The 57,671-nt window shown below is 69.6% G+C and carries 48 protein-coding genes, 1 tRNA gene and 1 pseudogene (2 of these 50 running past the window's edge); 24 read left to right on the plus strand and 26 right to left on the minus strand.

Features of this window, described 5'->3' with window-relative positions:
- Positions 1-317, plus strand: partial view of a ParA family protein gene (locus tag CKW28_RS06135; RefSeq protein ID WP_040548610.1) — the 3' portion only. 487 nt of this gene lie to the left of the window's left edge; the window shows 317 of its 804 coding nt (coding positions 488-804); the start codon falls outside the window, past its left edge; its stop codon occupies positions 315-317.
- 6 nt (positions 318-323) lie between these two features.
- On the opposite strand, the gene CKW28_RS06140 is transcribed toward CKW28_RS06135, so the two are convergent.
- Together CKW28_RS06140 and CKW28_RS06145 are read right to left on the minus strand one after the other, a co-directional pair.
- Positions 324-1,541 (minus strand): Rv3212 family protein, encoded by a 1,218-nt coding sequence (locus CKW28_RS06140; RefSeq protein ID WP_003927944.1) that lies wholly within the window; start codon positions 1,539-1,541, stop codon positions 324-326.
- An 18-nt stretch (positions 1,542-1,559) separates the two neighbouring features.
- Positions 1,560-3,056, minus strand: a complete 1,497-nt coding sequence (locus CKW28_RS06145; RefSeq protein ID WP_040548608.1) for a DEAD/DEAH box helicase — start codon at positions 3,054-3,056, stop codon at positions 1,560-1,562.
- Positions 3,057-3,304: 248 nt separating this feature from the next.
- Between CKW28_RS06145 and CKW28_RS06150 the strand changes: the two genes are divergently transcribed.
- Positions 3,305-4,009 (plus strand): ferritin-like fold-containing protein, encoded by a 705-nt coding sequence (locus CKW28_RS06150; RefSeq protein ID WP_003927942.1) that lies wholly within the window; start codon positions 3,305-3,307, stop codon positions 4,007-4,009.
- A gap of 50 nt (positions 4,010-4,059) precedes the next feature.
- Here the strand turns inward: CKW28_RS06150 and CKW28_RS06155 are convergent, their stop codons facing one another.
- Positions 4,060-4,815, minus strand: a complete 756-nt coding sequence (locus CKW28_RS06155; protein WP_003927941.1) for an MmpS family transport accessory protein — start codon at positions 4,813-4,815, stop codon at positions 4,060-4,062.
- A 228-nt stretch (positions 4,816-5,043) separates the two neighbouring features.
- Between CKW28_RS06155 and CKW28_RS06160 the strand changes: the two are divergent.
- Positions 5,044-5,289, plus strand: a pseudogene (locus tag CKW28_RS06160) (DUF3107 domain-containing protein); the annotation flags it as partial.
- Positions 5,290-5,344: 55 nt separating this feature from the next.
- Here CKW28_RS06160 and fasR read toward each other — a convergent pair.
- On the minus strand, positions 5,345-6,031 hold the full coding sequence (gene fasR, locus CKW28_RS06165) for an HTH-type transcriptional activator FasR (RefSeq protein WP_003927939.1): 687 nt from the start codon (positions 6,029-6,031) through the stop codon (positions 5,345-5,347).
- Positions 6,032-6,241: 210 nt separating this feature from the next.
- Here fasR and CKW28_RS06170 point away from each other — a divergent pair, with 210 nt between their 5' ends.
- The 3 genes from CKW28_RS06170 to CKW28_RS06180 all read left to right on the plus strand — a co-directional run bounded on the left by CKW28_RS06170 (position 6,242) and on the right by CKW28_RS06180 (position 9,458).
- Positions 6,242-7,273, plus strand: a complete 1,032-nt coding sequence (locus tag CKW28_RS06170) for a DUF3152 domain-containing protein (RefSeq protein ID WP_040548605.1) — start codon at positions 6,242-6,244, stop codon at positions 7,271-7,273.
- A gap of 82 nt (positions 7,274-7,355) precedes the next feature.
- On the plus strand, positions 7,356-8,531 hold the full coding sequence (moeZ, locus tag CKW28_RS06175; protein ID WP_003927937.1) for an adenylyltransferase/sulfurtransferase MoeZ: 1,176 nt from the start codon (positions 7,356-7,358) through the stop codon (positions 8,529-8,531).
- Between the two features lie 72 nt (positions 8,532-8,603).
- Positions 8,604-9,458, plus strand: a complete 855-nt coding sequence (locus tag CKW28_RS06180) for a TIGR02569 family protein (RefSeq protein ID WP_003927936.1) — start codon at positions 8,604-8,606, stop codon at positions 9,456-9,458.
- 32 nt (positions 9,459-9,490) lie between these two features.
- Here CKW28_RS06180 and CKW28_RS06185 read toward each other — a convergent pair whose 3' ends face one another.
- Both CKW28_RS06185 and CKW28_RS06190 read right to left on the minus strand, forming a co-directional pair.
- Positions 9,491-9,793, minus strand: coding sequence for an MGMT family protein (locus CKW28_RS06185; RefSeq protein WP_003927935.1), 303 nt, complete (start codon positions 9,791-9,793; stop codon positions 9,491-9,493).
- 2 nt (positions 9,794-9,795) lie between these two features.
- A complete protein-coding gene (locus CKW28_RS06190; protein WP_162292331.1) occupies positions 9,796-10,587 on the minus strand; it encodes an alpha/beta fold hydrolase in 792 nt (263 codons plus the stop codon).
- A gap of 62 nt (positions 10,588-10,649) precedes the next feature.
- On the opposite strand from CKW28_RS06190, the gene CKW28_RS06195 reads away from it, so the two are divergent.
- From CKW28_RS06195 to nudC, 4 genes are all read left to right on the plus strand, one after another.
- A complete protein-coding gene (locus CKW28_RS06195) occupies positions 10,650-13,841 on the plus strand; it encodes an ATP-dependent helicase (protein ID WP_040548602.1) in 3,192 nt (1,063 codons plus the stop codon).
- A complete protein-coding gene (locus tag CKW28_RS06200; protein WP_435405808.1) occupies positions 13,772-17,107 on the plus strand; it encodes an ATP-dependent helicase in 3,336 nt (1,111 codons plus the stop codon). Before CKW28_RS06195 ends, CKW28_RS06200 begins: the two co-directional genes overlap by 70 nt.
- 107 nt (positions 17,108-17,214) lie before the next feature.
- A complete protein-coding gene (locus CKW28_RS06205) occupies positions 17,215-18,294 on the plus strand; it encodes a potassium channel family protein (protein WP_040548599.1) in 1,080 nt (359 codons plus the stop codon).
- The gene (gene nudC / locus CKW28_RS06210; RefSeq protein ID WP_040548596.1) at positions 18,291-19,223 is read left to right on the plus strand and encodes an NAD(+) diphosphatase; all 933 of its coding nucleotides are present in this window, start codon (positions 18,291-18,293) and stop codon (positions 19,221-19,223) included. Before CKW28_RS06205 ends, nudC begins: the two co-directional genes overlap by 4 nt.
- A 23-nt stretch (positions 19,224-19,246) precedes the next feature.
- On the opposite strand, the gene CKW28_RS06215 is transcribed toward nudC, so the two are convergent.
- Positions 19,247-19,498: a mycoredoxin gene (locus tag CKW28_RS06215; protein ID WP_040548593.1), complete on the minus strand. Its 252-nt coding sequence runs from the start codon at positions 19,496-19,498 to the stop codon at positions 19,247-19,249.
- A 71-nt stretch (positions 19,499-19,569) separates the two neighbouring features.
- Between CKW28_RS06215 and CKW28_RS06220 the strand changes: the two genes are divergently transcribed.
- Together CKW28_RS06220 and CKW28_RS06225 are read left to right on the plus strand one after the other, a co-directional pair.
- Positions 19,570-21,714 carry an ATP-dependent DNA helicase UvrD2 gene (locus tag CKW28_RS06220; RefSeq protein ID WP_040548590.1) on the plus strand — a complete coding sequence of 715 codons (2,145 nt, stop codon included), beginning with the start codon at positions 19,570-19,572 and terminating at the stop codon, positions 21,712-21,714.
- 541 nt (positions 21,715-22,255) lie between these two features.
- Entirely contained in the window at positions 22,256-22,492 is a 237-nt protein-coding gene (locus tag CKW28_RS06225) for a WhiB family transcriptional regulator (RefSeq protein ID WP_081475623.1), read from the plus strand.
- A 16-nt stretch (positions 22,493-22,508) separates the two neighbouring features.
- Here the strand turns inward: CKW28_RS06225 and CKW28_RS06230 are convergent, their stop codons facing one another.
- The 3 genes from CKW28_RS06230 to CKW28_RS06240 form a co-directional block, all read right to left on the minus strand.
- A complete protein-coding gene (locus tag CKW28_RS06230) occupies positions 22,509-23,843 on the minus strand; it encodes a macrolide-binding ATPase MABP-1 (RefSeq protein ID WP_040548588.1) in 1,335 nt (444 codons plus the stop codon).
- A gap of 42 nt (positions 23,844-23,885) precedes the next feature.
- The gene (locus CKW28_RS06235; RefSeq protein ID WP_003927924.1) at positions 23,886-24,716 is read right to left on the minus strand and encodes a hypothetical protein; all 831 of its coding nucleotides are present in this window, start codon (positions 24,714-24,716) and stop codon (positions 23,886-23,888) included.
- 72 nt (positions 24,717-24,788) lie between these two features.
- A complete protein-coding gene (locus CKW28_RS06240) occupies positions 24,789-26,153 on the minus strand; it encodes a zinc-dependent metalloprotease (protein WP_003927923.1) in 1,365 nt (454 codons plus the stop codon).
- A gap of 89 nt (positions 26,154-26,242) precedes the next feature.
- Here CKW28_RS06240 and CKW28_RS06245 point away from each other — a divergent pair, with 89 nt between their 5' ends.
- The 6 genes from CKW28_RS06245 to CKW28_RS06270 all read left to right on the plus strand — a co-directional run bounded on the left by CKW28_RS06245 (position 26,243) and on the right by CKW28_RS06270 (position 34,602).
- Entirely contained in the window at positions 26,243-27,265 is a 1,023-nt protein-coding gene (locus CKW28_RS06245) for a YlbL family protein (RefSeq protein ID WP_003927922.1), read from the plus strand.
- Positions 27,266-27,357: 92 nt separating this feature from the next.
- Complete coding sequence (locus CKW28_RS06250) at positions 27,358-30,393, plus strand: UPF0182 family protein (protein ID WP_003927921.1); 3,036 nt, start codon at positions 27,358-27,360, stop codon at positions 30,391-30,393.
- A gap of 180 nt (positions 30,394-30,573) precedes the next feature.
- Positions 30,574-30,647 (plus strand) — tRNA-Met (locus CKW28_RS06255).
- Between the two features lie 96 nt (positions 30,648-30,743).
- Positions 30,744-32,051 (plus strand): MFS transporter, encoded by a 1,308-nt coding sequence (locus tag CKW28_RS06260; protein ID WP_003927920.1) that lies wholly within the window; start codon positions 30,744-30,746, stop codon positions 32,049-32,051.
- A gap of 89 nt (positions 32,052-32,140) precedes the next feature.
- Complete coding sequence (locus CKW28_RS06265; protein ID WP_085975198.1) at positions 32,141-33,373, plus strand: CaiB/BaiF CoA transferase family protein; 1,233 nt, start codon at positions 32,141-32,143, stop codon at positions 33,371-33,373.
- The gene (locus CKW28_RS06270) at positions 33,370-34,602 is read left to right on the plus strand and encodes a cytochrome P450 (protein ID WP_003927918.1); all 1,233 of its coding nucleotides are present in this window, start codon (positions 33,370-33,372) and stop codon (positions 34,600-34,602) included. The genes CKW28_RS06265 and CKW28_RS06270 overlap by 4 nt, the downstream gene beginning before the upstream one ends.
- A gap of 36 nt (positions 34,603-34,638) precedes the next feature.
- On the opposite strand, the gene CKW28_RS06275 is transcribed toward CKW28_RS06270, so the two are convergent.
- From CKW28_RS06275 to CKW28_RS06310, 8 genes are read right to left on the minus strand one after another with little or no spacing between them, the layout of a single operon-like run.
- Positions 34,639-35,211, minus strand: coding sequence for a TetR/AcrR family transcriptional regulator (locus CKW28_RS06275; protein WP_050812119.1), 573 nt, complete (start codon positions 35,209-35,211; stop codon positions 34,639-34,641).
- A 56-nt stretch (positions 35,212-35,267) separates the two neighbouring features.
- Positions 35,268-36,431 carry a lipid-transfer protein gene (locus tag CKW28_RS06280; protein WP_003927916.1) on the minus strand — a complete coding sequence of 388 codons (1,164 nt, stop codon included), beginning with the start codon at positions 36,429-36,431 and terminating at the stop codon, positions 35,268-35,270.
- The gene (locus tag CKW28_RS06285; RefSeq protein WP_003927915.1) at positions 36,428-36,880 is read right to left on the minus strand and encodes a MaoC family dehydratase; all 453 of its coding nucleotides are present in this window, start codon (positions 36,878-36,880) and stop codon (positions 36,428-36,430) included. Before CKW28_RS06285 ends, CKW28_RS06280 begins: the two co-directional genes overlap by 4 nt.
- Positions 36,877-38,007: an acyl-CoA dehydrogenase family protein gene (locus tag CKW28_RS06290; RefSeq protein WP_003927914.1), complete on the minus strand. Its 1,131-nt coding sequence runs from the start codon at positions 38,005-38,007 to the stop codon at positions 36,877-36,879. The genes CKW28_RS06285 and CKW28_RS06290 overlap by 4 nt, the downstream gene beginning before the upstream one ends.
- Positions 38,008-38,021: 14 nt before the next feature.
- The gene (locus tag CKW28_RS06295; RefSeq protein ID WP_003927913.1) at positions 38,022-38,426 is read right to left on the minus strand and encodes a Zn-ribbon domain-containing OB-fold protein; all 405 of its coding nucleotides are present in this window, start codon (positions 38,424-38,426) and stop codon (positions 38,022-38,024) included.
- On the minus strand, positions 38,426-38,974 hold the full coding sequence (locus tag CKW28_RS06300; protein ID WP_003927912.1) for a MaoC family dehydratase: 549 nt from the start codon (positions 38,972-38,974) through the stop codon (positions 38,426-38,428). The genes CKW28_RS06295 and CKW28_RS06300 overlap by 1 nt, the downstream gene beginning before the upstream one ends.
- Before the next feature lie 13 nt (positions 38,975-38,987).
- A complete protein-coding gene (locus CKW28_RS06305) occupies positions 38,988-40,175 on the minus strand; it encodes an acyl-CoA dehydrogenase family protein (protein ID WP_003927911.1) in 1,188 nt (395 codons plus the stop codon).
- Positions 40,175-41,356 (minus strand): cytochrome P450, encoded by a 1,182-nt coding sequence (locus CKW28_RS06310; protein ID WP_003927910.1) that lies wholly within the window; start codon positions 41,354-41,356, stop codon positions 40,175-40,177. The genes CKW28_RS06305 and CKW28_RS06310 overlap by 1 nt, the downstream gene beginning before the upstream one ends.
- Before the next feature lie 170 nt (positions 41,357-41,526).
- Here CKW28_RS06310 and CKW28_RS06315 point away from each other — a divergent pair, with 170 nt between their 5' ends.
- Both CKW28_RS06315 and CKW28_RS06320 read left to right on the plus strand, forming a co-directional pair.
- Positions 41,527-42,987, plus strand: a complete 1,461-nt coding sequence (locus CKW28_RS06315; protein WP_003927909.1) for an aldehyde dehydrogenase family protein — start codon at positions 41,527-41,529, stop codon at positions 42,985-42,987.
- Entirely contained in the window at positions 42,984-45,332 is a 2,349-nt protein-coding gene (locus tag CKW28_RS06320) for a CaiB/BaiF CoA transferase family protein (protein ID WP_003927908.1), read from the plus strand. The genes CKW28_RS06315 and CKW28_RS06320 overlap by 4 nt, the downstream gene beginning before the upstream one ends.
- A gap of 24 nt (positions 45,333-45,356) precedes the next feature.
- On the opposite strand, the gene CKW28_RS06325 is transcribed toward CKW28_RS06320, so the two are convergent.
- The 5 genes from CKW28_RS06325 to CKW28_RS06345 all read right to left on the minus strand — a co-directional run bounded on the left by CKW28_RS06325 (position 45,357) and on the right by CKW28_RS06345 (position 49,892).
- A complete protein-coding gene (locus tag CKW28_RS06325; protein ID WP_003927907.1) occupies positions 45,357-45,857 on the minus strand; it encodes a MaoC family dehydratase in 501 nt (166 codons plus the stop codon).
- Complete coding sequence (locus CKW28_RS06330; protein WP_003927906.1) at positions 45,854-47,047, minus strand: amidohydrolase family protein; 1,194 nt, start codon at positions 47,045-47,047, stop codon at positions 45,854-45,856. Before CKW28_RS06330 ends, CKW28_RS06325 begins: the two co-directional genes overlap by 4 nt.
- A 55-nt stretch (positions 47,048-47,102) precedes the next feature.
- Positions 47,103-47,759: a cysteine hydrolase family protein gene (locus CKW28_RS06335; protein WP_040548669.1), complete on the minus strand. Its 657-nt coding sequence runs from the start codon at positions 47,757-47,759 to the stop codon at positions 47,103-47,105.
- A 64-nt stretch (positions 47,760-47,823) separates the two neighbouring features.
- Positions 47,824-48,726, minus strand: a complete 903-nt coding sequence (locus CKW28_RS06340; protein WP_003927904.1) for an LLM class F420-dependent oxidoreductase — start codon at positions 48,724-48,726, stop codon at positions 47,824-47,826.
- A gap of 29 nt (positions 48,727-48,755) precedes the next feature.
- Positions 48,756-49,892, minus strand: a complete 1,137-nt coding sequence (locus CKW28_RS06345) for an acyl-CoA dehydrogenase family protein (RefSeq protein WP_040548583.1) — start codon at positions 49,890-49,892, stop codon at positions 48,756-48,758.
- Positions 49,893-50,040: 148 nt separating this feature from the next.
- On the opposite strand from CKW28_RS06345, the gene CKW28_RS06350 reads away from it, so the two are divergent.
- From CKW28_RS06350 to CKW28_RS06365, 4 genes are read left to right on the plus strand one after another with little or no spacing between them, the layout of a single operon-like run.
- Positions 50,041-51,231 carry an amidohydrolase family protein gene (locus tag CKW28_RS06350; RefSeq protein ID WP_003927902.1) on the plus strand — a complete coding sequence of 397 codons (1,191 nt, stop codon included), beginning with the start codon at positions 50,041-50,043 and terminating at the stop codon, positions 51,229-51,231.
- A 6-nt stretch (positions 51,232-51,237) separates the two neighbouring features.
- Positions 51,238-52,239, plus strand: coding sequence for an acyl-CoA dehydrogenase family protein (locus CKW28_RS06355; RefSeq protein ID WP_003927901.1), 1,002 nt, complete (start codon positions 51,238-51,240; stop codon positions 52,237-52,239).
- On the plus strand, positions 52,185-53,426 hold the full coding sequence (locus CKW28_RS06360) for an acyl-CoA dehydrogenase family protein (RefSeq protein WP_050812105.1): 1,242 nt from the start codon (positions 52,185-52,187) through the stop codon (positions 53,424-53,426). Before CKW28_RS06355 ends, CKW28_RS06360 begins: the two co-directional genes overlap by 55 nt.
- On the plus strand, positions 53,423-54,976 hold the full coding sequence (locus CKW28_RS06365; RefSeq protein ID WP_003927899.1) for a class I adenylate-forming enzyme family protein: 1,554 nt from the start codon (positions 53,423-53,425) through the stop codon (positions 54,974-54,976). The genes CKW28_RS06360 and CKW28_RS06365 overlap by 4 nt, the downstream gene beginning before the upstream one ends.
- Before the next feature lie 52 nt (positions 54,977-55,028).
- Here CKW28_RS06365 and CKW28_RS06370 read toward each other — a convergent pair whose 3' ends face one another.
- The 3 genes in view from CKW28_RS06370 to CKW28_RS06380 are tightly spaced (at most 11 nt apart) and all read right to left on the minus strand, a layout consistent with a single transcriptional unit that may run on beyond the window.
- Positions 55,029-56,486: a class I adenylate-forming enzyme family protein gene (locus tag CKW28_RS06370; protein WP_003927898.1), complete on the minus strand. Its 1,458-nt coding sequence runs from the start codon at positions 56,484-56,486 to the stop codon at positions 55,029-55,031.
- Positions 56,483-57,283, minus strand: a complete 801-nt coding sequence (locus CKW28_RS06375) for an enoyl-CoA hydratase/isomerase family protein (protein WP_040548663.1) — start codon at positions 57,281-57,283, stop codon at positions 56,483-56,485. The genes CKW28_RS06370 and CKW28_RS06375 overlap by 4 nt, the downstream gene beginning before the upstream one ends.
- A gap of 11 nt (positions 57,284-57,294) precedes the next feature.
- Positions 57,295-57,671 carry the 3' portion of an enoyl-CoA hydratase/isomerase family protein gene (locus tag CKW28_RS06380; RefSeq protein ID WP_003927896.1) on the minus strand. 337 nt of this gene lie beyond the right edge of the window, so only the last 377 of its 714 coding nucleotides appear in the window; its start codon lies off the right edge, out of view; the stop codon is at positions 57,295-57,297.

A 57,671-nucleotide genomic window follows, 5' to 3' on the forward strand; every position in this document is an offset into this window, starting at 1 on the left:
TCCTGCGCACCATCGACGACGTCCAGCAGATCACCAACCCGGATCTCACGCTGCTCGGCGCGCTGCCCACCCTCTACGACTCCCGCACCACGCACAGCCGTGATGTGCTGCTCGACGTCGCCGACCGCTACGGCCTGCCGGTGCTGGCGCCGCCGATCCCGCGGACGGTGCGGTTCGCCGAGGCTTCCGCGTCGGGCGCCTCGGTGCTGGCCGGCCGCAAGAACAAGGGTGCGCTGGCCTATCGCGAGCTGGCCGAGGCCCTGCTCAAGCACTGGGAGACCGGCGAGGAGATGGCCACCTTCACCCCGGAGCTCTGAGCGGGTCTACCCGGCGCCCAGCGCGACCAGGACGCCACCGCGTTGTTCGACCAGGGTGGTGCCGGCGACCAGCGGGAACACCGCCGACTGCTGCTGCGGGCGGGTCAGCGGGATGTGCCGTTCCCCGGCGCCGCTGAGCGGGTCGAAGACGTCGTAGCCGCCGGTGACCGGGACCATGAGCCGGTCGGCCATGATGACACCCGGTCCCACCGCCGTCGCGCCGGCCGACGGGGTGACGGTGTAGCGGTACCGAAGCCCTTCGGCCTCGAACACCAGCACGCTCTCACCGGTCCACCAGGTGATCAGATCGCCGGTGCGGGAGGTGGCGGCATGCGGTGACACCGGCCGCTCCACCAGGGTGCTGGCGACGGTGGTGCCCGTCTCGTCGACGATGTTGACCACCGGGGTGGGCGTCGGCACGTAGACCGCCGTGGTCCTGCTCGAGACCGCGATCACCCGGGCCCCGGAGTCCGGGGCGACCCCGGGCAGCGCGACGTACTTGGCCTCGGGGACGTCTTCCTCGTCGGTCACCCGCAGCAGGGTGAGCCGCAGGTCGGGTTGTTTCGGACACGCCTCGAGCACCGACACCATCGCCGAACTGGCGGCCGCGGACTCCAGCCGGCACAGCGGCGTGGTCGGCACATCGGGTTTGATCGGGGCGTCCAGGTAGCCGTAGCTGAGCATGCGCACCATGTCGGAGCGCCACAACTCCAGCCGGCTGTCACCGGCGGACAGCACGGTCGCGCCGTCGGAGGACAGCGTGACCTCGCGGTCGGCGTATCCGCTGCGGGCCGGACCGCGGCGGCCGGTGTCCCCGTCGATCGTGCTCACCTGACCACAACCCCGCCGGTCCGGGTACACCGCCACGGCGTAGTCGTACACCGACGTCACGCCGCAGAGTTCCCGGTCGCGGGTATAGCTCCACAGCACCGCACCGTTGTGCGCGTCGCGGCCTTCGACCGTGCCCCCGTCCGCGGTCACCACGCTGTTGCCGGCCAGCACCGGGCGGTCGGTGTGGGGACTCGGGGCGCTCCACAGTTCGTGCAGGCGGTGCGGAACCTCGCCGGCCTCGGGCAGATCCGGCACCGGTGCGGCGGCCGGCCGGCTGATGGTCGCGCGGGCATCACTGGTCCACCAGATCAACCCGGCGGCCAGCGCGATGACGGCGGCGATGGCCAGCGCCGCGATGACGTCGCCGCGGGTGCGGCGTTCGGGTTGGACCACCGCCGAACCGCCGTCCGGTCAGCTGGCGCCGGCCGTCGCGGTCGTGCCGGAACGGCGCCGACGCCGGCGCCGCCGCCGCGGGGGTGCGGTGGACGCCGCGGTGTCGCTGTCGGATGCCTCCGCGGAGGACTCGGCCGGGCCCGTGTCGGCCTCGGCGGCCGGCTCGGGGGTGATGGGCTTGCCGCCACGGGTCCGCCGCCGGGTGCGCTTGCGGCGCCGGGGCGCGGTGTTGTCGCCGTCGGTGCCGCGCGGAGCACGCTCGGCCGGGGCCCGCCGGGCGGTGGTCTTCTTGGCGCCGACGCGGCCACCGGCGTCGGTGGGGATGTCCAGATCGCTGTACAGGTGCGGCGAGGTGGAGTACGTCTCCGGCGGATCGGGGTTGCCCAGGTTGAGCGCCTTGTCGATCATCTCCCACCGCGGCAGCTCGTCCCAGTCCACCAGGGTGATCGCGACCCCGGTGCGCCCGGCCCGGCCGGTGCGGCCGATGCGGTGGACGTAGGCCTGTTCGTCCTCGGGGATCTGGTAGTTGATGACGTGGGTGACGTCTTCGATGTCGATGCCGCGGGCGGCTACGTCGGTGGCGACCAATACATCGATCTCGCCGGCCCGGAACGCCTTCAGCGCCTTCTCCCGGGCCACCTGGCCGAGGTCGCCGTGCACGGCACCCACCGCGAAGCCGCGTTCGGCCAGCTCGTCGGCGACCTTCTGGGCGGTGCGCTTGGTGCGGGTGAAGATCATCGTCGCGCCGCGCCCGCGGGCCTGCAGGATCCGGCTGATCATCTCGACCTTGTCCAGCGCATGGGCCCGGTAGACGAACTGCTTGGTCTTGTCGTGCACGGCCGACGACTGCGGCGCCTCGGCGCGAATGTGCGTCGGCTGGTTCATGAAGGTGCGCGCCAGCGTGATGATCGGATCCGGCATCGTCGCGGAGAACAGCATCGCCTGCCGCTTCTCCGGTATCTGCCGTAGGATCCGCTCGATGTCGGGCAGGAACCCGAGGTCGAGCATCTCGTCGGCCTCGTCGAGCACCAGCACCGAGAGTCCGCCGAGTTGCAGGTGGTTCTGCTGGGCCAGATCGAGCAGCCGGCCCGGGGTGCCGACGACGACGTCAGCGCCCTTCTGCAGCGCCTCGATCTGCGGTTCGTAGGGGCGGCCGCCGTAGATCGACACGACCGACAGCTTGCGGTCGCCGGCCTTGAGGTATTTCGCGGCGGTGGCCAGGTCGTCATGGACCTGCAGGCACAACTCGCGGGTCGGCACCACCACCAGTGCGCGGGGGATTCCGGTGAGCGGTCGCTCGGTGTCGGTGGTGATTCGCTGCAGCAGTGGCACCCCGAAGGCGAAGGTCTTGCCCATGCCGGTGCGGGCCTGACCGATCAGATCCTCGCCGGCCAGCGCCAGCGGCAGGGTCAGCTCCTGGATCGCGAAGGGGTGTTCGATGCCGTGCTCTGCGAGAGCGCGCACGATCTCATCGCGAACTCCCAGGTCGGCGAAGGTTTGTTGGGTAGCATTCATGCGTGTTGAACGAGGCCTTTCAATTGTCATTCCTCATGGCGTCCACGCGCGCACGAGTCTGACGAACACGGCCGAAACACTCCTGCATCCGCAGAGCGAGCCGATCCGTATAGGCACTCCGCCTCACGAGGCGGGCCAACCGCGTGCACGCACACTTCCGGGAGCGAATGGAACCACTCCTGACCCCATGATAGCGGGCCGGACTTTGCCGGCCGGTCCGCGCGCCGCGGGCGGTTTACAGTTGGGCCATGAACTCGACGCGACAAGCGGCGGCCCCGGAACGGATCGAACGTCCCCAATCCGCCGGTGTGCCCGCCGACCATCCCGGCGTCACCGAGCTTTTCGCCCTGCTGGCCTACGGCGAGGTGGCGGCGTTCTATCGGCTCACCGAAGAGGCCAAGATGGCCCCGAATCTGGCGGGCCGGATCAACATGGGTCTGATGGCCGCCGCCGAGATGCGCCATTTCGAGATGCTGCGCGACGCGCTGGAGCGGCGTGGCGTCGACGTGGTTCCGGCGATGACGCGGTACGCGAACGCGTTGGAGAACTACCACCGGCTGACCACCCCCAGCACCTGGCTCGAGGCGCTGGTCAAGACCTATATCGGGGACGCGCTGGCGGCCGATTTCTACCTCGAGATCGCGCACGCGCTGCCCGAGGAGGTCGGCGAGGTGGTGCGGGGTGTGCTGGCCGAGACCGGGCACTCGCAGTTCGTGGTGGCCGAGGTGCGTTCCGCGGTGGCGGCCAGCGAGAAGCAACGCCACCGGCTGGCCCTGTGGTCACGCCGGCTGCTGGGGGAGGCCATCACCCAGGCGCAGTACGTGCTGGCCGAGCGGGATGAGCTGGTCGATCTGGTGATGGCCGGCGGTGAGGGGCTGACCGAACTGGCGCAGTTCTTCGACCGGCTGCAGGAGACCCACCGCACCCGGATGGCCGAGCTCGGGCTCGGTTGAGAGCCCGTGAGGCCGGCCCCCGGGGGTCGGACCCCGGGGGCCGGCCGGTGTCACCGGGTGCAGGTGGCGATGATCGTGTTGGCGCGATGCGAGACCAGCGTGTTGCCGTCCGCGTCGGTGATCGAACAGTTCAGCCGTGAGCTCACGCTGGTCGCGGTCACCGAGCTCAGCTCGACGCCGGGGTTGAGCTCGATCGTCTTCGACCACGGCAGAGCCACGTTGACGTCGGTCTGCAGAGCGCCCTGCGCGTCGGTGTAGACGACGGTCACCACGTCGAGTAGCGGCCGCTCGCCGGTCACCCGGTAGGTGACCGTGCGCGGCGCGGGCGCGGGCGGCGGCTCCGCGGTCGCGCCGGGCGGCGGTTCGGGCGGCGCGGTCTCGCTGGGCGCGGGTTCGCTGGGCACGGTGGCCGACGGCGTCGGGGTCACGGTGGTGATCCGTTCCGGCGCCAGCGACTGGGTCGGCGCCGGCGTCGCGATCACCGTGCGCGGTGCGGTCGGTGCGGGCTGGGACGGTTGCGACGGGGTCACGGTCGCCGACACCGACCCGCTGTCACCCCCGCCGAGGATCACGACGGTGCAGATCACGGCCACCAGCAGCACCGCGCCGGCCACCCCGGCGACCCACATCCAGCGGTTGTCGGCCGGCGCCGGGGCGAAGTCGGCGTATTCGTCATCGAGCGGATGGTCGCCCGGGTAGTTCTCGTCGCCGTAGCGCCGGTCGGCGGCCGAGTCCCAGTCCTCGGGATAGTCGAGGATCTGATCGCGGCGTTCCGGTGGCGTATACGGGGTATATGTCCTGCTCATCGCGGCTGGTTCCAGTCGTGTCGACAACTTTTGCGCCGATGCTATCGGTACAGATGTGACAGATGAGGCTCGTGAGAGTTCATGTCGGTTACGGTCCGGCTTCGTTTCGGTCGCTCGCCGTGACCCTCGTCACGCGGCGCGGCCGGTGCTGAACTCACCGCCGGGGCGGGCGGAGAGCCCGTCGACTAGCCTTGGCGGAGAACACATGCCAAACGGAAAGGGTTCAGCGTGGAAGTCAAGATCGGTGTCAGTGACAGCCCGCGCGAGCTGGTCTTCAACAGCGCGCAATCACCCAGTGAGGTGGAGAAACTCGTCACCGATGCGCTGAGCAAGGATTCGGGCGTGCTGAGCCTGACCGACGACAAGGGCCGGCGGTTCCTGGTCCAGACCAGCCGGATCGCCTACGTGGAGATCGGCGCCGCGGACGTCCGCCGGGTGGGCTTCGGTGTCGGTGTCGTGGGCGCGGAGGCGGTCAAGGGCGGATCCGGCAAGAGCGGATCCAAGAGCGGGACAGCCAAGAGCGGGGCCGTCAAGAACGCGTGAGCGGCACGTGGGACAGTCCGCCCCAGGCGAACTGAACCGTGCCCTCCACCGCGTCCTCCTTGGAGATCGGACGATCGGCGTGCAGCCAGTACCGGGCACAGTCCACGCTGATGGCCACCAGGCCCACCGCGATCATCCGGGCCCGGTGTGCCTCCAGCCCGGAATCCTGGCTGATCAGGTCGAACACCGCGTCGGTGCACGCCTCGGTGGCGACCTTGACCTGGGCGGCCACCTGCGGCTCGGTGACGTAGTCGTTCTCGAAGATCAGCCGGTAACCCTGACCGTCGTGCTCGATGAAATCGAAGAACGCCTGCACCGCGGCCCGCAGCCGCTGCCGGTTGTCGGTGGTGGTGCGCAACGCCTGCCGGACCCCGGAGACCAGATTGTCGACGTGCCGCTGCAGCACCGCGAGGTACAGCTCCAGCTTCGATGAGAAGTGTTGGTACAGAACGGGCTTGCTCACACCCGCCCGTTCGGCGATCTCGTCCATCCCGGCGGCGTGATAGCCGCGATCGACGAAAACCTCGCTGGCGGCGATCAGTAACTGGTTGCGGCGTTCGTCCCGAGGCAGTCGGTTGCCACGTCGGTTCGCGCCCGCTGCGGCACCCGACGTGGTTCCCCCGTTCGTCGGTGTGATCTCCTGCCGCGCCGTGGTGTCGGCGACTTCACTCATGACGTCCTCTATCTGATCTCGAGTGCCCGCCCGGGCGCGTCGGTCGCGGCACCCTGAGGCTCCTGGCCAGAAGACTACTACCGCTGCCGGACCGCCCGGCCGCGGACGCTTGCGGCGCCCGGGGCGATACCCCCGACCCAAGGTGGAACCTCGGTGCCACCGGTGGCGAGCCGAAACTGGATGACCATTGATTTATGCCATTCTGGATTGGTGACTCACGAGCCGGGGGGTCGCGGGGGTAGTCGCGTGCCCGCGCTGCGCAACGAGTGGCGAGAGCCGCTGCGGGCCAAACGTGATCCCTTGGCGTCCGACTCGGGGCGCGTGCGTTCCAACCGCGAAGACCGGCGGCGGTGGCGCAAACAGACCTGGCTCGGGCGTTTCGTGTCCACCTACGGCTGGCGGGCCTACGCGTTGCCCGTGCTCACCGTGCTGACCGTGGTGGTCATCTATCAGACCATCGCCGGTACCGGCGTCGGGTCCGACCCGGACGCCGACGGGGGCCCGCTGCAGGGGCCGCCCACCATGGACGCGGCCAGCACCATCGTCGGCGCCCCGCCGAAGGGTCTGACGGAGTTCGACGCCAACCTGCCGACCGGGATCCTGCCCGAGGGCGGCCCCTACACCCTGGCCGGCGCCAAGACCTGGCGCATCGTGCCCGGAACCACGCCGCAGGTCGGGGAGGGCACCGAACGGGTGTTCACCTACACCGTCGAGGTCGAGGACGGGGTGGACACCACCGCCTACGGGGGCGACGACGGGTTCGCCCGGATGGTCACAGAGACCCTGGCCAACCCCAAGAGCTGGATCCACAATCCGCAGTTCGGATTCATCCGGGTGGACGCCGGCTATCCGGGGCAGCCGGACTTCCGGGTGTCGCTGACGTCGCCGATGACCGTGCGGGAGGGCTGCGGATACGAGATCCAACTGGAGGCGTCCTGCTACAACCCCTCGTACGGCGGGCAGCCCCGGGTGTTCATCAACGAGGCCCGCTGGGTGCGCGGCGCGGTGTCGTTCCAGGGCGACATCGGGTCCTACCGGCAGTACCTGATCAACCACGAGGTCGGTCATGCGATCGGCTACCAGCGCCACGAGGGGTGCGGCGGCGAGGGCGAGTTGGCCCCGGTGATGATGCAGCAGACGTTCTCGACGAACAACGACGACGCCGCGCGGTTCGACCCGGGGACCGTGCAGGCCGACGGATTGACCTGCCGCTTCAACCCGTGGCCGTATCCGATCGCCTGACCCGCGCGGGAAGTGATCGGCCCGTTCCGCTGTTGTCACGGGCGACTAGTCTGGGACGAGGAAGCCAACGAGGAGGGTATCGGTGTCGTCACCGCTGCCGCCGCTGGTCGAGCCGGCGGCCGAACTGACGCGCGAGGAGGTCGCTCGTTACAGCCGCCACCTGATCATTCCGGACGTGGGGGTCGAGGGCCAGAAGCGGCTCAAGAACGCCCGCGTGCTGGTGATCGGCGCCGGTGGCCTGGGCTCTCCGGCGTTGCTGTACCTGGCCGCGGCCGGTGTGGGCACCCTCGGCGTCATCGATTTCGACGTCGTCGACGAATCGAATCTGCAGCGGCAGGTGATCCACGGGCAGGCCGACGTCGGCCGGCCCAAGGCCGAGAGCGCCCGCGACACCATCCGGGCGATCAACCCGTTCGTCGACGTGCGGCTGCACCAGTTCCGGCTGGACCGGTCCAACGCGGTCGACCTGTTCAGCGAGTACGACCTCATCCTGGACGGCACCGACAACTTCGCCACCCGGTACCTGGTCAACGACGCCGCCGTGCTGGCCGGCAAACCCTACGTGTGGGGTTCGATCTATCGGTTCGAGGGTCAGGTGTCAGTGTTCTGGGAGGACGCCCCCAACGGTCAGGGTCTGAACTACCGCGACCTGTATCCGGAGCCGCCGCCGCCCGGCATGGTGCCGTCCTGCGCCGAGGGCGGGGTGCTGGGCATCCTGCCCGCCACGATCGGCGCCATCCAGGGCACCGAGGCGATCAAGCTGATCACCGGCATCGGGGAGACGCTGCTCGGGCAGTTGCTCATCTACGACGCCCTGGAGATGAGCTACCGCAAGATCCGGATCCGCAAGGACCCGTCCACGCCGGCGATCACCGAGCTCATCGACTACGAGGAGTTCTGCGGGGTGGTCTCCGACGCGGCTGCCGAGGCCGCCGCCGACTCCACCGTGACGCCGCGCGAGCTGCGGGAACTGCTCGATGCGGGCAAGGTGGCGCTGGTGGATGTCCGGGAGCCCGTCGAGTGGGAGATCAACCGGATCGAGGGCGCCGAACTGATCCCGAAGTCGGAGATCGAATCCGGGGTGGGGCTGGCGAAGCTGCCGATGGACCGCGCTCCGGTGCTGTACTGCAAGACCGGGGTGCGGTCGGCCGAGGCGCTGGCCGCGGTGAAAAGGGCCGGTTTCGCCGACGCGATGCACCTGCAGGGCGGCATCGTGGCGTGGGCCAAGCAGCTCGAACCGGACATGGTGATGTACTGACGTCTTTGCCCGACAGTGCGACACAGCTGGTCAGCGCGGCGTTTTCGGCCGTCTCACCGGTAACCTGAGGCGATGACCGTGGAGCGACCGCCGGAGCATGTGCTGGCGGCATTCGGGCTCGCCGGTGTCCGCCCGGTGCCGCTCGGCTCGGAGTGGGAGGGGGGATGGCGTTGTGGTGAGGTCGTGCTGTCGATGGTGGCCGACCATGCCCGGGCCGCCTGGTCCGCCAAGGTCCGCGAGACGCTGTTCGTCGACGGTGTGCGGCTCGCCCGCCCGGTCCGGTCCACCGACGGACGTTACGTGGTCGCCGGGTGGCGGGCCGACACGTTCGTAGCCGGCGTCCCCGAGCCCCGCCACGACGAGGTCGTCTCGGCCGGGGTGCGGTTGCACGAGGCGACCGCGAAGCTCGAGCGGCCGCGGTTTCTCACCCAGCCGCCGATCGCACCGTGGGGCGACGTCGATGTCTTCATCGCGGCGGATCGGGCCGCATGGGAGGAACGGCCGCTGCACTCGCTGCCGCCGGAAGCCCGGGTGGCGCCCGGGTCGGCCGACGGTCAACGCTCCATCGAGCTGATCAATCAACTCGCCAGCCTGCGCCGGCCCACCCGGAGTCCGAGTCAGGTGGTGCACGGGGACCTGTACGGGACGGTGCTGTTCGCCGGGGCCGCGGCACCGGGGATCACCGACATCACCCCGTACTGGCGGCCGGCGTCGTGGGCGGCCGGGGTGGCGGTGGTGGACGCGCTGTCCTGGGGTGAGGCCGACGACGGGCTCATCGAACGGTGGAGCAGTCTGCCGGAATGGCCGCAGATGTTGTTGCGGGCGTTGATCTTCCGGCTCGCGGTTCACGCCCTGCATCCACGTTCCACCGCGGAGGCCTTCCCGGGGCTGGCCCGCACCGCCGCGTTGGTGCGGCTGATCCTGTAGTTGCTGTAGCTCCTGTAGCGCCGCCTGCGCCTTCAGATTTCGAGGCGGTGGCGATACACGCGCAGCGGCACCCGGCCGTCGACGGCGAGCACCCCTTCGGTGCGCAGCAGTTCCAGCTGCCGGGCCGCCAGGTGCGGCGCGGGACGCCCGGACGCGGCGATGACCCGGTACCAGGGCAGGTCCGCGGAATCGGTGCGCATGATCCAACCCACCGTTCGCGCACTCGAAAGCCCTGCGGCAGCGGCGATGTCGCCGTAGGTGACGACCCGTCCGGACGGTATGGCGGCGACCAGCGCGCGGACGGCTTCCACCTGCTCGTCGGTGACCGGCGCCATGGTCAACCCAGATGACGGCGGATCAACTCTGCGGTCTCGGCGGGTTTGGCCTGCGCGACCATGTGCAGACAATCGAGGTCGACGAGGGTGAGGTCGGCGCCCAACCGCTGCGACAGCCCGTCGAGCAGTTCACCGGTCACATACGGCGGGTCGGTCCACGCCGCACGCACCAGCGTCGTGGGAATACCGCTGGGCGGCAACACCACATCGCGGGCCAACTCGCTCCAATAGGCCATCATCGCCGGAACGCAGATCCGCCAGCCGAACCGGCCGCCGGGCAGTGCGATGAGGTGCTCGTCGAGATCGCGGTCCAGTTCGGCCGGTTCGACGTCCGCCCAGGACCCGGTGAACTTCTCGGTGCGGGCCTCCTCGCGGTCGGGGTAGTCCGGCGAGGCCAGCATCGACTCGGCGATCTCGCGCATCCATTCGCCGTCCAGGCCGATCGCCGGATCCAGCAGCACCAGCCCGGCCACCAGATCCGGCCGGGCGGCGGCCAGGTGCATCGCCACCGCACCGCCGAAGGAGTGGCCGACCACCACGACCGGTCCGTCCGCCTGATCCTCGAGCAGCGCCACCAGGGCGCCGACATTGGCCTCGAACGTCCACGGCGCCGCCCACGAGGACCGGCCGTGGCCGATCAGATCCGGTGCGGCGACCGCGATCTCCGGCAGGTGCCGGGTGGCCAGCGTCTGCCACCGCCGGCCGTGACCGGTCAGCCCGTGGATGGCCAACAACCGCGGCGGGCCGGCCGGACCGTAGCGATACACGTGCAGACCCGAGGGGTGAGTGCTCACCCCAGCGATGCTGCCACCCCGCGCGCACCGGATGTGTCAGACCCCCGTGCTGTCATGCCCCTATGACCGCACCGCCGACGAACACCGCGCCGACCCACCCTGAGTCGACCCGGCCTGGATCCACCCGGCCTGGATCCACGGGGATCCCGCCCGGCCGCACCGGGGTGGTGCGGGTGCTCGGCGGGCCGGGCACCGGCAAGAGCACCCTGCTCGTGGAGACCGCCGCCGCACACATCCGCGCCGGGGCGGCCCCGGAATCCGTGCTGCTGCTGACCGGTTCGGCGCGGCTGGGCGCGCAGGCGCGCGCCGCGGTCACCGCCCGGCTGCTGCGGGCGGCGACGGGCCGCGGGGCCGTGGTGGTCCGTGAACCGATGGTGCGGACGGTGCACTCCTACGCCTTCGCGGTGCTGCGGCTGGCCGCGCAACGCACCGGCGGCCCGCCGCCCCGGCTGCTCACCAGCGCCGAACAGGACGCCATCGTGCGCGAACTGCTGGCCGGTGACCTCGAAGACGGCGCGGCCTCGCCGGTGCGGTGGCCGGCGGCGCTGCGTCCGGCGCTGAGCACCGCCGGTTTCGCCAAGGAGTTGCGGGATCTGCTCGCCCGCTGCACCGAACGCGGGGTGGACCCGCTGGCGTTGCAGCGCCTGGGCCGGCGGCTGGGCCGGCCCGAATGGTCGGCCGCCGGCCGGTTCGCCCAGCAGTACGAGCAGGTGATGCTGCTGCGGTCCGCGGTCGGCATGGCGGCGCCGCAGGCCACCGCACCGGCGCTGGGCGCGGCCGAGCTGGTCGGGGCCGCCCTGGAGGCGTTCGGCGCCGATCCGGAGCTGCTGGCCGCCGAACGCGCCCGGATCAGGCTGTTGCTGGTCGACGACGCCCAGCACCTCGATCCGCAGGCCGCCCGGTTGGTGCGGCTGCTGGCCGAGTCGGCCGAACTGGCCGTTCTCGCCGGTGATCCCGACCAGGCGGTGTTCGGTTATCGCGGCGCCGATCCGCGGCTGCTGCGCGGTGACGACGACTCCGCCGTGCTCACGCTCACCGAATCGCACCGGTGCGCACCGGCCGTCGCCGACGCCATCACCGGTGTCGCCCGGCGGCTGCCCGGAACGGGCGGGCCGCGGCACCTCACCGGCACCGGTGAGGGCGGCACCGTCGCGGTCCGCATCGCCGCGTCCCCGCACGCCGAATCGGCGTTCATTACCGACACGCTGCGCCGGGCCCACCTGATCGACGGGGTGCCCTGGTCGCAGATGGCGGTCATCGTCCGTTCGGTACCGCGCACCGGTGCGCCGCTGGCGCGGGCCCTGACCGCCGCCGGGGTGCCGGTCGACCTCACCGCCGCCGGGCTGGCGCTGGCCGATCAACCGGCGGTGCAGGCCCTGTTGACGGTGCTGACCGCAGTCTGTGACGGCCTGGACGCCGACAAGGCACTGGCCCTGGCCACCGGGCCGATCGGGCGGGTCGACCCGGTGTCGCTGCGTCAGCTGCGGCGGGCGTTGCGCCGCGCCCACCCGCACCGGTCCGGGGCCGAGGTCGGCGAGCTGCTGGTCGAGGCGTTGCAGGCCGAGGAACCGGGCGTCTCGGCCGAGCAGGCGCGGCCGCTGCGGCGGGTGCGCGCGGTGCTGACCGCCGCGGAACGCGCCCACCGCCACGGCGGCGATCCGCGCGAGGTGCTCTGGCAGGCGTGGCACCGCTCCGGGCTGCAGCGGCGCTGGCTGGCCGCGAGTGAACGCGGCGGTGTCGCCGGCGTCCAGGCCGACCGCGATCTCGACGCCGTGACCGCGTTTTTCGACGCGGCCGAACAGTATGTGGCCCGAACCGCCGGGGCGACGTTGCGCGGACTGATCGATCACCTCACCACGTTGGGGCCGGCGGCGCCGGCGCGGGATCAGTCGGCCCGGCGGGATGCCGTGGCGGTGCTCAGCGCACACGCGGCGCTCGATCGCGAGTGGGATCTGGTGGTGATCGCCGGACTGCAGGACGGGTTGTGGCCCAACACCGTTCCGCGCGGTGGGGTGCTCGCCACCCAGCAGTTGGTCGATGTGCTCGACGGGGTCGCCGACGGCTCCGACCCGGTCGTGTCGCGCCGGGCGCCGCTGCTGGCCGAGGAGCGGAGGTTGCTGATCGCGGCCATGGGCCGGGCCCGGTCGCGGCTGCTGGTCACCGCGGTCGACAGCGACGACGGTGACGAGTCGCTGCTGCCGTCGCCGTTCTGCGCGGAACTCGCCGCGCTGGCCACCGAACCCGAAGCGGCCACGCCCGCACCGCTGCCGGCGCCGCGGGTGCTGACGGCCGCCGCCCTGGTCGGACGGCTCCGTTCGGTGGTGTGCGCCGCGCCCGACACCGTCGACGACGAGGTCCGGGCCGGTGCGGCGACACAGCTGGCCCGGCTGGCCGCGGCGGGTGTCCCGGGAGCCGACCCGGCGCAGTGGTACGCCATGACACCGCTGTCCACCGGAGAACCGCTGTGGGACGGGCCCGGACAGTCGGTGACGTTGTCGCCGTCGACGCTGCAGACCCTGGTCGACTGCCCACTGCGCTGGCTGCTGGAACGGCACGGCGGCACCGACGGCCGCGACGTCCGCTCGACGGTCGGCTCGCTGGTGCACGCGCTCGCCGCCGGCCGGTACCGGACCGAGGGGCAGCTGCTGGCCGAACTCGAGCGGGTCTGGGATCAGCTGCCGTTCGAGTCCCGCTGGTACGCCGACAACGAGTTGTCCCGGCACCGGGCGATGCTGCAGACCTTCATGCGGTGGCGGGAGCGAACCCGCCGGGAACTCACCGAGGTGGCCGCCGAGATCGCCGTCGACGGGGTGCTCGTCGACGGCGCCGACACCACACCCGAGATCAGGGTGCGGGGCCGGCTGGACCGCCTGGAACGTGACGCCGACGGCCGTCTCGTCGTGGTGGATCTCAAGACCGGCAAGAGCCCGGTGACCAAGAACGACGCCCAGCGGCACGCCCAGCTGGCGATGTATCAGCTGGCCGTCGCGGCCGGGCTGCTGCCCGCCGGCGACATCCCCGGCGGTGGCCGTCTGGTTTACCTCGGCAGGCCCACCGGCGGCGGGGCCACCGAACGCGAACAGGATCCGCTGACCCCCGAGACCGCGGCCGGGTGGCGCGACACCGTCGCACAGGCCGCCGACGCCACCCGGGGCCCGCGGTTCGCGGCCCGCATCAACGATGGCTGCGCCCACTGCCCGGTGCGGTTCAGTTGTCCGGCGCAGGCCGCGCAGGCCGGATCGGAGCGGCCGTGACCGCGCGTCACAGCCCCGCCGACCTCGCCGAGGCGCTCGGGCTCTTCCCGCCGACCGAGGAACAGGCGGCGGTGATCGCCGCACCGCCCGGCCCGCTGGTGGTGATCGCCGGCGCCGGCGCCGGCAAGACCGAGACGATGGCCGCCCGGGTGGTGTGGCTGGTCGCCAACGGCTATGCCCGCCCCGATCAGGTGCTGGGGCTGACCTTCACCCGCAAGGCCGCCGGCCAGCTGCTGCGCCGGGTGCGGAGCCGGCTGGCGCGGCTGGCCGGCACCGGCCTGGTGCCGGCGAACTCGGCCCCGGACTGGACCACCGAGTCGGTGACCGTCAGCACCTACCACGCCTTCGCCGGCACCTTGCTGCGCGAGCACGGGCTGCTGCTCCCGGTCGAGCCCGACACCCGGCTGATCGGCGAGACCGAACTGTGGCAACTGGCCTACCGGGTGGTGTGCGAGCATCCCGGCCCGCTGGACACCGACAAGACCCCCGCGGCGATCACCGCCATGGTGCTGCGGCTGGCCGGTCAGCTCGCCGAACATCTGGTGGACACCGATCAGCTCCGCGATACCCACGTCGAACTGGAACGGCTGGTGCACACCCTGCCGGCCGGCCCGTACCAGCGCGACCGCGGCCCGAGCCAGTGGCTGCTGAACATGTTGGCCACCCAGACCGAACGCGCCGCGCTGGTACCGCTCATCGACGCGGTACACCGCCGGATGCGCGCCGAGAAGGTGATGGACTTCGGCATGCAGATGGCCGCCGCGGCCCGGCTGGCCTCCGAGCACCCGCAGGTCGGCGCCGCGCTGCGGCAGCGGTTCCGGGTGGTGCTGCTCGACGAATACCAGGACACCGGCCATGCCCAGCGGATCGCGCTGTCGGCGTTGTTCGGCGGCGGTGTCGACGACGACCTCGCGCTGACCGCGGTCGGGGATCCGATCCAGTCCATCTACGGCTGGCGCGGCGCGTCGGCGACCAACCTGCCGCGGTTCGCCACCGACTTCCCGCACTCCGACGGAAGCCCGGCGCCCACCCTGGAACTGCGCACCAGCTGGCGGAACCCGCCGCGCACCCTGCACCTGGCGAACGCGATCTCCGCCGAGGCGCGGCGCCGCTCGGTGGCGGTGCGGGCGCTGCGGCCCCGGCCGGACGCCGAACCGGGCACCATCCGGTGTGCGCTGCTCGATGACGTGCAGTCCGAACGGGAGTGGGTCGCCGAGCAGCTCGCCGCACTGTACCGGCACGCCCGCGACGCCGGGGACACCCCGCCGACGGCCGCGGTGTTGGTGCGCCGCAACGCCGATGCCGCGCCGATGGCGCAGGCGCTCACCGCCCGGGGTGTGCCGGTCGAAGTGGTCGGCCTGGCCGGCCTGCTGGCGGTACCCGAGGTCGCCGACGTCGTGGCGATGCTGCGGCTGGCCGCCGACCCGACCGCGGGCAGCGCCGCGGTGCGCATCCTGACCGGGCCGCGTTGGCGACTCGGTGCCCGCGACCTCACCGCCCTGTGGCGGCGCGCCGTCGAGCTGGGCACCGTCGAGCCCCCGGGGGCTCGCCCCGACACCGACGGTGTCGAGCAGATCCTCGCGGGCATCGGGCCGGACGCCGACGAACCGTGCCTGGCCGACGCCATCTGCGATCCCGGTGATGCCGCTGCCTACTCGGAGGAGGGGTACCGGCGCATCACCGCACTGGCGCAGGAGCTGACCGCGCTGCGCGCGCACCTGCACCATCCGCTGCCCGATCTCATCGCCGAGATCCGCCGGATACTCGGGGTGGACGCCGAGGCGCGGGCCGGCCAACCGGTGGCCGCGGGCTGGGCGGGCACCGAGAACCTCGACGCGTTCGCCGACGTGGTCGCCGAGTTCGCCGTCCGGCCCAACGCGACGGTGCCGGCGCTGCTGGGCTATCTCAGCGCCGCGATGGAGGTGGAGAACGGTCTGGCGCCGGCGGACGTCACGGTCGCCACGGACCGGGTGCAGATCCTCACCGTGCACGCCGCCAAGGGCTTGGAGTGGGAGGTGGTCGCGGTACCGCACCTGAGCCGTCGGGTGTTTCCGTCCACCGCATCCCCGCGCACCTGGCTCACCGACGCGGGGGAGTTGCCGCCACTGCTGCGTGGTGACCGCGCCACCACCTCCGAGCACGGAGTGCCGGTGCTCGACACCGCCGACGTCAACGACCGGAAAGCCCTCAGCGACAAGATCGCCGAGCACAAGAACCGGTTGGCGCAACGCCGCACCGACGAGGAGCGTCGGCTGCTGTACGTGGCCGTCACCCGCGCCGAGGACACGCTGCTCGTCTCCGGACACCATTGGGGGGCAACGGAATCGAAACCCCGCGGGCCGTCCGAGTTCCTCCTGGAGATCAAGGACGTCATCGATCGGTCGGCCGAAGCCGGCGATCCGTGCGGAACCATCGACCTGTGGGCGCCGGAACCGCCGGACGGCACGCCGAACCCCCTGCGTGACAAGGCGTTCGAAGTGCTGTGGCCGGCCCCTCCGGAAAGCCGCGCCGTCGGCCACACCGCCGCCGGCGCGGCGTTGGTCACCGCGGCGATGGCCGGCGAGGTCACCGGCGGTCTGGATCCGGAGGGCTGGGCCGCCGACGTGGACGCCCTGCTGGCCGAACGGGACCGGGCGGCGCGACCCGAACCGGCGCCGCTGCCGGCCCAGCTGTCGGTCAGCTCGCTGGTCGAGCTCGGCCGCGACCCGGCGGCGACAGCGCTGATACACCGGCGGCTGCCGGCGCGCCCGGATCGCAACACCCTGCTCGGTACGGCATTCCACGAGTGGGTGCAGCGGTACTTCCACACCGACGGCCTGTTCGACCTCGACGATCTGCCCGGTGCGGTGGACGTCGAACCCGCCGCGGCGGACGCCGCCGGGCTGGCCGACCTGCAGAACGCGTTCATGACCTCGCCGTGGGCGGCGCGCACCCCGACCGAGGTGGAGGTGCCGTTCGACATGCTCATCGGCGACACCGTGGTGCGGGGTCGCATCGACGCGGTGTTCGCCGACGACGACGGCGGGGCGACCGTGGTGGACTGGAAGACCGGGGAGCCGCCGCGCACCGAGGACGAGATGCGGCAGGCGGCGATTCAGCTCGGGGTGTACCGGATCGCGTGGGCGGCGATGCGCGGGCTGCCCGTCGAATCGGTGCGCGCGGCGTTCCACTACGTCCGCTCCGGTCAGACCGTGCAACCCGATCCGCTGCCGACCGCGGACGATCTGGCCGCGCTGCTCGCAGATGCCGATCAGCGCACCCGGTGAACCCGACCGCTCCCGGGCGCGGGCGCAGGTGTTCGCTGGGATTCGGGTGCCGGACCGGCCATGATTACATTGTGGCGTGCGCACCCCCGGGATACGCGTGAGTTCCCATGACCAAAGGTAGGTTGCGGCGTCGGCTCGCCGCGATCGAACAGGATCTGACTTCCCAGCCCGAGGCGCGGCTCGTGGACATCCTGCGGATCCCGGAGCCGTTCGTCAGCCCCACCCAGCGCATCGTGCGCCGCATCATCTATGCGACGCTGGCGCTGATGGCGGCGGTGGTCATCGTCTACCTGGACCGCGACGGCTACCGCGACGTGCAGGGCAACGAACTGTCTTTCCTGGACTGCCTGTACTACGCGACGGTGTCCCTGTCGACCACCGGGTACGGCGACATCACGCCGGTCACCCCGGAAGCCCGGCTGATCAACGTGCTGGTGATCACGCCACTGCGGGTCGCGTTCCTGATCGTGCTGATCGGCACCACCGTGGAAACGCTGACCAGCCAGTCGCGGGCCGCCCTGAAGATCCAGCGCTGGAGGAGCAGAGTGCGAAACCACACCGTCGTCATCGGTTACGGCACCAAGGGGAAGACGGCCGTCGCCGCGATGGTCGAGGACGAGGTGGCGCCGGCCGACATCGTCGTCGTCGACGACGATCCGACCGCACTGGAACGGGCGCGGGCAGCCGGCCTGGTCACCGTGCACGGCGACGCCACCAAGGCCGAGGTGCTGCGGCTGGCCAGCGTCCAGCACGCCAAATCGATCATCGTGGCCACCGACAACGACGCCAGCGCGGTGCTGGTCACCTTGACCGCCCGCGAGCTGGCGCCCAACGCCAAGATCATCGCGGCGGCCCGGGAATCGGACAATCAGCATCTGCTCAAACAGTCCGGCGCCGACTCCACCGTGGTGTCCTCGGAGACCGCGGGGCGGCTGCTGGGTGTGGCCACCCAGACCCCCAGCGTGGTGGCGATCATCGAGGACCTGCTCACCCCGGACGCCGGCTTCTCCATCGCCGAACGCGAGGTCACCCCGAAGGAGGTGGGCGGCTCACCGCGCCATCTGCAGGACATCGTGTTGGGGGTGGTGCGGGACGGCCACCTGTACCGGGTCGACGAACCCGAGGTCGACGCGGTCGAGGCCGGTGACCGACTGCTCTACATCCGCATCTCGGACGGTGATCGATGACTCGCAGGACCCCGTTCCGGTTGCGGAACACACCGCTGCTCTCACGCGTCGGCGCGGACCGCGCCGACGTGCTGCGCACCGACGTCGAGGCGGCCACCGCCGGCTGGCGGGACGCGCTGCTGCTGCGGGTGGACCGCCGCAATCAGGTGCTGATCGCCGACGGGCAGGTGGTGCTGAACAAGGCCACCGAGATCGGCGACAAACCGCCGGAGGACGCGGTGTTCCTCGGGCGGCTGGGGGACGGGCGGCACGTGTGGGCGGTGCGCGCAGCGCTGGAGCCGCCCGCCGACCGCCCCGACGCGACGGTGCTCGACCTGCGCCGCACCGGGCACATCTTCGACGACGTCAGCGCCCAGCTGGTGGCCACCGCGACCGCGCTGCTGAACTGGCATGACAACGCCAAGTTCAGCGCGATCGACGGCGCCCCGACCAAACCGGTCAACGGCGGCTGGTCCCGGGTGAACCTGGTCAACGGGCACGAGGAATTCCCGCGTATCGACCCGGCGGTGATCTGCCTGGTGCACGACGGGCACGACCGCTGCGTGCTGGCCCGTCAACGGCTCTGGCCGGAGCGGTTCTTCTCGTTGGTCGCCGGATTCGTCGAGGCCGGCGAATCGTTCGAGTCGTGCGTGGTGCGCGAGATCGCCGAGGAGCTCGGGCTCACCGTGACCGACGTCGAGTACCTCGGCAGCCAGCCGTGGCCGTTCCCACGGTCGCTGATGGTGGGCTTCCACGCGGTCGGGGATCCCGATCAGCCGTTCTCCTTCAACGACGGCGAGATCGTCGAGGCCGCCTGGTTCACCCGCGACGAGGTACGGGAAGCCCTGGCGGCGGGGGACTGGAGTAGTGACTCGTCGTCGCGGCTGCTGCTGCCGGGATCGATCTCGATCGCCCGGGAGATCATCGAATCCTGGGCGGAACTCGACTAGCCCGCGAGCTTGGCTGTGCCTGATCAGCCCGCGAGCTTGGCCTTGACTTCCTTGATGCTGGGGTTGGTCAGCGCCGAGCCGTCCGGAAACTTCACCGTCGGCACCGTCTGGTTGCCGTTGTTCACCGACTCCACGAACTGGGCCGCCGCCGGATCCTCCTCGATGTTCACCTCGGTGTAGGGGATGCCCTCGGCCTTCAGCGCGGTCTGCAGCCGCTTGCAGTAGCCGCACCAGGTGGTGGTGTACATGATCAACTCGCCAGCATCAGCACTCATAGCCCGTTCAACGTATCGCATCGGCAGAAGATGCCCGGCCGGCCGGGGCCGGACTGTCCCTGGCCGCTGCCATGATGGTGGCCATGCCGGCAGAGGCTTCATCGTTGCGTGCACGCCTGCTCGACGATCTCGACGACGAACAGCGCGAGGCCGTGACGGCACCCCGCGGGCCGGTGTGTGTGCTCGCCGGGGCCGGCACCGGTAAGACCCGCACCATCACCCGGCGCATCGCCTATCTGGTCGCCGCCGGGCACGTCGCCCCCAGCCAGGTGCTTGCCGTCACCTTCACCCAGCGCGCCGCCGGCGAGATGCGGGGCCGGCTGCGGGCGCTCGACGACGGCGTGGGAACCGGCGCGGTGCAGGCGATGACGTTCCACGCCGCGGCCCGCCGGCAACTGCGGTACTTCTGGCCACAGGTGGTCGGCGACGCGCCCTGGCAGCTGCTGGACAGTAAGTTCTCGGTGGTCGCATCGGCGGCCAACCGGTGCGGGTTGCCGACCGGTACCGACGACGTCCGCGACCTGGCCGGGGAGATCGAGTGGGCCAAGGCCTCGCTCATCACCCCCGAGGACTATCCGAAGGCGGTCGCCGAGGCCGGTCGGGACATCCCGTTCGATGCCGCCAAGGTCGCCGCCGCGTACGCCGGTTACGAGGCGCTGAAGGCCCGCCAGGAGACGGTGCTGCTGGATTTCGACGATCTGCTGTTGCACACCGCGGCGGCGATAGAGAACGAACCCGCGGTCGCCCAGGAGTTCCGGGACCGCTACCGCTGTTTCGTCGTCGACGAATATCAGGACGTCACACCGCTGCAGCAGCGGGTGCTCAACGCCTGGCTGGGGGAGCGCGACGACCTCACCGTGGTCGGCGACGCCAACCAGACCATCTACTCGTTCACCGGGGCCACCCCGCAGTACCTGCTCGACTTCTCCCGGCGGTTCCCCGATGCGACCGTGGTACGGCTGGAACGCGACTACCGGTCCACACCCCAGGTGGTGTCGTTGGCCAACCGGGTCATCGCCACCGCGCGGGGCCGGATGGCCGGCAGCAAGCTGCACCTGGTCGGTCAGCGCCCGCCCGGGCCCCAGCCGACGTTCTCCGAGTATCCCGACGAGGTCGCCGAAGCCACCGCAGTGGCCAAGAACATCGCCCGGCTCATCGAATCCGGCGTCGCGCCGGCGGAGATCGCGGTGCTCTACCGGATCAATGCGCAGTCGGAGGTCTATGAGGAGGCGCTGACCGAGGCCGGCATCGCATTCCAGGTGCGCGGCGGCGAGGGTTTCTTCAGCCGCCAGGAGATCCGGCAGGCGCTGCTGGTGCTGCAACGGGCCGCGGAACGCGCCGGGACCGGAGCCGTCGAGACACCGGCCGGGGCCGAACTCGCCGCCGCGGTCCGGGGTCTGCTGGAACCGCTGGGCCTGACCGCCGAACCGCCCGCGGGCACCCGGGCCCGGGAACGCTGGGAGGCGCTGGCGGCGCTGGCCGATCTGGTCGACGAGGAGGTGGCCACCCAACCGGGTCTGACACTGCCGGGCCTGCTGAACGAACTGCGCCGCCGCGCCGACGCCCGTCACCCACCGGTCGTGCAGGGCGTGACGCTGGCGTCGCTGCACGCCGCGAAGGGCCTGGAATGGGATGCGGTGTTCCTGGTGGGGCTTGCCGACGGCACCCTGCCCATCTCGCACGCGTTGGCACATGGGCCCGAGAGCGAACCGGTGGAGGAGGAGCGACGGCTGCTCTACGTCGGGATCACCCGTGCCCGAGTGCATCTGGCGCTGAGCTGGGCGCTGGCCCGGGCGCCCGGCGGGCGGCAGGGCCGGCGGCCGTCGCGCTTCCTCAACGGAATCGCCCCGAACGTCGGGTCGGCCGGCGACCGGTCCGGCCCGACTCGGCCGCGCCGGCAGCGCGGCGCCACCCCGCGCTGCCGCATCTGCAACGCCGTCCTCACCGCACCGCCGGCGATCATGCTGCGACGGTGCGAGTCGTGCCCCGCCGACATCGACGAGGAACTGCTCGCCGAGTTGAAGGAATGGCGGTCGCGGACGGCCAAGGAGATGAGTGTGCCGGCTTACGTGGTGTTCACCGACAACACCCTGATCGCGATCGCCGAGATGCTGCCCACCGACGACGCGGCGCTGGTGGCGATACCGGGTATCGGCGCGCGAAAGCTGGAACAGTTCGGTCCCGACGTCCTGGCCATGGTGAAAAACCGCAGGTAGAAAATCGGTTGTGCGAGACGGCGCGAGCCTTTAGCCTCTTTTGAGCACGTCATGAGAGGAGGGCCGGCGGCATGTTGAGCAGCATCGCGCGCACCGGTGTAGGCACCTCCGTGCCCGGGTTTGTCGGCTCAGCCTCCGTGCCCGGTTCTGTCGGCTCAGCCTCCGTGGCAGGTTCTGTCGGCTCAGCCTCCGTGGCAGGTTCTGTCGGCTCAGCCTCCGTGGCGCCGATGAACCCTGCCGCCGCAGCCCTCGCCGCCGAGCCGGCCGCCGTGGTGTCGCCGCACCGCATTCGCCGAGCTGCCGCCCCGACTGTCGGGTCCGTGAATCGAGGCGCCATGTAGCCGCCCGAAGAAACGCCATCTGGCCACGGACCGCAGTCACCGGATCCGTGGCCGATTTGTTTTCGCCCCCAAGCGAATACCTGGTCACAGATCCGTTTCGAACGACCGCCGCCGAAACATCGACCAGGAAGCAGGGATACGACGTGTCTGCACTGACATGCCGAAGCGAACAACCCCAACGGCTGGCCCGCCACGTGCTGATGCCGTGCCGTACCGGCGATCCCGATCTGTGGTTCGCCGACGATCCCGCCGACCTCGAACGGGCCAAGGCGCTGTGCGCGCCCTGCCCGGTGCGGCGTCAGTGCCTGGCCGCCGCGCTGGAGCGGCAGGAGCCGTGGGGCGTCTGGGGTGGTGAGATCTTCGACCGCGGATCGATCGTGGCGCGCAAACGGCCACGTGGCCGGCCGCGGAAGAACAGCGATCCGGCCGCCGCGTGACGAACGCGGCGGCCGGTCAGGCCGCTTCCACCGCGAACCCCGGAATCATCTCCAGCGCAAGGGCTTTGACCGGGACTCGGGCATCCAGCTGACAGGAGATGGCGACCACCGAGGCGATCACCCGCATCGGGATCGCCAGGTGGCGGGGCAGATCCATCTGCCGTGCGGTCTTGATCTGCGCGACCGAGCGGTCCATGTCCACGGCGGTGAGACGCTGCAGCCACTTGCGGTTGAAGTGGAACACGTCGACCTCCACCGGTTCGACGTACTGCCGCAGCATCTCGTCGATCTCCCGGATCGACACCTCGCCGCCGGGCTGGATGAACCCGGCCTTCTCCATGGTGGCGATCAGGTTGTCGTAATCCTTCTCCAGCGCGTAGCGCAGCATCAGGCCGAGCTCGATCGGGAAGCCGCCGGGCAGCGGCGCCACCGCACCGAAGTCGATGACGCCCATCCGGCCGTCGGACAGCAGCATGAAGTTGCCCGGATGTGCGTCGCCGTGCATCATCTCCAGCCGGCTCGGCGCGTCATAGGTCAGCTCGGTCAGCCGGGTCGCCATCACATCCCGCTGCTCCTGCGTGCCGTCGCGGATGATCTGCGACATCGGGATGCCGTCGATCCACTCGGCGATCACCACCTTGGGGGCGCTGGCGATCACCTGCGGCACGGCGAAGTGCGGATGGTCCCGGTAGGCCTTGGCGAAGGCGCGCTGGTGGTCGGCCTCCAGCCGGTAGTCCAGTTCCATCTCGGTGCGTTCGATGAGCTCCTCGACGACACCCTCGACATCGGCGCCCGGCGAGAGTTGTTTGAGGATCCCGACCATCCGCTGCATCGTCTTCAGGTCCGCCCGCAGCGCCTCGTCGGCACCCGGGTACTGGATCTTGACCGCGACCTCGCGGCCGTCGGACCAGATCGCCTTGTGCACCTGACCGATGCTGGCCGACGCGACCGGGCGGTCGTCGAAGGACCGGAACCGGTCCCGCCACCTGGTGCCGAGCTGCTGGTCGAGCACCCGGTGCACCCGCGAGGCCGGCAGCGGCGGGGCATCCTTCTGCAGCTTGGTCAGCGCCTCCCGATACGGCTTGCCGTACTGTTCGGGGACGGCGGCCTCCATCACCGACAACGCCTGGCCGACCTTCATCGCGCCGCCCTTGAGTTCACCGAGCACCTGGAACAGCTGCTGGGCCGCCTTGTCCATCAGCTCGGCGTTGACCTCGTCCTTCGACTTCCCGGTCAGCCGTTTGCCGAGGCCGAGCGCCGCCCGGCCGGCCAAGCCGGCGCCCAAACCGGCCAGCTTCGCGTTGCGGGACACGCGCCCGCGCTTGATGTCAGCCACGACACCATCATCCACGACGCCGTCGAAAAGTCGGCAACGAACTGGCAACGGGTGATGTCAACACGAACATGCCGGGTGCCGCGACCAGCGGCGCATCACGATGGAGTGGACCCGGACATCGAACTCCAGCGTGGTGTCCAGGGTGGGCGGCGGGGTGCTGTGCGCCGGATCGTCACCGAGGACTGCCCGGACGACCCGGTTGACCTGTTCGAGTGCCAGCGCCGCGGTGGCCAGCACGGTGGCCCGGTCGGCGGCGCCGACGGTGCCGCGCAACTGTGCGGCGACCACGGGCCACGCCGCATCGCGGTCGGTGCGGTGCAGATCGCCGCAGCCCAGACAACTGGTGACGCCGGGGATCACCAGGGGGCCGATCAGCCCGGTGTGATCGCGCACCCGCACCGGCAGGTGCGGGATCTGCGCGGCGTGCAGTTCGCGCACCACCCGCGGTTCGGCGATGAGGTCGTCGGCCAGCACCACCAGGTCGGTGCCCGCCGGGGCGGCGGCGTGGCTGCGGGTGCTGTGCTGAACACGGTTCCCGGTGCAGCGCAGCGAGCCGGCTAGCAGATCCGACAGCGGTCCGCGGCCGTGGATGCGGATCGACGCCGCGCGGCCGGGGCGCCGCCCGGTCCGCCGGACCAGGCCGGCGCGAAGCAGGGCGGCGAGCAGATCATGCAACGGTTCGTCGGCGCCGCTCCGGGCGGCCGCATCGGTCAGCTCGTCGAGGGTGGCGCCGGTCTGCAGGGTCAGCAGCAGGTCGCGCAGCCCGGGGGCGGTGAGCCCGGCCGGCGGCCGGATCTGGACGGCCCGCTGCGGATGCCAGCCGATCTGGACGCGGCCGTCGGGCCGCAACAACACCGGCAGCGCCGCGTCGAGCAGGTATCGCGTCATGGACCGACTGTGCCACGGCGGGCGCCGGGCGCCGCCGGTTATCCACAGTTTATTGACGCCTGCGTCGAACGATCAGTCGGTGTCGTCCTCGCCGGGGGCCTTCTCCGGATCGGTCTCTTTCCCCAGATCGGCGAGGGCCTCATCGATGCCGCTGGTGTCGCCGCCGATCATCCGGTCGATGAAGCCGGCCGGCTCGTCCAGGTCGGCCGCATCGGGCAGCAGGTCCGGGTGCTGCCACACACCGTCGCGCGCGTCGGCGCCGACCGCCTCGGTCAGCCGTTCCCACAGCGCGGCGGCCTCCCGCATCTTGCGGGGCCGCAACTCCAGACCCACCAGCGTGGCGAAGGTCTGTTCGGCCGGACCGCCGGTCGCGCGGCGCCGGCGCAGCAACTCCGACAGCGCCGAGGTGGCGGGGATCCGATCGCCCAGTGCGGCGGTGACCACCGTCTGCACCCACCCCTCGATGAGCGCAAGCAGCGTCTCCAGCCGTTCCAGGGCCGCCTCCTGTTCCGGAGTCGACTTGGGTTCGAAGATGCCCTGGTTGAGCAGTTCCTCCATGGCGCTCGGGTCGTTGAGCGACGTCGGGCTGAAGCCCGCGGCCAGCTCCTCGATACCGGTCATGTCGATCTTGATGCCGCGCGCGAACGCCTCCACCGCGTTGAGCAGCTGGCTCGACAACCACGGCACATGGCTGAACAGCCGGTGGTGCGCGGCCTCGCGGGCGGCCAGGAAGGTCAGCACTTCGCTGCGGGGGTGTTCCAGCCCCTCCGAGAACGTCTCGATGTTCGACGGCAGCAGGGCGGCGACGCCCTTGGGGCCCAGCGGCAACCCGATGTCGGTGGAGGTCAGCACTTCCCTGGACAGTTTGCCGAGCGCCTGACCGAGCTGGCTGCCGAATGCCATGCCGCCCATCTGGGTCATCATCGCCAGCAGCGGACCGGCCATGGCCCGCGCCTCCTCCGGCAGCGCCGCCGTCCACACCGCCGACACCTGCTCGGCCACCGGATCGCACAACCGCTTCCAGGTGTCGAGGGTGTTGTCGATCCAGTCGGTGGGGGTCCACGCCACCGTGCGGGTGGTGCCCGCCGGTATCGCGGTCGCCCCGTCCAGCCAGGTCTCGGCGAGGTGCACCGCGTCGGCGATCGCCGAGCGGGTCGTGTCCGGGACCGGTGCCACGAAGCCGATCGACGAGGAGGCGAGCTGGCGGGCCAGGTCGTAGTTGACCGGCCCGGACTGCGCCCCGCCCGCCATCACATTGCCTGCGCCGCTGAACATCTCCCCGAGCCGGGTGAAGATCTGCCCGAGGTCGCCCAGGTCGAACCCGGCACCGCCGAACGGGTCGGATCCCGACGGGCCCGAGCCCGAGCCCGGGTCCCGCTTGCCCTTGTCGCGATCGGGATCGTCTCCGGGGGAGAAGCCAAAAGGCAGGTCAGCCATACCTCAACGGTACTCACCGCCGGCGCGGGGCGGTGGTTTGCGGGTCTCGCTGTCAGTGAACGCCCGCGCCGGGCTCTACTGTATGCGGCGTGAACAGGCGGATTCTGACGCTGATCGTCGCGCTGGTGCCGATCATGGCGTTCGGTGTGCTGCTGTCGGTGGTGCGGGTGCCCTTCGTGTCGCTGGGTCCCGGGCCGACGTTCGACACCCTCGGCCAGATCGACGGCAAGGACGTGGTCGCGATCGAGGGCGCCGAGGTGTATCCGACATCCGGGCAGCTGAACATGACCACGGTGGCGCAGCGCGACGGTTTGACCCTCGGGCAGGCGTTGACATTGTGGATGTCCGGCCGTGAGCAGCTGGTGCCGCGGGATCTGGTGTATCCGCCCGACAAGTCTCGCGAGGAGATCGAGCAGGCCAACACCCGCGACTTCCGCCAGTCCGAGGACAGCGCCGAGTACGCCGCCCTGTCCTACCTGGACTACCCGATGGCGGTGACGGTGGATTCGGTCGAGGAGTCCGGCCCGTCGGCCGGCAAGCTGCGCGACGGCGACGCGATCGACGCGGTGGACGGCCGGCCCGTGGCCAACCTCGACGAGTTCCAGGCGGTGCTGCAGGAGACCAAGCCGGGGGACACCATCGTCATCGACTACCGCCGCAAGAACGCCCCGCCCGGTGCGGTGGCCGTCACGTTGGGGGAGAACCCCGACCGCGAGCACGGATATCTGGGCATCGGGGTGCTGGACGCGCCGTGGGCGCCGTTCGAGATCACGTTCAACCTCGCCAACGTCGGCGGCCCGTCGGCGGGCATGGTGTTCAGCCTGGCGGTGATCGACAAACTCACCGAGGGGGACCTCGCCGGGTCGCGGGTGGTGGCCGGCTCGGGCACCATCACCGGTGACGGGCAGGTGGGATCGATCGGCGGCATCACCCACAAGATGGCGGCCGCCGCCGACGCCGGCGCCACGGTGTTCCTGGTGCCCGCCGAGAACTGCGTGGAGGCGAAGTCGGCGCAACGCGACGGCATGGAACTCGTGCGGGTGGAGACACTCGACGACGCGGTGACGGCGCTGAACACCCTTTCTGCTGGTGGCGAACCGCCACGGTGTTGAGGAACCGGAACCGGACGGTGCGTAGAGTTGGTGGGGCACACCCACCCCCGGATTAACCTCCGGACTCCCCGAACCGAACTGGAGTGACGCGAGTGGCAATGCGGCCTGCGGCACGGATGCCGACGCTGACGCGACGTAGCCGGATCCTGATCGCGATCGCGCTCATCGCGGTCGTATTGCTGTTGACCGGTCCCCGGTTGATCGACACCTACGTCAACTGGCTGTGGTTCGGCGAACTCGGGTACCGCTCGGTGTTCACGACGGTGCTGCTCACCCGGCTGATCGTGTTCCTGGTGGCGGCGCTGGTCGTCGGTGCGGTGGTGTTCGCGGGGCTGGCGCTGGCGTACCGCACCCGCCCGGTGTTCGTGCCGACCAACGGCCCGGACGATCCGGTGGCGCGGTACCGCATCGCGGTGATGGCCCGGCTGCGGATGTACGGCGTCGGGATTCCGGTGTTCATCGGCCTGCTCGCCGGCATCGTGGCGCAGAGCTACTGGGTGCGGGTGCAGCTGTTCCTGCACGGCGGCAGTTTCGGGATCACCGATCCCGAGTTCGGCAAGGATCTCGGTTTCTACGCCTTCGATCTGCCGTTCTACCGGCTGGTGCTGACCTATCTGTTCGTCGCGGTGACGCTGGCGTTGATCGCCAACCTGGTCACCCACTACCTGTTCGGCGGCATCCGGTTGGCCGGGCGGGCCGGAGTGCTCAGCCGCGCCGCCCGGATCCAGCTGATCACCCTGGTCGGCCTGCTGGTGCTGCTCAAGGCGGTGGCCTACTGGGTGGACCGCTACGAACTGCTGAGCCACACGCGGCCCGGCAAACCGTTCACCGGCGCCGGTTACACGGACATCAACGCGGTGCTGCCGGCGAAGCTGATCATGTTGGCGATCGCGGTGATCTGCGCGATCGCGGTGTTCTCCGCCTTGTTCCTCCGGGACCTGCGGATTCCCGCCGTCGGTCTGGTGCTGCTGTTGCTCAGCTCGCTGGTGGTCGGCGCCGGCTGGCCGATGATCGTCGAACAGTTCAGCGTCCGGCCGAACGCGGCGCAGAAGGAGAGCGAGTACATCAGCCGGAGCATCGCGGCGACCCGGCACGCCTACGGTCTCACCGAGGATGTGGTCACCTACCGCAGTTACCCGGGTAACGCGCCGGCGACCGCCGCGCAGGTCGCGGCCGATGCGGCGACGACGTCGAACATCCGGGTGCTCGACCCGACCATCGTCAGCCCGGCGTTCACCCAGTTCCGGCAGGGCAAGAACTTCTACTACTTCCCGGACCACCTCAACATCGACCGTTACCGCGACGAGGACGGTGAACTGCGCGACTATGTCGTCGCGGCCCGGGAACTGAACCCGGACCGGCTGATCGACAACCAGCGGGACTGGATCAACCGCCACACCGTCTACACCCATGGCAACGGCTTCATCGCCTCGCCCGCCAACACGGTGCGCGGAGTCGCCAACGACCCCACCCAGAACGGCGGCTACCCGGAGTTCCTGACCAACGAGGTCGGCCCGGAGGGCATCATCAACCAGGGTCCGGCGGAGCTGGAGCAGCCGCGTATCTACTTCGGGCCGGTGATCGCCAACACGGCGGCCGATTACGCGATCGTCGGCGAGAACGGCCCGCCGCGCGAGTACGACTTCGAGACCAGCACCGAGACCCGCAACTACACCTACACCGGGTCGGGTGGGGTGCCGATCGGCAACTGGCTGAACCGCACGGTGTTCGCGGCCAAGTACGCCGAGCGGAACTTCCTGTTCTCCAATGTGATCGGCGAGAATAGCAAGCTGCTGTTCAACCGTGACCCGGCGGACCGGGTGGAGGCGGTGGCGCCGTGGCTGACCACCGACACCACGGTGTACCCGGCGATCGTCAACAAGCGGATCGTGTGGATCGTCGACGGTTACACCACGCTGGACAACTACCCGTACTCGGAGCTGACGACGCTGTCGTCGGCCACCGCGGACTCCAATGAGGTCGCGATCAACCGGCTGCAGCCGGACAAGCGGGTGTCCTACATCCGCAACTCGGTGAAGGCCACCGTCGACGCCTACGACGGCACCGTCACGCTGTACGCGCACGACGAGGACGACCCGGTGCTGCAGGCGTGGATGAAGGTGTTCCCGGACACCGTGAAACCCAGCAGCGAGATCTCCGATGAGCTGCGCGAGCATCTGCGCTATCCCGAGGACCTGTTCAAGGTGCAGCGGGCGTTGCTGGCCAAGTACCACGTCAGCGACCCGATCACGTTCTTCTCCACGTCGGACTTCTGGGATGTCCCGCTGGATCCGAACCCGACGGCGAGCAGCTTCCAGCCGCCGTACTACATCGTCGCCAAGGACCTCGCGCTGAACGACGGCTCGGCGTCGTTCCAGCTCACCAGCGCGATGAACCGGTTCCAGCGCGACTTCCTGGCCGCCTACATCAGCGCCAGCTCGGATCCGGAGACCTACGGACGGCTGACGGTGTTGACCATCCCCGGCCAGGTCAACGGCCCCAAACTGGCCAACAACGCGATCACCACCGACACCGCGGTGAGCCAGGACCTCGGCGTGATCGGCCGGGACGGCCAGAACCGCATCCAGTTCGGCAACCTGCTGACACTGCCGCTCGGCGACGGCGGACTGCTCTACGTCGAACCGGTGTACGCGTCGCCGGGCCGCGGTGATGCGGCGTCGTCCTACCCGCGGTTGATCCGGGTGGCGATGATGTACAACGACAAGATCGGCTACGGGCCCACCGTCCGGGACGCGCTGATCGACCTGTTCGGGCCGGGCGCCGACGCGACGGCGACCGGGCCGGCGCCGACCGGTGCGGTGACCGGTGAGACACCCGAGGCCACCACACCCACCGACGGTCAGGCGGCCGCGTCCGTGCCGCCGCGGGCCGGTCAGCCGGAGCGGGCTCCCGAGGCCGCACCGCGCACCCCGGCCCCGGAGGCGGCGGTGCCGCCGGCCGACGGCGCCCCGGTGCAGCTGTCGCCGGCCAAGGCGGCCGCGCTCCGTCAGCTCGACTCCGCGATGGACGAGGTCCGGGAGGCCCAGCGCAGCGGCGACTTCGCCCGGTACGGGCAGGCGCTGCAGCGGCTGCACGACGCGATGGACCGGTTCAACTCCGCCGAATAGCGGGAATACCCGGTGACGCGGAGCGGTTGTACGAGTCGGTTCCGCCGGCCGACGCGCCGTCGCCGCACGCGTGCGGTGAGCCACGGCGAAGCCGGGGACAATCGTGAGAAGAACCACAGTCCCTGGTGGGCCAGCAATTTGGCCGTGCGCGGCTGGTTGGGTAACCTTGTGTTTACCCGACGCGGGGTGGAGCAGCTCGGTAGCTCGCTGGGCTCATAACCCAGAGGTCGCAGGTTCGAATCCTGTCCCCGCTACTAACGCCCTGGGTGGGAGTATGATCCATTCGCTCCCACCCGGGGCATTACCAATTCTGCTGCCGGTCACCGCTTTTGGCGAGTAGCATCGCGACCGTGACGGCCGCACCCAGCTATCTCGGCGAGGTGCGGGTCAATTGGCGGCCGCTGGCGGCGGCCACCGCGGGACTGAGCGCGGGGCTGAGCCTGAGCGCCTACACCAATGCCGCGATGGCGCCGCAGTTCCTGGCGGCTTTCGACTGGAGCCGCTCCGACTTCGCGCTGACCGGTGTCATCGCACTGCTGACGTTCGTGTTCCTGCCGGTCTACGGGCGGCTCACCGATCTGTTCGGGGTGCGCCGCATCGCGCTGATCGGCGTCACGGGGCTGCCGGTCTGTTGGATCGGGTACGCGTTGATGTCCGGCCCGATCTGGCAGTACTTCGCCATTCACGTCGCGATGATCGCGCTGGGAACGACGACCACACCGGCCATCTACAGTCGGCTGGTGGCGATTCGGTTCGACCGGGCGCGCGGGTTGGCCCTGGCCGTCGCGATCTCCGGGCCGCCGCTGCTGGGCGCACTCGGCGTGCCCGCCCTGGACGCGGTGAATCAGACTCTCGGATGGCGCTGGGGATGTGTGGCGATCGCGGTGGCGATCGCGGTAGTGGGGTTCGCCGCGCTGGCTCTGGCGCCGCGCCCGAACCCCGCCGCCGACCCGGCCCCTGCCGATCCAACCGGCGAGACCCCTTCCCGCGGTCGGGACGACACCCATCGGCGGACCGGCGCCGCGTACCGTATGATCGGCCGCAACCCGGTCTTCTGGATCCTGTTGGCCGGCATCCTGCTGTGCAATCTGTACCACTCGGTGACCACCGCCCAACTCGGTGTGGTCCTCGGCGACTCGGTCGGTTCGGGCAATGGTGTCGCGGTGCTCGTCTCGATCTTCGCGGCGGCGGTGATCGTCGGCCGGTTCGCCTGCGGGCTCGCTCTGGACCGGCTGCCGTCGCACCTGGTCGCGGCGGTCGCGATGGGGCTGCCCGGCCTGGGGTGTCTGCTGATCGCGACACCGTGGGACGGGTTCGCCGTGCTGGTGGTGGCGGTGTGTTGTCTCGGCGCGGCCTGGGGCGCCGAAGGTGACGTCGTCGCCTACCTGGTGGCGCGCCGCTTCCGGTTGACCGTCTACAGCACGGTGCTGAGCATCCTGTCCGCGGCGATCGGCGTCTCCTCGGCGGTCGGGGCCGTGGTGCTCAGCCGCACCCTGCAGGCCAGTGACAGTTTCAACGGGTTCCTGGTGTTCGCCGGGGTCGCGGCATTCCTCGGTGGCGCGTTGTTCCTGCTGTCGGGTTCCCGGCGTGGGGAATCGGACCCACCGCCGGAGGGCCCGGTGCGGTCCGGAACCGCCGCCGTGGCATCAACCGGCTGAGCTGGTTTACAAACCGCCTCGAAACTGTCATTCTCAGAATTCGTAAACGACTGTTTTCGCATTGGCATCGTTCCGCACTGGAGGCAGACATCAACAGCGGCAAGAACGGCGGCGACGTTCTCGGCGGGGTCCGGGTGCTCGAGGTGGCGGCATGGACGTTCGTGCCGTCGGCGGGTGCGGTGCTGGCCGAATGGGGGGCCGAGGTCATCAAGGTCGAACCGGTCGCGGGCGGCGACCCGCAACGGGGGCTCGTGACCATGGGCATCGTCGACGAGGGCGGCGGGGTCGTCAACTACATGATCGAGATCCCGAACCGGGGCAAGAAGTCGATCGGCGTCGACCTGCTGAACCCGGCAGGCCAGGAGGTGGTGCACGAACTGGCCAAGACCTGTGACGTCTTCCTGACCAGCTATCTGCCCGGCCGGCGCAGACGAATGCGCATCGACGTCGAGGACATCCGGGCGGTCAACCCGAACATCGTCTATGTCCGCGGATCCGGGCACGGCCCGGACGGGCCCGATGCGGACAAACCCGGCTACGACGGCGTCTCCTACTGGTCGCGCGGTGGAATCGCCCACGTCCTGACCGAGGACGCCGAGGAGTTGGTGCGGTCCCGGCCCGCCTTCGGTGACCTGCTCGGCGGGATGACGATCGCCGGGGGTATCGCCGCAGCGCTGTACAAGCGTGCCACCACCGGTGAGGGGTCGGTGGTGGACGTGTCGCTGTTGGGACTCGCCGCCTGGAATCTGAGCCCGGACATCGCGGTGAGCCAGATCCACGGCGGCAGCTCCATTCCCACGTTCGGCCACGCCGACGCCCCCAACCCGCTGGTCGGCAACTATCGCACCAAGGACGGCCGGTACGTCACCCTGATGATGTTGCAGTTGGACAAGTTCTTCGCCGAGGCCATGCATGCCATCGGTCTTCCGCAGGTGCTCGACGATCCGCGATTCGCCGATCCGGCAGCGCGATTCGAGAACCGCAGCACACTGATCGCGATGATGGACGAGGTGTTCGCCCAACGCACCCTGGCCGAGTGGCGCGAGGCCCTGGCAGGGCTGTCCGGCGCCTGGGGTGTGGTGCAGACGCCGGGCGAGGTGTGTGCGGATCCCGCGGTCACCGCCAACGGCTATATCGCGCACACCACCACGATGAACGGTGTGCCCTACGCGATCCCGGTCAATCCCGTGCAGTTCGACCGACACCACGTGGTGCCGGACGGGGCGCCCGAACACGGGCAACACACCGAGGAGGTGTTGCTCGACGCCGGGCTGGGCTGGGACGCCATCGAGCGCTACAAACAGATGGGAGCCGTGCTGTGAGCGTGCAGGTCGACAAGCCCGTCGACGGGCCGGTGCAGTTCGATCCGTTCTCCGAGGATTACTTCAACGGGCCATGGCAGACCTACCGGCGGCTGCGTGACGAGGCGCCGGTCTACTACAACGCCGAATGGGATTTCTGGGCGCTGTCACGGTTTGACGACGTTGCCGCGGCCACCAAGGATCACGAGACGTTCTCCTCGGCCAAGGGCGCCACCCTGGACATGGTCAAGGCGCCCGAACAGTCGATCCCGGTGCCCAAGGTGATCATCTCGATGGACCCACCCGAGCACAACCGCATGCGCAAGCTGGTCAGCAGCGTGTTCACTCCGCGTGCGGTCGCGGCGCTGGAAGACATGGTGCGCGAGAAGATCTACCGCCTCATCGAGCGGCTCGACCCCGCGGCGGGTTTCGACGCGGTCGCCGACTTCTCGGCGATCTTCCCCAACCAGGTCATCACCACCATGCTCGGGGTTCCCGAGGAGGACCGCGAGCAGATCCGGCGCTGGCTCGACCTGCTCATCGAGCGCAAGCCCGGTCAGATCCACATCACCGACGAAGGATACGAGGCGTCGGTCGCGACCGGAATGTACTACTACGGTCTGGTCCAGAAACGCCGGGCCGCACCGCAGGACGACATGATCAGCCGGCTGATCGAAACCGAGATCGAACGCGACGGTCGGATCGAGAAGCTGACCGACGTCGACATCACCGGCTTCGCGACGATGCTCGGCGGCGCCGGCGCGGAGACCGTCACCAAACTCATCGGCAACGCGGTGGTGGCATTCGCCGATTTTCCCGACGAATGGCAGAAGCTGCGCGCCGATCGGTCCAAGATCCCGGCGGCGATCGAGGAACTGCTGCGCTTCGAAGCGCCGTCGCAGTATCAGGTACGGGTGAACACCCGCGATGTGACCCTGCACGGCACCACCATTCCGGAGGGCAGCGCGGTTCTGCTGCTCACCGGGTCGGCGCTGCGAGACGAGCGGGTGTTCCGCGATCCGGACCGGCTCGACATCGACCGGGACCGGGTGATGGGTTTCAATCTGGCCTTCGGATACGGCATTCACAGTTGTCTGGGTGCGGCGCTGGCCCGGATGGAGAGCCGAATCGCGTTGGAGGCGCTGTTGGATCTGATCCCCGAGTACGAAGTGGACCGGGCCGGGCTGCGCCGGGTGCAGATGTCGAACGTGTCGGGGTTCAAGAACGTGCCGGTTCGCGCCGGGCGCTGACAGCGGGGTCACCGGAGGGCGCCGGTCGACGCGCTGTCAGCCGGCCGACGACCTTCTGCCGCGGTGCGGACGGTCGTCGACGAATCCGCGCAGCACGAACGACCGGACGAAGTCGGCCACCGCCCCGTCGTCGCTCATGTCGATCGTCGGTGACGGTGTGTTGAACAGCGAGAACAGGATTCGTGCCACCCATTCGCTGGCCTTGGGGATGTCGAGGTCCTTGCGGACCTCTCCGGTGACCCGTCCGGCGGACAGATACGGTGCGATGAAGTCGGCGCACTCCTTGAGCAGTACGGCTGAGTCCCTGGTCAGCAGGATGCTGACCTCCTCTTCGTCGAAGTACTTCTCGCCCTGCACCACCCGCCGCGCCTGTGTGACGAATACGCAGGCGCGGACCAGCTTGTCCTCCAGGTCCTCTCCCCGGTTCACCACCTTGGCCATGTTCCGGTAGAACCGCTCCGAGGCGGCCTCGGCGCAGGCCTCGACGATCGCGGCCTTGTCAGGGAAGTACTCGTAGACGGTGCTGCGGGAGACCTCGGCTTTGCGTGCGATGTCGACGATCGTGGTCTTGCGCAGCCCGTAGGTGCGGAAGCATGCGAAGGCCCCCATGATGATCGCCTCACGGGTTTCCAGCGCGGTCGCCTCCGTCACAGCCACGACGATACTCAACCGGGCGCCAGGATCAGTCCGCTGGTCGGCACGCCGGTCCCCGAGGTGACCAGCACGTGTTCGACGTTCTCGACCTGGTTGTAGGAGGTGCCGCGCACCTGTCGGACCCCCTCGGTGATGCCGTTCATCCCGTGGATGTAGGCCTCGCCGAGCAGCCCGCCGTTGGTGTTGATCGGCAGCGATCCCCCCAGCGAGAGTTCGTCGACCGAGACGAAGTCCTTGGCCTCGCCGCGGCCGCAGAACCCGAGTTCCTCGAGCTGGGTGAACACGAAGGGGGTGAAGTGGTCGTAGAGGAACGCCGTGGAGATGTCGGACGGCTTCAATCCGGAGTCCCGCCACAGCTTCTCGGCAACCACGCCCATCTCGGGCAGCCCGGTGATGTCGTCGCGGTAGTAGCTCGTCATCACCTCGCCGTCATAGGCCGCACCCTGAGCGGCCGCGGTGATCACCGCCGGCCGGTGCCGCAGGTCCCGGGCCCGTTCCACGCTGGTCACGACCAGCGCCACCCCGCCGTCGCTCTCCTGGCAGCAGTCCAACAGCCGCAGCACCGGCTCGATGATCCAACGGGAGTTCTGGTGATCCTCGAGGGTGATCGGCCGCTGGTAGAACCAGGCGTCCGGGTTGTTGGCGGCGTGCTTGCGGTCGATCACCGAGATCTTGCCGAAGTCCTCGTTGGTCACCCCGTAGGTCGTCATGTACCGCTGGGCGTGCAGCGCGACCCAGCCGGCGGGCGTCATCAGTCCGAACGGTGCGTACGGGGCCAGCCACAGCGGGGGAGCGGTCGGTTTCCGGCCGGCGCCGCCGAAGCGGAACCCGGAGCGCTCGTTGAAGGCGCGGTAGCAGACCACCACATCGGCGACCCCGGTGGCGACCGCCATGGCGGCCTGCAGGACGGTGCCCGCCGCCGCGCCGCCGCCGTGCGGTACCCGGGTGAAGAAGGTCAGGTTGCCGATGCCGACGTTGCGGGCGACCTCGATCTCCTCGTTCTCGTCGACGGTGAACGTGACCATGCCGTCGACGTCGGCCGGGGTGAGCCCGGCGTCGTCGAGCGCGGCTTTGACGGCCTCGCAGGCGAGTTGCATCTCGCTGCGCCCGGACTCCTTGGAGAACTCGGTCTGGCCGATGCCGACGATCGCGGCCCGGCCGGAGATGCCCGTCATCGCCCGGCTCCGTCGAGGAAGCTCAGCAGCGCGGTTCCCGACACGTGGTCGCCGAGGCTGTTGGTGCCCTTGAACGTCACCTCGACCAACCCCTCGTCCTGTCCGGCGATCTTGTCGGTGACGCTGCCGGTGAACCGCAGTGGATCGTTGGGGTAGGCCGGAACGCCGAGCCGGATGGACAGTTTCCTGACCATCGCTTCGGGGCCGGCCCAGTCGTGCAGGAATTTCACACACAGCCCGTTGGTGGTCAGGATGTTCAGAAAGATGTCCTTGGAGCCCTGCGAGTTCGCGAAGTCGCGGTCGTGATGCACCGGCATGTAATCACGGGACGCGATCGCTCCGGCCACGATCAGGGTCGTGGTGACCGGTACCTCCAACGCGGTGACCTCGTCACCGACGTTGACGGCGTCCCACGCCAGAGTGTCGGTGCGGCCGAGGGTTGATGTCATTGGTGTCCTTCCCGATTTCCGCCGGCCCGATATGTGCTGCCCAGCCGGGCCAGCTGATGTGAGGCTGACCCCAGGGTCAGTTCGATCTGCTTGGCCCACAGGAAATATCGCGACAACGGGTAGGTGATGTCGATGCCGATGCCGCCGTGCACCTGTTGGGCGGTGGCGGTGACCCGCGCTCCGGCCTCGGCGGCCCAGAACTTCGCCATGGCGGCCTCCCGGTGCGCGGACCGGTCTTTCGACACCAGCCAGGCGGCGTGCCAGGTGGTCCACCGGATGGCCTCGGTGTCGATGAACGCGTCGGCCATCCGCTGCTGAACGGCCTGGAACGAGCCGATCGGCCGGCCGAACTGCTCCCGCTCGCTGGTGTAGGAGGCCGCGATCCGCAGCGCCCGCTCGGTGACCCCGACCTGCATGGCGCACAGCCCGATCAGGGCGCGGGTGTGCAGCGATTCGACCGGGTTCTCACCCGCGGTGAGCCGGTGTGCGGCCCGGGCCCCGCGAAGTTCCACATCGGCGAAGGGTTCGCCGTTGGTGGTCTGCACCGGCTCGGTCCGCACCCCCGGGTCCGCGGTGTCGACGACGAACAGCGCCGGGCCGCCGTCGTCGTCCTGTGGCGTTGCGGTCACCACGATGGCCTCGGCCAGCTGCGCCGCCGGAACCAGGGTCTTCGTCCCGTCCAGCAGCCAGGAGTCGCCGTCGCGGCGGGCGGTGGTGGACGGGGTGAGCGGATCGATGCTGCCGGGTTCGGCGATCGCGGCGCTCAGTATGCGGCTGCCGTCGACCACCCCGGGCAGATAGTGCTGTTGTACTGCCGGATCGCCGTGGCGGGCAATGGTGTCCGCGCCGAGCAGCAGGGTGGCGTACACCGGCACCGGTGCCACACACCGGCCCACCTCGGCGAGCAGCACCCCCAGCTCGAGGAAGCCGCCTCCGGTACCGCCGACGGACTCCGGCAGCGCGACACCCAGCAGGTCGGCCGAGGCCAGTTCCTGCCACAGGGCCGGATCGTGGCGGATGTCGCCCGATTCGAGGTCGAGGAGGTGCTCCGGGGTCGCCCGGTGCTCGAAGAGCTGCCGGGCGATCTTGCCGATCGTCTCCTGGTCCTCGGAGAAGGAGAAGTCCATCACGCCCTCGCGATCTACAGCGCGGCCGGACGGAACTGGTGCAGGACCAGTTCGTCGTCGTTGAAGGTCTCGTAGAACACCTCGACGTCCATCCCGACTTTCACGTCGGCCGGATCGATGTCACGGAGGTTCGAGACCATGCGCACCCCCTCGTCGAGTTCGACGAGCACCACGATGTAGGGGTACTCGAAGAACGGCAGCGGCGGGTACTGCGGCATCACCCAGCTGTACACCGTTCCGCGGCCGGAGGATTCGACCGCATCCCAGATCAGCGACTGGCAGGAGCCGCACATCGGCCGTGGCGGCACCCGGAACGTCGCGCAGTCACCGCACCGCTGGATGAGCAGCTTGTGTTCCTTCAGACCGTCGTAGAAGAACTGGTTGTCCCGGTTGATGGTGGGTGCGAGTCGGTTCGCCATCAGCTTCCTGTCTTGAATCGGAGGGTGCGGAACCGTTGCCGGCCGATCACCTCGCCGTGCTGGTCGCGGTAGGTGGTGACCCAGGTGACGAAGAAGCCGTGTCCCATCGCGGTCTTCTTCTCGTCGGAGATGGTCTCGAAGACGGTCTCGGCGGTGATCTCGTCGCCGACCCGGGGGTAGCGCTCGATCTCGAACTCCGAGTTCGTCGCGATGGTGCCGGTGTAGCCCGCATCGGCGAGGAACTGCAGCGGGTTGTCGCGGATCTCGACCGGTACACCGCCACGTTCGTGGATGCCCTGGAGTTTCGGCGGCGCCATCGTCCAGCTCTGCAGCATCACCGGCGGTGAGACGATTCCGCCGTAGCGGGATCGTGCGGCCCATCCCGGATCCAGATAGGCGGGGTTGAAGTCGGACAGCGCGTATGCCCAGTGCCGGATCATCGGCTGGTTCACCGGATCCGGCGCCCTGACCGGCTGTCCGGAGCTGATCGGCTGACCGATCAGCGCATCGAGCCGTTGGCGCAGTTCGGATTTCGAGATCTCAGTCATTCGAACCTCTCTGTCATGACGCGGTGGCCCGCAGATCCCGCGGCGCGCGCGGCATACCCAGGCCGGCCATCGCGATGATGTCGCGTTGCAGCTCGTTGGCGCCTCCGCCGAAGGTGTTGATCACCGCCAGCCGATAGGCGTGCTCCAACTCGCCCCGCAGCGGGGCGTCGGCGCCTTTGCGGGTGCCGTCGGCGCCGAGCACCTCGAGCAGTTCCCGGGCCACCCGCTGGGTCAACTCGGTGCCGAACACCTTGGCCGCAGACGCCTCGGCCATGCCGAGCCCGCCACTCGACATCGACGCGTTGACCCGCAGATTCATCAACCGGTAGGCCGACACCTGTGCCTCCACCCGGGCCAACACCTGTTGCACCCATGGGATGTCGATGATGTGCCCGCCGTCGGCCGGGGTGGTCCTGGCCCACTGCAACGTCTTCTCGAACAGGGGCTCCAACGCGCCGAGGTTGCCCAGTGCCGCGCGCTCCAGATTGAGCTGGTTGGTGACGAGTTTCCAGCCCTCGTTCAGGTTGCCGACGATGTTGTCGTCGGGTACCCGCACATCGTCGTAGAAGGTGTAGTAGGTCGAGACACCGGGCATGGTGTGCAACGGTTTCCACGAGAAACCGGGGGAGTCCGTCGGCACGATGAACAAGGTGATGCCCTTGTGTTTCCTCGCCTCCGGGTCGGTGCGGGCGGCCAACCAGATGTAGTCGGCGTACTCGGCGCCGCTGGTGAACATCTTCGACCCGTCGATCACCCACTCGTCACCGTCGCGCACCGCTGTGGTGCGCAAAGACGCCAGGTCGCTGCCGGCTCCGGGCTCGGAGTACCCGATCGCGAAATCAACGGTGCCGCGGAGGATCGCGGGCAGGAACTTCTGCTTCTGCTCCTCGGTGCCGAACTGCATCAGGGTCGGTCCGACGGTGTTCAGCGTGATCATCGGCAGCGGCGCGTTCACCCGCCGCGCCTCTTCGGCGAAGATGTACTGTTCCAGCGCGCTGAGCCCGCCACCGCCGTACTCGACCGGCCAGGACACGCCGAGCAGACCGGCTTCGCCGAGGGCGCGGCGGCATTCGGCGACCGCCGGCCCGCCCTCGAGTTGGCCGGCGATCGCCGCGCGCCGTTCCGGGGTCATGACGGCCTCGAGTCGCCGCCGGAAGTCCCGGCGCAGCGCCTCCTGTTCCGGGGTGTAGTCGAAGTCCATCAGCGTCCGGCCCCCAGCCGCACCGGCATCCGTTTCACGCCCGGGACCATCGTCGCCCGCATCCGGTCCACGGTGCCGACCAGTTCCAGGTCGGGGAAGCGGCCGAGTAACACCTCGAAGAACACACATGCCTCCAAGCGGGCCAGCTGCGCCCCGATGCATGAATGCTCACCGCACCCGAAGGCGATGTGCGGGTTCGGCTGGCGGTCGATCCTGAAGTCCTCGGCGTCGTCGCCGAATATCTCCTCGTCGCGGTTCGCCGATCCGTAGAGCATCACCACGGTGTCACCCTTCCTGATGTGCCGGCCGCGGATCTCGACGTCTTCGGTGGCCTGACGCGCCATGTGGGTGACCGGGCTGGTGTAGCGCAGCATCTCCTCGACCGCGCCGGGGATCAGTGTGGGGTTCTCGATGAGCTTGCGGCACTGGTCCGGATGTTCGATGAGGGCCAATGTGCCCAGCGCGATGAGGTTGCGTGTCGTCTCATTGCCCGCCACCAGCAACAGGAACGCGAAGTTGAGCAGGTCCTCGTCGCTGAGCCTGGCGCCGTCGACCTCGGCTTGGGCCAGAACCGACATCATGTCGTCGCGGGGTTCGGTGCGTCGGGCCGCGATCAGTTGCTGAAAGTATTCGTACAGTTCGCCGATCGCTTCCATCGCGTCGAGTTCGATCTCCGGATCGGCGGTCCCGGTACAGGCATCCGACCACCGCCGGAACCGCTCCCAGTCCTCGGGGGATGCGCCGAGCAGTTCGGCGATCATCCGGGTCGGCAGTGGGGCGGCGAAGGATTCGGCGAACTCCTGTTCCGAACCCGGTGCGACACCTTCGAAGATCCCGTAGACGATCTCGCGCACCTTCGGTTCCAGCAGCGCCACCTGCCGACGGGTGAATGCGGTGTTGATCAGCTTGCGCAACTGCCGGTGCCGGGGCGGATCGGTGAAGATCAGGTTGCCCTCCTGGACCGGTTCCGGCTGGTCGGGATCCGGGATCGTGATGCCCTTGGTGGACGAGAACAGCTGCGGGTGGCTCGACACGTAACGGATGTCCTCGTACTTCAGCAGCGCCCAGAAGTTCGTCACGTCGTTGTAGACGACCGGTGTCGTCGCGCGCAGTTCGCGGTACGCCGGGTAGGGGTTCCCGGCGTAGAAATCGGGCGAGTGCAGGGGGACCGTGGTGAGCACCGAACGCCTTCCTTCGAGCCGTTGTGATCGGACAGACGATAGCAATATGTCCGACGAGGTGGCGGGGATTCGCGCGAAATAGGCGGATTTTCGAGAATCCATTGCCCGTAGAGAAGTAAACACCTATACAACTCATGTAGGTATGTCGGACACCCTTGAGTGAGGACCCCATGACCCGGTCGCATGCCCTCGTCGAGACCTACGGGCACTACATCAACGGCGAGTGGGTGGATCCCGACAGCGGTCGTTACGAGGACGTCGACCCGGCCACCGGGGAGACCTTCGCCGCCGCACCCGATGCGAGCACCGCCCAGGTCGATCGGGCGATCGCCGCGGCGCGGGAGGCGTTCGACTCCGGCCGCTGGACCGGACTCACCCCCGAGGAGCGCGCGAAGTGCCTGCAGCAACTGGGTGCCGCGCTGCTGGAACACGCCGACGACTTCTTCGCGCTCGCCCAACTCGAGTGGGGCTGCTCGGCGAACGAGCGGATGTTCCATGTCGAGGGACCGGCGGTGATGACCACACACGCCGGTGAGTTGGCACTCGAACCGGTCGAACAGCCCATCGACGCCTGGGGTGCCGGAGGCACCACCCTGCTGCGTTACGAGCCGCTCGGCGTGGTGTCGGTGCTCACCCCGTGGAACTTCCCGCACACCCTCAACGCGATGAAGATCGGCAGCGCGCTGGCCGCCGGCAACACCGTCGTGCTGAAACCGTCCCCGTTGACGCCCCTCGCCGGATTCGCGCTGGCGCGAATGATCGATGAGCACACCGATATTCCGCCTGGAGTGGTCAACGTCGTCACGCCGTCCGGGCTCGACGGATCGAAGATGTTGACCACCGATCCCCGCATCGACATGGTCAGCTTCACCGGCAGTTCGGCGGTGGGGCGCGAGGTGATGGCCGGTGCGGCCGGCGGGATGAAACGGATTCTGCTGGAGTGCGGGGGCAAGTCGGCGAGCATCGTCCTCGACGATCTCGAGGTCACCGACGAGTTGCTGGAGACCATTCTCTTCGAATGCCTCACCATGCACGCCGGACAGGCCTGCATCCTCAACAGCAGGCTGGTGGTGCCGGAGGCGATGCACGACGACGTCGTGGCACGGCTGGGCGAGTTGGCCCGCAAGGTGGTGGTCGGGAACCCGGTGGACCCGGCCGTCCAGATGGGCCCGTTGATCAGCCGAGCGCACCTGGAGCGGGTGGAGGGCTTCGTCGAACGCGCCGTGGCCGATGGCGCCACGGTGGTCGCGGGCGGATCCCGCCCGGCCCACCTGGACCGCGGCTTCTTCTATGAGCCGACGATCCTGACCGACGTCGCGCCGGACGACTTCATCGCCCAGGAGGAGGTGTTCGGACCGGTGCTCACCGTCCTACGCTGCCGCGACGACGACGAGGCCGTCGACATCGCCAACAACTCCCGCTACGGGCTGGGCGGGGCGGTCTACGCCGCCGACGTCGACCGCGCCCTGGGAGTGGCGCGGCGCATCCGCTCCGGCCAGGTCTCGATCAACGGGTGCATTGCCGGTGATGCCCCGTTCGGTGGATTCGGGCAGAGCGGGATCGGCCGCGAGGGCGGGTTGCTCGGCCTGCGCTCCTACATGGAGCCCAAGGCGATCGGAGTGCCGGCATGAGCGGCGCGCTGGCCGGGGTGCGGGTGGTGGAGGTCGGCACCGAGATCTCGGCCCCGTACTGCACCAAACTGCTCGCCGACCTCGGCGCCGACGTGCACAAGATCGAACCACCGGACGGTGATCCGCTGCGGCAGTGGGGGCCGTTTCCGGGCGGGCGGCCGGACCCGGACCGGAGCGGCCTGTTCGACTACCTGAACTGCGGAAAAACCGTCACCGTCAAGGATTTCACAGACGATCGCGATCGGTCCGCGGTACGCGAACTGATCGCCGGCGCGGACATCCTGGTGGAGAATCTGCCCGCCGGTGACGACCGGCGGCAGGCCTGGGGCCTGGATTCCGACACCTTGGCACGGGTGCGTCCGGGTCTGGTCGTGGTGCGGATCTCGGATTTCGGGCAGCACGGCCCGTTGCACGGCCGGCCGACCTCGCCGCTGACGATGCAGGCCGCCTCGGGCTGGGTGAACGCGCGGGAATTCGGTCGCACCCCGGTGCAGGCCGGTGCGCGCATCCCGGAGTACATCGCCGGCGGTTACGCGGCGCTCGGTGCGCTCACCGGGCTGCGGGTGGCCGCCACCGTCGAGGACCGGCCGGTCGAGGTGGACGTGTCCACGTTCGAGGCGTTGTTGTCCACGCTGCCCTACCCGATGCTGCTGGCCGAGCGACTCAGGAGCATGGGCCTGCCGACGAATTCCAGGGCCGCGCCGATGCTCGGGATCGTCCGGGCCGCCGACGGCTGGATCGGCATCAACTGCCTCACCGGGCAGCACTGGCTGGACGTGTGTGCGATGGTCGGGCTGCCGGAGTTCGGAGAACACCAACTGGCGATCATGCTGGGCGGCCCGGAACGGGACGAGTTCTTGGCGAAGGTGCAGCCGTGGCTCGACGGCCAGAGCGTTGCCGACATCGTCGAACTCAGTCAGGCCCTGCGCATTCCGGCCGCACCGGTCAACGACGGATCCTCGATCCTGACCTGCCCGCAGTACGCCGAGCGGGGGTTCTTCGTCCCGGGTGGTGGGCCCGGATGGGAGTACCGGCGGCCCGGCGCGCCGTTCCGGCTCTCCGGGGCCCGCCCCGGGTCCGGCGGGGCGGCGGAACCGGCCGACGCCGAGGGCGATCCGGCGGCGCCGTTCGCCGGGCTGAAGGTCTTCGATCTCAGCACCTTCTGGGCCGGCGCCTATCTGACCTGTTACCTGGGGGCGTTCGGCGCCGATGTGGTGAAGGTCGAATCCATCCAGCGGCCCGATGCGCACCGCTATTCCGGGGCGCTGCTGCGCCAGGGCGACGACTGGTATGAACGCGGCCCGCTGTGGCAGGGCACCAACCTCAACAAGCGTGATCTCACCCTCGACCTGAACTCCGGGCGCGGACGCGAACTCGCGCTGCGGCTGGCCGCCGACGCCGACGTCGTGGTGGAGAACTTCTCGCCCCGCGTCGTCGAACAGTTCGGCCTCGACTACGACAGCCTCGCCGCCGGCAATCCCGACGTCATCATGGTGCGCATGCCGGGATTCGGTCTGGCGGGACCGTGGCGTGACTATGTCGGTTGGGCGCTGAACATCGAACAGCTCGCCGGTATGTCGGCGGTCACCGGATATCCGGACGGGCCGCCGTGCAATCTGCAGGGCCCGGCGGACCCGATCGCCGGTGTGCACGCGGGTGTCGCGTTGCTCGCGGCGCTGCATGAACGCCGGCGCACCGGCGGGGGACAGCTCATCGAAGTGGCCCAGATCGAGGTGGGGGCGGCGGTCACCGCCGAACCGGTGATCGAGTACTCGATGAACGGGGTGATCAGAGAGCGGGAGGGAAACCGCCACCGCAGCTATGCACAGGGTGTGTATCCGTGCCGCGATGAGGACGACTGGGTGGCGATCTCGGTGCGCGACGACACCGACTGGGCGAACCTGGTCGCCGCGATGGACCTGCCCGGGCTCGCCCGCGACGAACGCTTCCGCACCGCGGCGCAACGCCGCCGGCATCACGATGAATTCGACGACGTGGTCAGCACCTGGACGCGCGGACGGACCGCGGAGCAGGCCGTCGCGGCGGCGATCGCCCACGGGGTGCCGGCCGAGCGGATCCTCACCGGCGACCGGATGTACGACCTACCGCAGCTGGACGCCCGGGGCTACTACGAGGAGATCGAGCATCCCATCACCGGCACACATCGGTATCCGGGCTGGCCGTTTCGGATCAGCCCGGGGCCGGCTCGCCACCACCGGACACCGCCGCCCACGCTCGGACAGCACAACACCGAGATTCTGCGCGCGCTCGGCGTGACCGACGACGAACTCGGTGAACTCGCCGATCAGCGGGTCATCGGCCGACGTCTGCTGCACGCCGATTAGGAACGCCCGTCAGGGCAGCGTCGATCAGGGCACCATCAGCGCGATGGTGTCGACCACGCAGGCCGGGCGGTCCCCTCCGTCGACCTCCACGGTGACCCGCACCGTCGCGCGGGCGCCGTTGCCGGACCGTTCGACCCCGACCAGTTCCGCGCCGGCCCGGATGCGGGAGTCGACCGGTACCGGCGCCGGGAAGCGCAGTTTGTCCACGCCATAGTTCACCTGCATGGACAGTCCCTCGACCCGGTAGATCTGCTTGATCAGCAGCGGAACCAGGGACAACGTCAGATATCCGTGGGCGATGGTCTTGCCGTACGGACCGGTCGCCGCCTTCTCGGCGTCGACGTGGATCCACTGCCGATCCCCGGTCGCCTCCGCGAACAGATCGATCTGCTCCTGGGTCACCCGGTGCCAGTCGCTGTAACCGAGATGTCTGCCGAGCTGGGCCTCGAACTCCGAGAGTCCCTGGTAGACGGTGGGGGCGGGCGCCGACTGACCAGGCTGGGCGGTTCCGGTCCGCGATGTCATGCCGGAACGCGGATGCCGAGCAGGCCCATGGCGTTACCGCCCATGATCTTCGCCTTGTCCGCCTCGGACACGCCTTCGAGGCGGTCGACGAAGCTGAGCGGATCACCGATGCCCTCGGGATGCGGGTAGTCGGAGCCGAACAGGACGTGATCGGCGCCCATGATCTCGATCAGCCCCGGCACATCGTCCTCGAGGAACGGGTGGATGTAGATGTTGCGCTTGAACACCTCGACCGGGTGTTCGTCGAACTCCTTGGGCATGATCCGGTATGCGGTGTCGAGTTGCTCGAGCAGGTTACGCACCCATCCGCTGCCGTTCTCGACGCACAGGATCTTCAGATCGGGGAACCGGGACAGTGCGCCGTGGCAGATCATCGCCGCCAGGGTGTCCTCGATGGCGCGGTGCCCCATCACCACCTCGCGCAGTGCGCTCGGCTTGAACGACAGGTATTCGTCGCCGCCCTCCCACTCCATCAGGTGCTTCTGATACCCGCTGTCGGAGGCGTGCATGGTGACCGGGATGCCTGCGTTCACCACCTCCTGCCAGAACGGGTCGAACTCGGGCAGGCCCATCGACCGGGAACCGCCGAACCGGCTGGGCACCGGCGCCGGGCGCACCAGGAAGGTGCGCATGCCGCGCTCCAGGCACCAGTGCAGTTCCCTGATGGCCTCCTCGACGATCGGCAGTGTGATCACCGGGGTGGCGAAGATGCGGCCCTCGTAGTCGAAACTCCAGTGTTCGTGCATCCACTGGTTGAGCGCGTGCATGACGGCGTGGGTGAGCACCACGTCGTCGGTGGTGCGCTCCTCGATCAGGCTGGCCAGCGTCGGGTACATCACGCACCGATCGATGCCGAGCTCGTCCATCAGCTCCAGACGCGGGGCGGGGTGCTGAAACGCCGGGATCACTTCCATTGGCTCGCCGACGAATTCCCGGAAGTTCAAACCTTCGGGGTTGTTGCCGAGGAAGTAGTCCTCGGCACTCCCCGGCCGAGCCACCTTCTCGAATGTGGGGTTCGGGATCATGTGGCTGATGCGGTCCTTGACCATGAGCTTCTTGCGGCCGTTGAGTTCGACGTAACCGACTTTGCCCCGGTGTTCCCGTGGCAGGAACTTGATCAGCGCGTCAGTGGTCTCGTACATGTGGTTGTCGATGTCGAAGACCGGGTAGGGCAGTGAGCGGGGCGACATCACGGAGCCTCCTGCGGATATGACCGTTTACGGTGAATGGAAATGAACGTTATCACTATCGCGTGTCGACATCCAGACGGCGGTCGGTGGCGCCGTTCCACACGCCCGTCACCTCGTCGGTGGAGGTGACCGTCGCGAGCAGAGCCAGGCTGTTGTCGATCACCGCCTCGGCGTACTCCCGCGGATATCCGGCGACCGCATCGCGGGGGAGTACGAACCGGTAGCCGCGGTTGACCGCGTCCATGACGAAGTTCGGGATCGCGATGTTGACCGAAACGCCAACTCCGACAATCGTTTCGATTCCGAGATTACGCAGCACCGAATCCAGGTCGGTGCCGGTCATGGGGCCCACCCCGTGCATCCGGGTGAGGACCAGATCTTCTGGCTCCGGGCCGAATTCGGGTAGCACCGACGCGCCCGGGGTGCCCGGCGTCAGGTCGGCGTCGAACGATGTGGCGGCGGCGAACAGGCGGGCGTTGGTGTTCGAGCCGCGACCGTCCGGGCGGCGCTGGATGAGGCAGTGCACAACGGTCACGCCGGCACTGCGGGCCGCGTCGAGCAGCTTGCCGATGTTGGGGATCGCCTCTCGCTGCGCCTCCGCGGCGAGATGGGGCAGGCCGGCCTGGGGGCCGATGACGCCGCCCTGGCATTCCTGGGTGACCAGGGCGGTCGAGCGGGGGTCGATGAGGTCCGAGAGACGGGGTTGTGGCATGAGAATGAACATTATCGCGATCGGAAACCGAAGTTCTGCCGATTGCGAGAATGGTGACCGGCCGTCAGCCGCGGATGAACTCCTTGGCGAATGACCGCGCCCGTTCGATGAGCTCGGCGCGGTCGTCTCCGCCCGGGGCGACGGTCAGCCAGGTGACACCGGCGGACGCCATCCGGTCGATGCCGGCCTGACGTTCGTCGAGCGAGCGGTTGTCGTCGATGAGGTTTCCGGCGGAGAAGCAGATGTCCAACGGATCGGTGCGGCCGATCTCGCGGGCGTAGGAGCGGGCCCACGAGATCGCCGCCTCCAACTCGTCGAGGGTGGAGATCTCCGCGGTGCGCGAGGCGGTCGCGTAGCCGAACGTGTTGAACGGCGCCCAGCCCTGGAACCGTGACACCGCGCGCCGCACCGCCGGCTTGCTGTTCCCGCCGATCCAGATCGGCGGAACCCGTTCCGGAACCGGGCGCAGTCGCACTCCCCGCGACGAGAACGTGGTGCCCTGGTACGCGACGTCGTCTCCACGCAATGTCTGGGTCAGCACATCGAGTGCCTCATCCAGCAGCGCGCCTCGGTTGTCGAAATCGACGCCGAGAGCGCGGAACTCGGGTTTGAGATATCCGGCCGCGGTGCCCAGGATGAGCCGGCCGCCGGAGAGCACATCGAGGCTCTGTACCGACTTCGCCCCGAGGAACGGGTTCCGGTAAGCCGCGATGTAGACGTTGGTGAGCAGCCGGATGGTGCTCGTGGCGGCGGCCGCGAAGGACAGCGCCACGAACGGATCGAGCGCGTGGTGTCCGCCGTGGTCGAGCCATCGGGCATCGGGGGCGGGATGATCGGTGACGTGCACGGCGGAGAAGCCACAGTCCTCCGCCGCCCGCACGATCTCGGCGATCGCCTCGGCGCTGACGAATTCGTCGGGGGCCTCCACCCGGTGGGTGGGCAGTTCCAGGGAGTAGGAGATGGGCACGGGCGTCCTTTCGGGATGTGCAGGATTTGTCAGGATTTCCCGGGGGTGCCGATGAGCTCGGCGAGGTGCTGTGCGTGCAGGTCCGGACCGCCGAACATCAATTGGGCGGCCTTGGCCCGCCGGACGTACAGGTGGGCGTCGTGCTCCCAGGTGAAGCCGATCCCCCCGTGGATGCGCAGGTTGTCCAGAGCCGCCTGCAGATAGGCGTCCGAACAGACCATCTTGGCGACCGCCGCGGCGGTCGGCAGATCGCCGTGGCCGTCGGCGGCCTCGGCGGCGTGCACGGCGGCCGACCGGGCGCCCTCCACGGCCACCAGCATGTCGGCGCACCGGTGCTTGACGGCCTGGAAGCTGCCGATCGGCCGGCCGAACTGGATCCGGTGCTTGGCGTAGTCGACTGCCATGTCCAGGCACCGCTGCGCCCCACCGACCTGTTCGGCGGCCAGGGCGGTGAGGCCCAGCTGGTAGGTGCGGGCCAGCCAGGGTTCCGCGGCGCCGTCGGCCCCGATCAGGCGCGCGGGCACGTCGTCGAAACGTAGGCGGGCGGTCCGGCGTGTGCGGTCCAGTCCGGCCAGCGGCCGTCGGTCCAGTCCGGGCGCGTCGGCCCGCACCGCGAGCAACGACAGCCCCGCACCGGTGCGCGCGGCCACCAGGATCAGGTCTGCGTTGTGCCCGTCCAGCACCGTCGCCGCCGAACCGTTGACCCGATGACCGTCGGCGGTCCGGTGCGCGGTCAGGGTGACCGCGGCCGGATCCCAGGCCGTCAGCGCATCGTTGAACACCACCGTCGCGATCGTCGACCCGTCCACGACGCCGGGCAGCAGGTCGGCCATCGCTTCCCGGTCCCCGCTGGCGAGCAGCGCCGGAATCGCCAGACCCGCCGTGGCGTACAGCGGTGCGCACAGCAGCGCGGCCCCGGTCTCCTCGAACACCACCGCCAGCTCCCGCATGCCGGCCCCCGCCCCGCCGAACTCGTCGGGAACGGCGACGCCGAGCACGCCGAGTTCTGCGGCCAGGGCCCGCCACACCCGGGAGTCGTAACCCGGCGGCGAATCCATCACGGTCCGCACCGCTGTACTCGGTGAATGCGTCCGCAGGAATCCGCGTACCGCACTCCGCAGCTCCGCGAGGCCGGCATGATCGACGAATTCCCTTGGTGCATTCATACTTTCCTCACGGCGCCGGGTGCTTGTCGAGTGGCTGTCGCCCTGCTGCGGCCCGGTTCCGGACAACCGGGGATAGGCATTCCCGATTGAGGATAGTATCTTTTCTGAAATTGGAGAATAAGCATTCTCGCATGAACGGAGCGGCGCCGTGACCATCCTCGACTACGGAATCTTCGACTGCGACACCCACTGCTACGAGACCCGGGACGCGTTCACCAGGTATCTGCCGGACAAGTTCAAGGATCGCGCGATCACCACGGTGCGCGGCGCCGACGGTGTCGAGGTGATCCTCGCGGGGCATCGGGTGGCGACGTTCAACAGCGAGGGCGGGCTCGGTCTCGATGTGGCCTACCGCCCGGGTTCGCTCAAGGAGATGCTGCGCCAGATGGGTTCGGGCAACCCGGAGGAGACCTACGAGCCCCAGCCCATGCGGCCCGAATTCATCGAACGTTCGGCCCGGCTGGAGGTCATGGCCAGACAGAACGTCGAACGGATGGTCATCTACCCCAGCGGCCTCGCACTGTCCGCCGAGCACTACGTCGATGACACCGAGGCGCTCTACGCCAATCTGCGGTCGTTCAACCGCTGGTTCGACGAGGAGTGGGGTTTCAACCACGACGACCGCATCTTCGCCACCGCCCTGCTGTCGCTGCGCGATCGCGACCTGGCGGTGGCCGAGACCGAGGCGATCATCGAGGCCGGGGCGAAGTTCGTACTGCTCCCGACCGGCCCCGCGTACGGACGCTCGCCGGGCGATCCCTACTTCGACCCGATCTACGCGCGGCTGCAGGAAGCCGGTTGCGTGCTGGTGTACCACATCATGCCGTTCTGGTACTTCGACGCGATCTCGCCGGCGTGGGGACACAACCCCGACCCGGCGTCGTGGCACATGTCGGCCTGGCAGTGGATGAACGTCTACGGCCAGCGGCCGATCGAGGACACGCTTTCCGCACTGATCTTCGACAACCTGTTCGGCCGTTTCCCGGACCTGAAGGTGCTGGTCGCCGAACACGGCGCCGAATGGGTGCCCTACTTCCTCCGGCACATGGACAAGAGCCGCGGCATGGGCCGCAACGGTCCGTGGATCGGCGGCAGGCTCACCGAACGTCCGTCGGCGATCTTCCGGCGCCACGTCCGGGTGGTGCCCTATCCCGAGGACGACATCCCCGACATCGTCGAGCGGCTCGGCTACGACGACTGCCTGGTCATGGGCTCGGACTTCCCGCACGCCGAGGGCTTGGCCGAACCGGCCGACTTCGTCAAACTGCTCGACCCGCTCGACGCCGCCGCCCAGCGGCGGATCATGCGCGACAACGCGGCCGAGTTGCTCGGCGCCTGACCGCACATGGACGATGACGTCGACCTCGAGCTGATCCGGTCCTCGGCACGCGAGTTCCTGACCGCGAGCCACGGCCGTACCGGCGAACCGGGCCCTGCGCTCGCCGACCTGGCCGCGCTGGACTGGCTCGGGCTGCTCGTGGCCGAACAACACGGCGGTGCGGGCTGGCGACCGGTCGAGGCCTGTGTGATCGCCGAGGAACTGGGCCGGGCCGGAGACCCCTCGCCCTGGTTCGGCACCGCGATGGCCGCCGCCGCGGTCGCCGCGGCGTCCGAGGACGTCCGTCGGCGGTGGCTGCCGGGGCTGCTGGCCGGCGCCACACCCGCGGGCTTCGCCCCCGACGGTGCCCCCGAGGATGCCCCCGACGATGCCGCAGGCGGTGCACCAGGCGGTGCGGAGGTGCGGATAGCGGCCGGTGAACGCGCACAGCTGGTGGTGGTCGCGGGCTCCGGTGGTGTCCGGCTGGTCGAACTCACCGACGCCCACGTGCGGCGGCCCGACCCGGACTCACTCGACGTGGCCCGGCCGGTGTGGTGCGTCGAGGTGTCCGGTGCGGCGGGCCAGATGATCGGAGACGCGGAGCAGGCCCGCCGGCTCGCCGCCGTGGCACGACTGCTGATCGGGGCCGACGCTCTCGGGGCGCTCTCGGGGGCTCTGGCCCGGCTGGTCGCCTACCTCAGGGAGCGCATCGCGTTCGGCGTGCCGATCGCGAGCTTTCAGGCCGTGCAGCACCGACTGGTGGACCTGTTGGTGTTCGAGGTCAAGGCCCGGGCGATGATCATGAAAGCGGCCCGTTCCGGCTCGGCCGCCGATGCGCTGGCCGCGCACGCGTTCGTCGCCGCCGGGGCCACCGCCGCGATCGACGAGTGCATGCAGTTGTCCGGCGGTATCGGGTTCACCTGGGAGTATCCGCTGCACCACGAGATGCGCCGGGCAGCAACGGATGCGGTTCTATGCGGCACCGCACGCGACAGCCGCACCCTGCTGGCGGAGGTGTGGGGCTGGTGACCCGACCGACGGCGCAGCACCTCGACGAGTTCCGGGCGCGGGTGCGGACGTTCATCGCCGAGAACGCGCCGCCGTTCCAGGCCCGGGAAGGCCACCGCGCGCCTGTCGACGCCACCCAGGAGAAACAGCTGCGCACCTGGTTCGCGGCACTGTTCGAAGCCAAGCTGATCGGCGCCGACTGGCCCGTCGAACACGGCGGGAGGGCCGACCACCATCCGCTCTACGACCGCATCGTCAGTGAGGAGATCCTGCGCGCCCGCGCACCCCGGCCGGTCGACCAGGTCAACCTTGCCGCGCACGTGCTGCTGCATTTCGGGTCCGACGAGCAGAAGCGGACCTACCTGCCGGCGATCCGGCGCAGCGAACACGTGTGGTGCCAGCTGCTCAGCGAACCGGACGCGGGCAGCGACATCGCGGCGGTGCGCAGCCGTGCGGTGCGCCTGCCCGACGGCACCTGGCGGGTGGACGGGCAGAAGACCTGGATCACCGACGGTCATTGGGCCGACATGGGTTTGGCGCTGCTGCGCACGGATCCGGCGGCGGTGCGGCATCATGGGCTGTCGGTGTTCGTCGTGCCGTTGTCGGCACCCGGCGTGGAGGTACGGCCCATCCGCACCATCGGCGATGCGATCGAGGTCAACGAGGTGTTCCTCACCGACGTGCGGTTGCCCGCCGAGAACCTCATCGGCGCCGAGGGGCAGGGCTGGTCGATCATCATGGCCGGGCTGGACTTCGAGCGGTTCGGCATCGGGGGCAACGTGATCCTGCTCGAGTTGCTCATCGACGACCTCCTCACCCTGGCGCGCCACCTGCAGGTGGACGGCAGGCCCGCGATCGAGGTGGCCGACATCCGGCAGCGCATCGCCGAGCTGGCGGTGGAGGTCGAGGTCGCCAAGGCCTTCATCGACGACCACGTCGAACAGCTGATCAACGGCAGGGAACAGCCCGGCGACTCGTCGATCGCCAAGCTGAGCTTCGCCGAGACGTATCACACCGTCGCCGCGTACGGCGCCGACCTGGCCTCCTGGGGGACCTCGTTCCAGCCGGCGGACTCCCCGGTGGCGCAGGCCAGACAACGGTTGCGGGAGTGCTGGCTGTGGTCGCGCGCCTACACGATCTCCGGCGGCAGCTCGGAGATGATGCGTAACATCCTCGCCAAACGCCGACTCAAGTTGCCGACCACGTGACACCCGCGCGCACCGACACGTTCTGGGGGCTCGTCGAGCGGACCGCCGACGAGCATCCCGATCGCGTCGTGCTGCTCGACGATTTCGGGCGCCGGCTCACCGCAGCGCAGTTGCGCGACGCCGCGGCGGGCACCGCGGCCGCCCTGACGGCCGACGGGGTCGGGCCGGGAACCGTGGTGTCCTGGCAGCTGCCGACCACCCTGGAGACCATGGTGGTGATGGTCGCGCTGGCGCGGCTGGGGGCGGTGCAGAACCCGGTGCTGCCGATCTGGCGGGAGGCCGAGGTCGGTTTCGTCACCCGGCAGTTGAGCACCGAGGTTCTCATCGTGCCCGGCACCTGGCGCGGCCACGACCATGTGGCACTGGCGAAATCGCTGGCCGCCGAACGTGACATGCGGTTCATGGTGATCGATCACGGCGCCGATCCGGCCGGGCCGGCGCTGCGGCTGCCGGTGGGGGAGACGTCGTCGCTGCCGCCCGCGCCGGCATCCGGTGACGAGGCCCGCTGGATCTACTACTCGTCGGGCACCACCGCCGCCCCGAAAGGCGTGTGCCACACCGACCGGTCGGTGATGGCCGGTTCCGCGGGCGTGGTCGGGATGATCGGCGCGACCAGCGACGACGTCAATCCGATAGCGTTCCCGATCTCGCACATCGGTGGCGCGGCGATGCTGGCGGCGAGCCTGCTGACCGGGATGCGCCTGGTGTTGTTCGACGTGTTCGACCCGGAGGCCACTCCGTTGGCGATCGCTCGGCACCGGCCCACGCTGCTGGGCACCGCGACGCCGTTCTATGTGGCCTACATGGCCGCGCAGCGGCGCCACGGTGAGCGCCCGCTGTTCCCGGCGCTGCGCGCGTGTGTGGCCGGCGGCGCACCGATCACCCCCGAACTCGGCCGCCGGGTGCGGGACACCTTCGGGGTGGCGGGCATCGCGAATTCCTGGGGCCTGACCGAGTTTCCGGTCGCGACCTCACCGCCGCCGGATGCCGATCCGGCGGTGCTCGACCACACCGTCGGACCGCCGGTCTCGGGCGTGCGGGTGCGGGTGGTCGGTGACGACGGCCGCGAGGTCGAGCCCGGCGAGGAGGGCGAACTGCGGCTGAAGGGTCCGCAGTGCTTCCTCGGCTATGTCGACTCCGCGCTCGACGACGACGCCTTCGACGCCGACGGCTGGTTCCGCAGCGGCGACCGCGGTCGCATCGACGCTGCCGGAAACGTGGTGGTCACCGGCCGGATCAAGGACGCGATCATCCGCAACGCCGAGAACATCTCCGCGCTGGAGATCGAGGGCGTGCTGGCCACCCATCCGGGTGTCGCCGATGTCGCGGTGATCGGGGTGCCGGATCCCCGCACCGGCGAGCGGGTGTGCGCCGTGGTCGTCCCCACCGGTGAGCAACCGGTCACGCTCGAGGACCTGGCCGAGCACTGCCGGATAAACGGGGTGGCACGGTTCAAGTTCCCCGAACGCGTCGAGTTCGTCGACGCGCTGCCGCGCAACCTCACCGGCAAGGTTCTCAAAGCCGAGCTGCGCAAGCGTTTCGGAGGGTGAACCCGCGAACGTGAAACCACTGCGGAAATCACGCCGTTTCGCCGCAGCGGCTTCACGTTCGCTGCACTAGGTCGGCGGCCCGCGCGGCCAGATCGCGCTTGACCACCTTGCCGACCTCGTTGCGGGGCAACTCGTCGACGAACACGAACCGCGCCGGGATGCGGTAGGGCGTCAACCGCTCGCGGCACCACGCCCGCAGATCCTCCTCGGTGACGCGTTCGCCGGCGCGCACCACGAACGCCCACGGCACCTCGCCGAGCCGGTCGTCGGGCACCCCGACCACCGCGGCCTCCCGCACCCCGTCGGCGGCGACCAGCACGTCCTCCACCGTGCCGGGAAACACCTTGAGCCCGCCGCGGTTGATCATGTCCGACACCCGGCCGTCGAGCCACAGGAACCCGTCCTCGTCGAGCCACCCGAGATCGCCGGTGTGGAACCACCCGTCGTCGGTGAGCCGGTCGGCAAACGCCGGGTCGATCCTGCGCGCCAGCGTGGTCGGGGTGCGCACCAGCACCTCGTCGTCGACGATGGTGACGTCGATACCGGGCAGCGGCCGTCCCACCGAGCCGAGCTTCGCCTCGCCCCACTCGCGTGCATCGGCGGCGGTCCAGCCGACCACCTCGCCGCCGAGCTCGGTCTGACCGTACGAGTTGAGCACCAGCACACCGAACCTGTCCATGAATTGGCGGGCGTGCACCGGCGACAGCGGCGCGGTGATCGACCGGACGATCCGCAGCGGCGACAGATCGGTCACCGACTCGTCGTGCAGCACCATGGTCAGCGCCGCCGGCGGCAGCACCGTCGAGCGCAGCTGGTGCCGTTTGACCAGCGCGGCGAACTCGCCGGGGGAGAACTTGTCCATCAACACCACACCGGAGCCGGCGCGAAACGCGAACAGCACCTGGTAGATCCCCGCCCACAGCGACAACGACAGCGGCACCAGGTTCGGCATCGGGGCGCGGCCGCGCGACCCGCGCGACCCGCCACGCAGTTTGGCGAGCAGTCGATCGATGAGATCCAGCACGTTGGAGTGCAGCAACGGCACCGGTTTCGGCGGCCCGGTGGTGCCGGAGGTGAACTGCAGCAGCGCCACATCGGCGTCGAAACGCCGTTCGGCCGGTGCGGAGCCGGGTCGGGCCACCGACCAGTCCAGCCCACCGCCGGTCACCACCGGCGGGCCGAAGTCGGCGAACCGGCCGGCGAGCTGATCGTCGGTGACGATCACGCTCGGTGTGAGAACCTCGAGCTGCGATCTCAGCTCGGCGTCGGCGGCCCGCGGGTTCAGCGGGGTGTGGACACCGCCGGCCCGCCACACCCCGAACAGCGCCGCGACCGTCCGGGCCTCGTTGGGCAACATCACCGCCACCACCTCACCGGTCGACATCCCGAGGTCGCGAAGGACCCCGGCGAGCCGGTCGGCGCCGGCTGCCAGCGCGTCGCGCGACACGTCGGCACGCAACGTGTGCACCGCGATCTCGGGCACCCCGTCGAGCAGATCGGCCAGCGTCACGACTCGACCTCCAGCGGCTGCCATTGCGGGGTGCGCTTCTCGGCGAACGCGCGCGGTCCCTCGTCCTGGTCCGGATGCCCCCACATCGACGTCAGGTGTTTCGCACCCTCCCGGCAGGCGTCGGTCAGCCCGTGCTCCAACGCGCCCCACAGCGCGCGTTTGGTGGCCCGCATCGCGGCGGGCGAGTTGCGCGCGATCTTCTCGGCGAGCTCCTGGGCGACCTCCCGCAGTCGCTCGGGCGGATCGACGACCTGGCTGATCATGCCCAGTTCGTAGGCGCGTTGGGCGGTCAGCCGTTCGTGGCTGCCCACCAGCGCCATCCGGAACACCGCCTCGGCGGGCATGCGGCGCATCAACCCGATCGTCTCCAGCGCGCTGACCTGCCCGAGGCTCACGTGCGGGTCGACGAAGGTGGCGTCGGAGGCGGCGATGACGATGTCGGCGTCGGCCACCCAGTGCAGGCCCCCGCCCGCGCACGCCCCGTTGACGGCGGTGATCACCGGCTTGCCGACGTTCATGTGCCAGGCGGTCAGCCGCAGGTCCAGGGTGCGCATGGTCTCCCGGAACTGCTCGATGCCCGTGGCGTCGAGATCCGAGACATCCGCGCCGGCGCAGAACGCCCGCCCGTTGCCGGTGTGCACGATCACCCGCACCTGCGGGTCGTGGTCGAGTTCGGCCCAGGCGCGGGGGAACTCGGCGCGCATCACCGAGTCGTAGGCGTTGAGCCGATCCGGCCGGTTGTTGATGATCCAGCCGACCGGACCCCGCCGTTCGACGATCAACCGCTGGTACGGCATCGGGTCGACGCTCACCGAACCTCCATCACATCGGTACGGGCCCGGGTCAGACCCACTTCGAGGGAACGCCACAGGGCCTTCTTGGTGGCCTGCACCGCAGCCGGCGAGTTCGCCGCGATCTTGGCCGCCAGCGCCGCCGCGGCGGGCCGCAACTGGTCGTCGGCCACCACCTCGGACAGAATCCCGAGCTGGTAGGCGCGGTGTGCCGAGATCCGTTCGCCCCGGCCGCACAGCGCCATCCGGGTGATCGCCTCCATCGGGGATTTGCGCAGCAGGGTGATCGCCTCGTACGCGACGGCCTGTCCGACCGAGACGTGCGGGTCGACGAACGTCGCCGACTCGGCGGCGATCACGATGTCGGCGTCGGCGACCAGGTGCAGGCCACCGC

Source organism: Mycolicibacterium thermoresistibile, assembly GCF_900187065.1.
Lineage (GTDB): Bacteria > Actinomycetota > Actinomycetes > Mycobacteriales > Mycobacteriaceae > Mycobacterium > Mycobacterium thermoresistibile.

Coding starts and splice junctions, on each gene's coding strand:
- CKW28_RS06145 (WP_040548608.1), bottom strand. CDS start 3,056: ATGAATGCTACCCAACAAACCTTCGCCGACCTGGGAGTTCGCGATGAG.
- CKW28_RS06150 (WP_003927942.1), top strand. CDS start 3,305: ATGAACTCGACGCGACAAGCGGCGGCCCCGGAACGGATCGAACGTCCC.
- CKW28_RS06155 (WP_003927941.1), bottom strand. CDS start 4,815: ATGAGCAGGACATATACCCCGTATACGCCACCGGAACGCCGCGATCAG.
- fasR (WP_003927939.1), bottom strand. CDS start 6,031: ATGAGTGAAGTCGCCGACACCACGGCGCGGCAGGAGATCACACCGACG.
- CKW28_RS06180 (WP_003927936.1), top strand. CDS start 8,604: ATGACCGTGGAGCGACCGCCGGAGCATGTGCTGGCGGCATTCGGGCTC.
- CKW28_RS06185 (WP_003927935.1), bottom strand. CDS start 9,793: ATGGCGCCGGTCACCGACGAGCAGGTGGAAGCCGTCCGCGCGCTGGTC.
- CKW28_RS06195 (WP_040548602.1), top strand. CDS start 10,650: ATGACCGCACCGCCGACGAACACCGCGCCGACCCACCCTGAGTCGACC.
- CKW28_RS06205 (WP_040548599.1), top strand. CDS start 17,215: ATGACCAAAGGTAGGTTGCGGCGTCGGCTCGCCGCGATCGAACAGGAT.
- nudC (WP_040548596.1), top strand. CDS start 18,291: ATGACTCGCAGGACCCCGTTCCGGTTGCGGAACACACCGCTGCTCTCA.
- CKW28_RS06215 (WP_040548593.1), bottom strand. CDS start 19,498: ATGAGTGCTGATGCTGGCGAGTTGATCATGTACACCACCACCTGGTGC.
- CKW28_RS06220 (WP_040548590.1), top strand. CDS start 19,570: ATGATGGTGGCCATGCCGGCAGAGGCTTCATCGTTGCGTGCACGCCTG.
- CKW28_RS06225 (WP_081475623.1), top strand. CDS start 22,256: ATGCCGTGCCGTACCGGCGATCCCGATCTGTGGTTCGCCGACGATCCC.
- CKW28_RS06235 (WP_003927924.1), bottom strand. CDS start 24,716: ATGACGCGATACCTGCTCGACGCGGCGCTGCCGGTGTTGTTGCGGCCC.
- CKW28_RS06240 (WP_003927923.1), bottom strand. CDS start 26,153: ATGGCTGACCTGCCTTTTGGCTTCTCCCCCGGAGACGATCCCGATCGC.
- CKW28_RS06275 (WP_050812119.1), bottom strand. CDS start 35,211: ATGGGGGCCTTCGCATGCTTCCGCACCTACGGGCTGCGCAAGACCACG.
- CKW28_RS06280 (WP_003927916.1), bottom strand. CDS start 36,431: ATGACGGGCATCTCCGGCCGGGCCGCGATCGTCGGCATCGGCCAGACC.
- CKW28_RS06285 (WP_003927915.1), bottom strand. CDS start 36,880: ATGACATCAACCCTCGGCCGCACCGACACTCTGGCGTGGGACGCCGTC.
- CKW28_RS06290 (WP_003927914.1), bottom strand. CDS start 38,007: ATGGACTTCTCCTTCTCCGAGGACCAGGAGACGATCGGCAAGATCGCC.
- CKW28_RS06295 (WP_003927913.1), bottom strand. CDS start 38,426: ATGGCGAACCGACTCGCACCCACCATCAACCGGGACAACCAGTTCTTC.
- CKW28_RS06300 (WP_003927912.1), bottom strand. CDS start 38,974: ATGACTGAGATCTCGAAATCCGAACTGCGCCAACGGCTCGATGCGCTG.
- CKW28_RS06305 (WP_003927911.1), bottom strand. CDS start 40,175: ATGGACTTCGACTACACCCCGGAACAGGAGGCGCTGCGCCGGGACTTC.
- CKW28_RS06315 (WP_003927909.1), top strand. CDS start 41,527: ATGACCCGGTCGCATGCCCTCGTCGAGACCTACGGGCACTACATCAAC.
- CKW28_RS06320 (WP_003927908.1), top strand. CDS start 42,984: ATGAGCGGCGCGCTGGCCGGGGTGCGGGTGGTGGAGGTCGGCACCGAG.
- CKW28_RS06325 (WP_003927907.1), bottom strand. CDS start 45,857: ATGACATCGCGGACCGGAACCGCCCAGCCTGGTCAGTCGGCGCCCGCC.
- CKW28_RS06330 (WP_003927906.1), bottom strand. CDS start 47,047: ATGTCGCCCCGCTCACTGCCCTACCCGGTCTTCGACATCGACAACCAC.
- CKW28_RS06335 (WP_040548669.1), bottom strand. CDS start 47,759: ATGCCACAACCCCGTCTCTCGGACCTCATCGACCCCCGCTCGACCGCC.
- CKW28_RS06345 (WP_040548583.1), bottom strand. CDS start 49,892: ATGAATGCACCAAGGGAATTCGTCGATCATGCCGGCCTCGCGGAGCTG.
- CKW28_RS06355 (WP_003927901.1), top strand. CDS start 51,238: ATGGACGATGACGTCGACCTCGAGCTGATCCGGTCCTCGGCACGCGAG.
- CKW28_RS06360 (WP_050812105.1), top strand. CDS start 52,185: ATGCGGCACCGCACGCGACAGCCGCACCCTGCTGGCGGAGGTGTGGGG.
- CKW28_RS06375 (WP_040548663.1), bottom strand. CDS start 57,283: ATGCCGTACCAGCGGTTGATCGTCGAACGGCGGGGTCCGGTCGGCTGG.